The organism is Butyrivibrio sp. NC3005 (genome assembly GCF_000424545.1).
In the GTDB taxonomy this organism is placed as follows: Bacteria; Bacillota; Clostridia; order Lachnospirales; family Lachnospiraceae; genus Butyrivibrio.
The window spans coordinates 1-57,671 of the sequence record NZ_AUKC01000017.1; the positions used below are offsets into that span (position 1 = coordinate 1).

The 57,671-nt window shown below is 35.0% G+C and carries 48 protein-coding genes and 1 riboswitch; of the genes, 4 read left to right on the top strand and 44 right to left on the bottom strand.

All coding sequences use genetic code 11. From position 1 onward, the window contains the following. From tnpA to G634_RS18230, 20 genes are all read right to left on the bottom strand, one after another. Nucleotides 1–367: IS200/IS605 family transposase (gene tnpA, locus G634_RS0106100; RefSeq protein WP_051233722.1), on the bottom strand; the 367-nt coding region annotated here is incomplete at its 3' end. A gap of 144 nt (nucleotides 368–511) precedes the next feature. Beyond that, a complete protein-coding gene (locus tag G634_RS0106105) occupies nucleotides 512–1,069 on the bottom strand; it encodes an NAD(P)H-dependent oxidoreductase (RefSeq protein WP_026504543.1) in 558 nt (185 codons plus the stop codon). A 111-nt stretch (nucleotides 1,070–1,180) separates the two neighbouring features. Further along, on the bottom strand, nucleotides 1,181–1,927 hold the full coding sequence (locus G634_RS0106110; protein WP_026504544.1) for a class I SAM-dependent methyltransferase: 747 nt from the start codon (nucleotides 1,925–1,927) through the stop codon (nucleotides 1,181–1,183). 205 nt (nucleotides 1,928–2,132) lie between these two features. Further along, complete coding sequence (locus tag G634_RS0106120; protein WP_155830522.1) at nucleotides 2,133–2,783, bottom strand: hypothetical protein; 651 nt, start codon at nucleotides 2,781–2,783, stop codon at nucleotides 2,133–2,135. Between the two features lie 139 nt (nucleotides 2,784–2,922). After that, nucleotides 2,923–3,492: a hypothetical protein gene (locus G634_RS0106125; protein ID WP_026504546.1), complete on the bottom strand. Its 570-nt coding sequence runs from the start codon at nucleotides 3,490–3,492 to the stop codon at nucleotides 2,923–2,925. A gap of 99 nt (nucleotides 3,493–3,591) precedes the next feature. Further along, a riboswitch (cyclic di-GMP riboswitch) is annotated at nucleotides 3,592–3,667 on the bottom strand. Between the two features lie 197 nt (nucleotides 3,668–3,864). Continuing rightward, a complete protein-coding gene (locus G634_RS0106130) occupies nucleotides 3,865–4,293 on the bottom strand; it encodes a DUF2798 domain-containing protein (RefSeq protein WP_081676521.1) in 429 nt (142 codons plus the stop codon). A 254-nt stretch (nucleotides 4,294–4,547) separates the two neighbouring features. Then, on the bottom strand, nucleotides 4,548–5,024 hold the full coding sequence (locus G634_RS0106135; protein ID WP_026504548.1) for a DUF1648 domain-containing protein: 477 nt from the start codon (nucleotides 5,022–5,024) through the stop codon (nucleotides 4,548–4,550). A 159-nt stretch (nucleotides 5,025–5,183) separates the two neighbouring features. Further along, a complete protein-coding gene (gene rsmH, locus G634_RS0106140; protein WP_026504549.1) occupies nucleotides 5,184–6,245 on the bottom strand; it encodes a 16S rRNA (cytosine(1402)-N(4))-methyltransferase RsmH in 1,062 nt (353 codons plus the stop codon). 9 nt (nucleotides 6,246–6,254) lie between these two features. Further along, nucleotides 6,255–6,623, bottom strand: a complete 369-nt coding sequence (locus G634_RS0106145) for a DUF1667 domain-containing protein (protein ID WP_026504550.1) — start codon at nucleotides 6,621–6,623, stop codon at nucleotides 6,255–6,257. A gap of 30 nt (nucleotides 6,624–6,653) precedes the next feature. After that, nucleotides 6,654–8,000 (bottom strand): NAD(P)/FAD-dependent oxidoreductase, encoded by a 1,347-nt coding sequence (locus G634_RS0106150; RefSeq protein ID WP_026504551.1) that lies wholly within the window; start codon nucleotides 7,998–8,000, stop codon nucleotides 6,654–6,656. Between the two features lie 278 nt (nucleotides 8,001–8,278). Beyond that, nucleotides 8,279–9,712: an NAD(P)/FAD-dependent oxidoreductase gene (locus G634_RS0106155; RefSeq protein ID WP_026504552.1), complete on the bottom strand. Its 1,434-nt coding sequence runs from the start codon at nucleotides 9,710–9,712 to the stop codon at nucleotides 8,279–8,281. Nucleotides 9,713–9,729: 17 nt separating this feature from the next. After that, nucleotides 9,730–11,223: a glycerol kinase GlpK gene (gene glpK, locus G634_RS0106160; protein ID WP_026504553.1), complete on the bottom strand. Its 1,494-nt coding sequence runs from the start codon at nucleotides 11,221–11,223 to the stop codon at nucleotides 9,730–9,732. A 28-nt stretch (nucleotides 11,224–11,251) separates the two neighbouring features. Continuing rightward, the gene (locus G634_RS0106165) at nucleotides 11,252–12,547 is read right to left on the bottom strand and encodes a homoserine dehydrogenase (protein WP_026504554.1); all 1,296 of its coding nucleotides are present in this window, start codon (nucleotides 12,545–12,547) and stop codon (nucleotides 11,252–11,254) included. 40 nt (nucleotides 12,548–12,587) lie between these two features. Continuing rightward, a complete protein-coding gene (locus G634_RS0106170) occupies nucleotides 12,588–14,255 on the bottom strand; it encodes a putative bifunctional diguanylate cyclase/phosphodiesterase (protein ID WP_026504555.1) in 1,668 nt (555 codons plus the stop codon). Nucleotides 14,256–14,403: 148 nt separating this feature from the next. Next, nucleotides 14,404–15,687: a C-type lectin domain-containing protein gene (locus G634_RS21535; protein ID WP_026504556.1), complete on the bottom strand. Its 1,284-nt coding sequence runs from the start codon at nucleotides 15,685–15,687 to the stop codon at nucleotides 14,404–14,406. Nucleotides 15,688–16,103: 416 nt separating this feature from the next. Next, nucleotides 16,104–16,832, bottom strand: coding sequence for an ion transporter (locus tag G634_RS0106185; RefSeq protein ID WP_026504557.1), 729 nt, complete (start codon nucleotides 16,830–16,832; stop codon nucleotides 16,104–16,106). Nucleotides 16,833–16,844: 12 nt separating this feature from the next. Then, nucleotides 16,845–17,015: a hypothetical protein gene (locus tag G634_RS21135; protein WP_155830523.1), complete on the bottom strand. Its 171-nt coding sequence runs from the start codon at nucleotides 17,013–17,015 to the stop codon at nucleotides 16,845–16,847. 76 nt (nucleotides 17,016–17,091) lie between these two features. Continuing rightward, entirely contained in the window at nucleotides 17,092–17,343 is a 252-nt protein-coding gene (locus tag G634_RS0106195) for a hypothetical protein (RefSeq protein ID WP_026504558.1), read from the bottom strand. Between the two features lie 151 nt (nucleotides 17,344–17,494). Continuing rightward, complete coding sequence (locus G634_RS0106200; protein ID WP_026504559.1) at nucleotides 17,495–19,480, bottom strand: glycoside hydrolase family 31 protein; 1,986 nt, start codon at nucleotides 19,478–19,480, stop codon at nucleotides 17,495–17,497. Between the two features lie 121 nt (nucleotides 19,481–19,601). After that, nucleotides 19,602–21,608, bottom strand: a complete 2,007-nt coding sequence (locus tag G634_RS18230; protein WP_035799166.1) for a glycoside hydrolase family 31 protein — start codon at nucleotides 21,606–21,608, stop codon at nucleotides 19,602–19,604. 109 nt (nucleotides 21,609–21,717) lie between these two features. Between G634_RS18230 and G634_RS0106210 the strand changes: the two genes are divergently transcribed. The 3 genes from G634_RS0106210 to G634_RS0106220 all read left to right on the top strand — a co-directional run bounded on the left by G634_RS0106210 (nucleotide 21,718) and on the right by G634_RS0106220 (nucleotide 25,705). Further along, complete coding sequence (locus tag G634_RS0106210) at nucleotides 21,718–22,641, top strand: leucine-rich repeat protein (protein WP_026504560.1); 924 nt, start codon at nucleotides 21,718–21,720, stop codon at nucleotides 22,639–22,641. Nucleotides 22,642–22,713: 72 nt separating this feature from the next. Continuing rightward, nucleotides 22,714–24,135: a vWA domain-containing protein gene (locus G634_RS0106215; protein ID WP_026504561.1), complete on the top strand. Its 1,422-nt coding sequence runs from the start codon at nucleotides 22,714–22,716 to the stop codon at nucleotides 24,133–24,135. Between the two features lie 55 nt (nucleotides 24,136–24,190). After that, entirely contained in the window at nucleotides 24,191–25,705 is a 1,515-nt protein-coding gene (locus G634_RS0106220) for an ATP-binding protein (protein WP_026504562.1), read from the top strand. 345 nt (nucleotides 25,706–26,050) lie between these two features. Here G634_RS0106220 and G634_RS0106225 read toward each other — a convergent pair whose 3' ends face one another. Genes G634_RS0106225 through uxuA form a run of 3 tightly spaced genes read right to left on the bottom strand, consistent with a single transcriptional unit; the run spans nucleotide 26,051 to nucleotide 30,321 of the window. Further along, nucleotides 26,051–27,544, bottom strand: a complete 1,494-nt coding sequence (locus G634_RS0106225) for a GH39 family glycosyl hydrolase (protein ID WP_026504563.1) — start codon at nucleotides 27,542–27,544, stop codon at nucleotides 26,051–26,053. Between the two features lie 43 nt (nucleotides 27,545–27,587). After that, nucleotides 27,588–29,210 (bottom strand): mannitol dehydrogenase family protein, encoded by a 1,623-nt coding sequence (locus G634_RS0106230; RefSeq protein ID WP_026504564.1) that lies wholly within the window; start codon nucleotides 29,208–29,210, stop codon nucleotides 27,588–27,590. Between the two features lie 37 nt (nucleotides 29,211–29,247). After that, nucleotides 29,248–30,321: a mannonate dehydratase gene (uxuA, locus tag G634_RS0106235; protein ID WP_026504565.1), complete on the bottom strand. Its 1,074-nt coding sequence runs from the start codon at nucleotides 30,319–30,321 to the stop codon at nucleotides 29,248–29,250. Nucleotides 30,322–30,460: 139 nt separating this feature from the next. On the opposite strand from uxuA, the gene G634_RS0106240 reads away from it, so the two are divergent. After that, nucleotides 30,461–31,327: an AraC family transcriptional regulator gene (locus tag G634_RS0106240; RefSeq protein ID WP_026504566.1), complete on the top strand. Its 867-nt coding sequence runs from the start codon at nucleotides 30,461–30,463 to the stop codon at nucleotides 31,325–31,327. Here G634_RS0106240 and G634_RS0106245 read toward each other — a convergent pair. From G634_RS0106245 to G634_RS0106345, 21 genes are all read right to left on the bottom strand, one after another. Continuing rightward, nucleotides 31,303–31,848: a phosphatase PAP2 family protein gene (locus G634_RS0106245; protein ID WP_026504567.1), complete on the bottom strand. Its 546-nt coding sequence runs from the start codon at nucleotides 31,846–31,848 to the stop codon at nucleotides 31,303–31,305. The genes G634_RS0106240 and G634_RS0106245 overlap by 25 nt on opposite strands. Before the next feature lie 329 nt (nucleotides 31,849–32,177). Continuing rightward, the gene (locus G634_RS0106250) at nucleotides 32,178–33,905 is read right to left on the bottom strand and encodes a sugar ABC transporter substrate-binding protein (protein ID WP_026504568.1); all 1,728 of its coding nucleotides are present in this window, start codon (nucleotides 33,903–33,905) and stop codon (nucleotides 32,178–32,180) included. A 107-nt stretch (nucleotides 33,906–34,012) separates the two neighbouring features. Further along, nucleotides 34,013–34,936 carry a carbohydrate ABC transporter permease gene (locus tag G634_RS0106255; RefSeq protein WP_026504569.1) on the bottom strand — a complete coding sequence of 308 codons (924 nt, stop codon included), beginning with the start codon at nucleotides 34,934–34,936 and terminating at the stop codon, nucleotides 34,013–34,015. 57 nt (nucleotides 34,937–34,993) lie between these two features. Then, nucleotides 34,994–35,902 (bottom strand): ABC transporter permease subunit, encoded by a 909-nt coding sequence (locus G634_RS0106260; protein ID WP_026504570.1) that lies wholly within the window; start codon nucleotides 35,900–35,902, stop codon nucleotides 34,994–34,996. A gap of 91 nt (nucleotides 35,903–35,993) precedes the next feature. After that, nucleotides 35,994–37,058 (bottom strand): LacI family DNA-binding transcriptional regulator, encoded by a 1,065-nt coding sequence (locus G634_RS0106265; protein ID WP_026504571.1) that lies wholly within the window; start codon nucleotides 37,056–37,058, stop codon nucleotides 35,994–35,996. Nucleotides 37,059–37,414: 356 nt separating this feature from the next. After that, nucleotides 37,415–37,828, bottom strand: a complete 414-nt coding sequence (cdd, locus tag G634_RS0106270; protein ID WP_035799168.1) for a cytidine deaminase — start codon at nucleotides 37,826–37,828, stop codon at nucleotides 37,415–37,417. Nucleotides 37,829–37,940: 112 nt separating this feature from the next. Beyond that, complete coding sequence (locus tag G634_RS0106275; protein ID WP_026504573.1) at nucleotides 37,941–38,873, bottom strand: ABC transporter permease; 933 nt, start codon at nucleotides 38,871–38,873, stop codon at nucleotides 37,941–37,943. Continuing rightward, entirely contained in the window at nucleotides 38,870–39,937 is a 1,068-nt protein-coding gene (locus G634_RS0106280; protein ID WP_026504574.1) for an ABC transporter permease, read from the bottom strand. Before G634_RS0106280 ends, G634_RS0106275 begins: the two co-directional genes overlap by 4 nt. Continuing rightward, nucleotides 39,930–41,426, bottom strand: a complete 1,497-nt coding sequence (locus tag G634_RS0106285) for an ABC transporter ATP-binding protein (RefSeq protein ID WP_051233723.1) — start codon at nucleotides 41,424–41,426, stop codon at nucleotides 39,930–39,932. The genes G634_RS0106280 and G634_RS0106285 overlap by 8 nt, the downstream gene beginning before the upstream one ends. A gap of 97 nt (nucleotides 41,427–41,523) precedes the next feature. Beyond that, nucleotides 41,524–42,387 carry a YjjW family glycine radical enzyme activase gene (locus G634_RS0106290; protein ID WP_051233717.1) on the bottom strand — a complete coding sequence of 288 codons (864 nt, stop codon included), beginning with the start codon at nucleotides 42,385–42,387 and terminating at the stop codon, nucleotides 41,524–41,526. Then, nucleotides 42,384–43,928 (bottom strand): YjjI family glycine radical enzyme, encoded by a 1,545-nt coding sequence (locus G634_RS0106295; protein WP_035799171.1) that lies wholly within the window; start codon nucleotides 43,926–43,928, stop codon nucleotides 42,384–42,386. The genes G634_RS0106290 and G634_RS0106295 overlap by 4 nt, the downstream gene beginning before the upstream one ends. A 180-nt stretch (nucleotides 43,929–44,108) precedes the next feature. Continuing rightward, nucleotides 44,109–45,203, bottom strand: coding sequence for a BMP family lipoprotein (locus G634_RS0106300; protein WP_026504578.1), 1,095 nt, complete (start codon nucleotides 45,201–45,203; stop codon nucleotides 44,109–44,111). A 280-nt stretch (nucleotides 45,204–45,483) separates the two neighbouring features. Beyond that, complete coding sequence (locus G634_RS0106305) at nucleotides 45,484–45,942, bottom strand: hypothetical protein (protein ID WP_026504579.1); 459 nt, start codon at nucleotides 45,940–45,942, stop codon at nucleotides 45,484–45,486. A gap of 25 nt (nucleotides 45,943–45,967) precedes the next feature. Then, nucleotides 45,968–48,661 (bottom strand): ABC transporter permease, encoded by a 2,694-nt coding sequence (locus G634_RS0106310; RefSeq protein ID WP_242826777.1) that lies wholly within the window; start codon nucleotides 48,659–48,661, stop codon nucleotides 45,968–45,970. Between the two features lie 14 nt (nucleotides 48,662–48,675). Next, on the bottom strand, nucleotides 48,676–49,380 hold the full coding sequence (locus tag G634_RS0106315) for an ABC transporter ATP-binding protein (RefSeq protein WP_026504581.1): 705 nt from the start codon (nucleotides 49,378–49,380) through the stop codon (nucleotides 48,676–48,678). Between the two features lie 242 nt (nucleotides 49,381–49,622). After that, nucleotides 49,623–51,998 (bottom strand): glycoside hydrolase family 31 protein, encoded by a 2,376-nt coding sequence (locus G634_RS18235; protein ID WP_051233718.1) that lies wholly within the window; start codon nucleotides 51,996–51,998, stop codon nucleotides 49,623–49,625. 26 nt (nucleotides 51,999–52,024) lie between these two features. Beyond that, nucleotides 52,025–52,672 carry a nitroreductase family protein gene (locus G634_RS0106325; RefSeq protein WP_026504582.1) on the bottom strand — a complete coding sequence of 216 codons (648 nt, stop codon included), beginning with the start codon at nucleotides 52,670–52,672 and terminating at the stop codon, nucleotides 52,025–52,027. A 67-nt stretch (nucleotides 52,673–52,739) separates the two neighbouring features. Further along, nucleotides 52,740–53,303, bottom strand: a complete 564-nt coding sequence (locus tag G634_RS0106330) for a chromate transporter (protein ID WP_026504583.1) — start codon at nucleotides 53,301–53,303, stop codon at nucleotides 52,740–52,742. Beyond that, entirely contained in the window at nucleotides 53,300–53,869 is a 570-nt protein-coding gene (locus G634_RS0106335; protein WP_026504584.1) for a chromate transporter, read from the bottom strand. Before G634_RS0106335 ends, G634_RS0106330 begins: the two co-directional genes overlap by 4 nt. Before the next feature lie 37 nt (nucleotides 53,870–53,906). Further along, complete coding sequence (locus tag G634_RS0106340; protein WP_026504585.1) at nucleotides 53,907–54,485, bottom strand: hypothetical protein; 579 nt, start codon at nucleotides 54,483–54,485, stop codon at nucleotides 53,907–53,909. A gap of 143 nt (nucleotides 54,486–54,628) precedes the next feature. Next, nucleotides 54,629–57,622 (bottom strand): EAL domain-containing protein, encoded by a 2,994-nt coding sequence (locus G634_RS0106345; protein ID WP_026504586.1) that lies wholly within the window; start codon nucleotides 57,620–57,622, stop codon nucleotides 54,629–54,631. Nucleotides 57,623–57,671: the final 49 nt, after the last annotated feature.

A 57,671-nucleotide genomic window follows, 5' to 3' on the forward strand; every position in this document is an offset into this window, starting at 1 on the left:
TTGCTACAAAATATGATGGATTCCATAAATGTCCACCCCAAAGCTTAGTTTTGATTTCTGGATGTGTAAGAAACAGCCATCTTGCAGTATTGCCTTTGAATACTTTAATTGCATCTGAAATCCTGCATTGAGGCTTACATTCTATAAGCAGATGTATATGGTCAGGCATTGTTTCCAGAGCAAGGATTTTAATGCCTAAATCTTCGGCTGTACGGTAAAGATGTTCTTTAACATCTGACTCTATATTGCCAATAATGACCTTCTTACGATACTTGGTACACCATACTATATGGTACTGCAAGCAGTATACATACCCTCTACCATGCGTTACATCTGAATTCATTGTGAATATTCTATCTTTATCCATGTCTATATAATACCATACGTAATTAGCAGAGTCAAGAAAAGGCGGCTAACTCATGACTAAAGTCACGAGTTAGCCGCCAATGTTATCAATATAATCCTCTATAAAAAATTAGTCCAATTTTTTCCAATCTGTAAAATACATCCTCTAAAGAATAATGCTCTCTATACATTTATTAATAACCATTTCAACATCAGTTCCAATTATGTCCAGCCCTACCGCTTGAATTTTCTCGCACTCCTTAATTCCGTAAAAATTCTGTGCAAGTGCTTTTATATAACCATATCCATACTCATCCGGAACAAATGTTCCTCCAGCTGTCATGACATAATAGAGTTTTTTCGCACTGCAAAGAGATTTAGGTTGCCCTTCATTGGTGTACTCAAATGTTATACCCATAACATTAATATGCTCAATGTACTGCTTTAATAAAGCCGGAAATGATAAATCGTAGTAAGGAGCTGCCATTACGATAATATCTGCATTCGCAAAGTTTTTGGCAAAATTAAAATAGTCATCTGAAAAATCTCCTCTTTTTATGCAATCATCTCTGTATTTAAGAAATTCTTCATCAGTTTTAGGGAAAAAGACATTTTCCAGTTTAACTTCAAGTATTTCACCACTAAGCTTTTCGAGAAGCTTGTCAGCAATTTTCTTTGTTCTAGAATTCTCTTTAACGCATGCATTTACAAATAGAATCATCATTTAGCCTCCTTTGAATAATAATAGTTCAAATAAAACTACAAAAACAATTATCCTCTGCAAAACTTTCCTTTAAACTTGTATTTCATAACTGTTCTAGTAAATTGCGTGCTATTACATATTCTTTTTGGCTCTTACCAATAGAAAATCCGGTTTGTGGAAAAGGTCATCCTGATTTGGAAACTTTTGTAATATATCGTCAGTTGGAGTAGGCTCAATCAACTTCTCAACTATGAATCCATTTTCTGTAAGCGTATTAATTATAGTCGAAAACATGCGGTGATACTTCTTTATTCCTTCCACAAACCATTCAGACTCACGCTCACCTTCCACTGCATAATTAGCAAAGTTAACATATAGTTTTTTACCATTCTCATCTTTTGTCCAACGAGGAATGTCACCGCAATATGTAGTATTAATCGGATTTTCCTGTGAAAAAACAAAGCTTCCGCCTTCATTTAATTTTTCATAAATCTTTTTTACTACACCGTCAAAATCTTCAACATAGTGGAAAGCAAGAGAGCTAATTACAACATCAAACTTTCCTTCAACTTTTTCAACATCTTCAATTGGAAGATGAAGATAGGTAATTGCAGGATTGGAATTTTCTTTTCTTGCAACTTCAAGCATCTTCTCTGAAATATCAATCCCAACCACCTTTAAAGCACCCTTTTCAACAAATTTTGCGCAATGCTCACCAAAGCCGCATCCAAGATCAAGGATACTCTTATTCTCAAGATTAGGAAGTAACGAAAATAACGCTGGTATTTCAAATAAATCATTTGCATTACCTTCCTTATCTCTTATTGTCTTGTACCCCTCAAAAAAAGTCTCATTGTCAAAAATATTCTGCTTAGCCATTTCCCATCGTTCCTTCCTATATGTGTTTTTTTCTTTCAAATACCAGCAAAAAGGACATAGTCTCCCTCTACTATTATGGCTGCTGCCCTGTATCTGAACCATTTGTTATCATTGGTAAATCCGCAGTTGTATTCTTTTTCCATCTTCAAACTCCTGTTATTTTAATAATTTATATAACTTTTCTATTGTCATTTTAATAGTTGTTTTAAATGTAAAATGATCCACTACACCTGTCCCACGCAGTTTCATAGCTACTTATAAGGTCTGTTCCCTCTTCAAGAGCTGTAAGTTCTTTCTCACATATCTCTGTAGCCTCAGTTATATACTCATCCGCCATTTCTCTGGTAAAAAAGAAAACATCACCATTAGGAGTTTTGTTAAAATACTCTTCCAAAGATTCCATTAAGCTATTGACATCAAATATGCAAATTTCATTAATAAACTCTTTTTCAAATTGTGATGGTACTTTAAGAGTGTTATTGAGCTGATACTTTTCAATAACATAGTGGTTAATAATGGAATAATCATTGTGAAGCCTTTCAATATTACCAGGAATTAAAGGATTCCAATGATACTTGTCGTAGACAAAATGCCTGTAGCAAACATCTTGAACAAGATGAAGGTAATACCCAAGATACAGGTCATCTTCCTTCATTAGATTTCCATATTTTGATCTAAAAAACTCAAAATCGTAAGCCTTTTTATTGCTTCCACAAAAACTTATCTTCAAATGTCCTACTTGTTTTGCTCCAGCATCAGGCAGGACTGCCCCAAACTTAAGCCTGCTTTCATCTTTAAAAGTAAACTTCTTAGTAAGTTCATTAATTACTGCTAAATGCATGATACTAGATGCCATATTATACGATCCTTTTTTCCATACTCCATCACCCAAGCTCAATAGTTCCTTATATCATAACACAAAAAAGGCTCTAACCATCACTGATTTGAGCCTTTTTTAAGCAGTATTATCAAATAAAAATTTAATTTTCTTTTTCTTACTGAGCCTGATTATAGACAGAATAAAATAACTGAGACATTACTTCTTCTGAAAAATTACAAGATCCCATAAGTATATATATCTCTTTGATTGAATAACCTTGATAAGCTAAGTTTACATATATTTGCATAGCCTTCGACCTTTCAGTTTTAGTCTTCCCAAACAAATCAGCTATGATATCTGCTGGATGATCCTGCTTAATGCTCTCTTGTACATACTTAAGTGAAGGTTTATATCCGTATTCCTGACCAGCTTTAACATCTTCTCTTATCTCATATACATAATGTTGACAAGCTTTTTCAACTGTTGAGTATGGATCATCATCATCATTTATTTCTCTACCTAAATCAATAACATATGATGATGCTGGTTCATCAGAAAAAATGCCCTGTCCAAAATAATTAAATCCAATGAAATACCCTATCCCTTCAATATATGTATCTCTAGTAATAGTATCTGGTACATCATATCGAAAATGTGTCTTTGCCTCTGCCTCGCTAGAAAACATAAAGATACTTCCCAAAACAATTGCTATAGTCATTACTACAGTATTCATTCTCAATTTCATTTTCTATTAACTCCTATTTCACTTTTTTTATGTGAAAAAACTAAAAAAGCCTTCAGCAAAGCTGAGGGCTAACAAAACCATGTATTCGAGTAAATAACTATCAGCAACTGACTGCCATTTTAAAGGCTCTAGAGTTTTGCGTCTTCCGCTTTCACGAAATTTGCTATTTTTAGTTTTAGCGACTTACAAAGAGTATCACATTTCAATAACTATTTCAACCACCATTATTTCGATTTTATATTTCTTAAGTAATTTCTGTCGGATTCATCCACTTTGGTTCTATAGCTTAACAGGCATATTACAAAAGAAAGACATGTACTTACTAAATAATAAGCACATGCCTAAATAAGAAAAAAATCTATTTTAAAATCTTCAATTTTTGGAAAACTTCTTTACAAAGAAACCAAATACATTACGCACCAAAGGTCCTGCGAAGAATATCTGCCAGCAAAGAGCCATAGGAAAGTTCATGGCAGTAGTCTGAAGCCATACTGCCACTAATTCTTTTCCTGCATCTTTGAAAAGAAATGTTGCCGTAAGGCTCATTAACGGACACATAAGGCAAACTGACATTGCAGAAATAGATAGAATTATCATGATCATTGAATCTTTTCTGGGGGTTACAAATCTAAACGCAAGCTTTTGTGCAAGCTTTCCTACAAATAACAGTTCTAGCGCTATTGCAATAGGCCACATAATCAGCATTTCCTTAAATGCTGCTAGAAATACAAAATTCTGCATTCCACCTACATTAAGAGCGATATTGTAGCAAATCATTGCATAGACCATGACAAATGCCATAAAAATGGTGAAAATAACATCCTGAAACTTATTCTGTGGTAACACGTAAAATCTCCTTTCAAAAACAGGGAAGACTTAAGCGTGTTGTTCGTTATCACTTTATGTGAGTGTGCGTTTCCAATATTACCTACTTTAGCGTCTTCTTTATTACATTCAACAGTTTGTGATTATATCAGAAAACGCTTCTTTATGTAATACCCTTTTTCAAAAGAAATAAGCTGATCATATTGACTCTTCCTATCTACTCACTAGTTTCACCTATTCTCCACTATACATTTCACAAAAATGACAACTGCAGTAAGAAGCATTGTAACGCATAACGCAAAACTTAACGGGCCTAGAAGAAATGTCTTTTTAAATCCGTAAAAACAAGTGTATAGCAAGGAATATACTCCAGTCTGCAGTGTATATAAAGTCACCAAATATGCTGAATCACGATATATAAGAGCCTCTTTAGAAGGCTTTGGTTTTACCGGAAGACTCCACAATGATAACGGGAATAAATGCGTCGCTGCTACCATAATAAGAATAGTTGGTAAAAGGATTAGTGGCATGATAAGCACGGCACCTATAGAACCGTAGCGATCAACATTTCCCGCAAAATCAAAATGAACTGGAATCTGTTCTTTAATAGTAAAAGTCATAACAATCGCTATTACAACAGAAGCGACACTGCAAATTACTCCAATGATTTCCTGAATCAAATGAAATATAGTTAAAAATGGTCTCATACCTTGTTCCCCTCGAATTTACAAACAGTTTAATCAAGTAACAATATCCGTTTTCAAAGGATATTATTTTCATAAGAACAATAAAAAACTTACTAGCCCTAAATTTGTCGTTAGAGAAATTTAGGGTTGCTTACTTTAATACCATTCTCAAATTATATATCACTTTTTCTTGATAATCCATCGAAGTTTTGTTGAATGTGCTCTAGGATTTCTGAAGCACTCTTCTTTTGAAGGTCTTATAACATCCTTACTACATTCAAATTCTCCGGTTTTAGAATATGATTTGAAAGCCTTCTTGACCATTCTATCTTCTCCAGAGTGGAAGGTGAGAATTACTGCTCTTCCTCCATCTGCAAGAACCTCTGGAAGCTTTTCCAAAAAATCGTATAAAACTTCAAATTCACTGTTAACATCAATTCTCAATGCCTGAAAAACTCTTGCACAGGATTTCTTTGCAAATTCTTTCTGCTCTTTTTCAGGGAGATTTTTTATGTCTTTTTGATTGCACACTACATTATAAATCAGCTCTCTAAGCGCTGTAGTTGTATCAATTATCTGACCTTTTTTCTGAATACGGACAATTTCAGTTGCAATTTTGTCAGCATATGGCTCATCAGAGTTCTCAACGAACATTCCAATCAATTCTTCTTTAGTTAGATTTTTTAATCTTTCAGATGCTGGTTCTCCCTGTTCTGGATTCATTCTAAGATCTAATGGTCCATCAATTTTGTAAGAAAAACCTCTCTTTGGATCATCTATCTGCATCGATGAAACTCCAAGGTCTGCCAAGAGAAAATCAAATTTTCCATATTCCAGGGCAACTTTATCTATATTTCTAAAATTTGTATGTATTGCTGTGAAAAGATTTTCACCAAAACCTCTTTGAGCAATTCTCTCTTTTGTTTTCTCTATTTCAATAGGATCTATATCAAGGGCATACAAATGACCTTTTCCTTTTAATTTTTCCAGCATTTTAGTAGAATGCCCGCCATATCCAAGTGTACAGTCCAATCCTTTTTCTCCTGGTTTTATAGCTAGTTTTTCCAAAATTTCATCGACCATAATAGGAATGTGCATTCCAGCAGGGGTACTTCCTTTAGATATAACCTTATTAATTGTATCTGCGTATTTTAAAGGGTTCTGTTCCTTATATTTTTCACTGAATTTTTTGGGGTATTTACCACTATAATGCGGTCTTCTCTGATGCTTTTTTTCTTCCATATCTTTGAATCATCCTACTCTTTTAATATTTTTTGTTGCGATAACATCAACTCCTGTATCTGCAACGTTGTTTATTATAACATCTCCTATATTTTTAGGGGCATTTACTACTGTATCATTTATCTTTTCCATCACTTCCATAATCTTGTCTTTAGGAATATCAGATTTTGTTTTCACTGATAGACGTGGTTTATTACCGTTTTTTATTACCACTGTGCTTGTGACTATTCTTGTGGGATTAGTTACTTCTTTTCTGGCATATACATCCCCATTTGCGCAATTATTTCCTGAAACTTTCTGGACTATTCCATCTTGTATTTTAACTGTCAGTAAACATCCCATTGGGCATCCAATACATGTAAGCTCTTTTATATCCACAAAAAGCTCCTTTCTAAATATATTGCATAACTATTCAGACTCTATTTTTAAAGTAATATTTTTTAAATCAGTCTTTTGACAAAGCATTTCTTTAGTTACTACAACCTGTTCCATTTCGCCTGGTGAAAGAATTCTTTTTTTGTTATGAATAACTCTTTCATTATCTAAATAAACGCTTACAAATGAGTTTTTATAAACATTTCCAACTCGAAAACGTAGATTAATAAATTTATTAACGTGCAAGCTTCTTATCTTTGAAGGCACTGTATAACGAACCCCTTCTTCTGCTTTTACATTTATAATGGTATCTGTTCTTAAATCACCCAAACTTTCACTATCAGTTAAATTAGTCCTATTGACTATTACATTTGACAAATTTTCATTTACATCATCTCTTGTTTCCTTAGATTTTAATACATACAAAGCTGCGCTTTCTCCGGCTTTTCCGGCTTCTTCCGAAACAAAATCCACCAAATCATGAACATGAAGCACATTTCCACAGGCAAAGATTCCGCTTATACTGGTTTCAAGACTTTCATTAACAATCGGACCATTTGTAACAGAGCTTATTTCTATTCCGGCATTTTTGGATAACTCATTTTCTGGGATAAGTCCAACTGATAGCAGTAAAGTATCACAAGTATATCGTTTTTCTGTTCCCTGTATAACTTTCCTGTTGGAATCTACCTCAGCAATTGTAACCGCTTCTATATGGTCTTTTCCTTCAATATCTACAACAGTATGTGAAAGCTTAAGAGGAATTTGATAATCATCAAGACATTGAACAATATTTCGTTTTAATCCGCCTGAATATGGCATTACTTCTGCCACAACTTTGACTTTTGCACCTTCTAAAGTCATTCTCCTTGCCATAATAAGCCCTATGTCGCCAGAACCCAAAATAACAACTTCTTTCCCCGGAAGATACCCTTCAATATTTACAAGTCTTTGAGCAGTTCCAGCAGAAAAAATACCGGCAGGTCGATATCCTGGTATATTCAAAGCTCCTCTTGGTCTTTCTCTGCATCCCATAGCCAGAATAACAGCGCCTGCTCTAATCTGAAACATTCCCTCTGTTTTGTTCATGGCTGTAACAATTCTGTTTGGAGAAATATCCAAAACCATGGTATCTAACCTGTATTCAATATCTTTATCTATTATTTGCTCTATAAATCTAGAAGCATATTCAGGTCCTGTAAGTTCTTCTTTAAAAGTATGTAGCCCAAATCCGTTATGTATACACTGATTTAGAATCCCTCCAAGTTCTGAATCTCTTTCCAGAATTAAAATAGAGTCTATCCCTGCTTTTTTAGCAGAAAGTCCTGCTGAAAGTCCTGCTGGACCTCCTCCTATAATTACAATATCGTACTTTTGCATTTTTCACTCCTTTTATCTGCAGCTTAATGCAAACGCTTAGTCCCAGGCACTTTTTATATTTTTTGAGAAAAAAACTTATACTTTATTGTTACTTATATTTGATAAATGAGTTTTGCTGGCTTGTAATATTTCATGAGCAGAACTGTATATAAACGTTGGTACTTAGGTTCTGTATTTTAGAACCTTATGTACCATTACGTTTATAATCAAGCGAAAGCGTGTCTGCGACGAAATATACAAACAGCAAAACAGATTACATAAAACTATAAAGTATACTTTTATTTCTTGGTTTTTTCAAGTACAATATGTGACTTTCCGCCACATTTAGTAATTTCTTCCATTGGAATATCAAGTTCTCTGCTTATTATCTCCATAACTTTAGGACTACAGAACCCCGCCTGACATCGTCCCATTCCAGCTCTTGTTCTTCTCTTTACTCCATCAAGAGAACGGGCTCCAAGTGGTCTATTAATTGCATCTAGTATTTCTCCCTCCGAAACAGACTCACATCTGCATACGATATTTCCATATGAAGGATTATTTTTTATGAGTTTATTGCGTTCATTTATTGATAGATTATTGGGATTTAATATACCTTTTCTTTTGGATTTCCAGTTATCTTTTAAAACTGGATGTTCTTTACTTACAAGAATTTCACGAACCATTACCCCGATTGCAGGACTGGCGGTAAGACCTGGAGACTCAATTCCTACACAATCTATAAAACATGGGGCATCAGGAACTTCTCGTATGATAAAATCGTGATTGGCTTCGCAGGCTCTTAATCCTGCAAAACTGGTAATGACATTTTTGGATACTTGAAGGTTTTTAACACTTATTTCAGATTTATGAATAAGCTCATTAATTCCTTCCATAGTAGTTGCTGTAGATTCCTTGTCTTCAATATCAATTGCAGTAGGTCCTACAATCAGATTCCCATGTACTGTAGGCGATACCAAAACACCCTTACCATATTTTGTAGGAAGCTGAAATATAGTATGAGTAACATGATGCCCCATTTCTTTATCTAAAAGGCAGTAATCTCCTCGTCTAGGTGTAATATGAATTTTATTTTCAGAAACCATGTTGTGAAATACATCTGCGTATACACCTGCAGCATTTACAATATATTTTGCTCTATAATCACCATTATTCGTGATTATTTGATAAAAATCTTCACACTTTGATATTTTTAAGACTTTAGTATTAAAGTAAAAACTTACTTCATTCTCATATGCATTCTCTGCCATAGCGATATTCAAAATAAACGGGCAGACTATTCCGCCCGTTGGAGCAAGTAATGCTCCCTCAACATTATCTGAAAGATTAGGTTCTAACTTAAGTGCTTCGTCTCTTGACAAAAGCTTAAGCTTCTTAACTTTATTCGCAATGCCTCTTTCATATAATTCCTGAAGACCTTTTAATCCAACTTTATTAATGCACACTACCATAGAACCATTTCGTTTAAAAGGAATGTCTAAATCTTCAGACAAATCATCCATCATTTCGTTGCCCAAAACATTCAATTTAGCCATAAGTGATCCCGGCTTTGCATCAAAACCAGCATGAATTATTGCACTGTTCGCTTTGCTGGTTCCACAGCAAACGTCTTCTTCTTTTTCCAGAACGCATATATTAAGCTTGTATTTCGATAGTTCTCTTGCTATAGCACAACCGCTTACTCCTGCTCCAATTATAACTACGTCATACAACATACCAGTTCTCCTTATTATTCAGCCCATCCGAAAGTAGCTTTAACTGCCTGATTCCAACCTTTAAGTTCCCTGCATCTTTCTTCCTCTGACATATTAGGCAAAAACTCTTTATCTATTTTTCTGTTCTTTTTGATATCATCAATATCTTTCCAAAACTTGGCTGCAAGACCAGCTAGATATGCTGCTCCCATTGCTGTAGTTTCAACGCACTCTGGACGATGAACCGGTGCATTAATAATATCTGATTGAAACTGCATCAAAAAATTGTTCATGCACGCACCACCATCAACTTTCAAGGAAGAAAGATGAATTCCTGAGTCCAGTTCCATTGCATGCAGAACATCGTTTGTCTGAAAAGCCAAAGACTCAAGTGTGGCTCTTATTATATGATACTTATTAACTCCTCTTGTAAGTCCTGTTATTATTCCTCTTGCAAAAGGATCCCAATAAGGTGCTCCTAACCCAGTAAACGCAGGAACAACATAACACCCATTTGTATCTTCGACCTGAGTTGCAAAGTATTCAGAATCCGGAGATTTATCTATTATTCTAAGTTCATCTCTTAGCCACTGAATTGCTGCTCCCGCCGAATATACCGACCCCTCCAGGGCATACGTAACCTTTCCATCAATTCCCCATGCTATTGTAGAAAGTAAGCCATTTTGTGAAAAAATAGGCTTATCTCCTGTATTCATGAGCATAAAGCATCCTGTTCCATATGTGTTCTTAGCATCGCCTTTGTCAAAACACATTTGGCCAAACAAAGCAGCCTGTTGGTCGCCTGCTGCCCCTGCAATTGCAATAGGTCCGCCAAAAAACTCAGCATCACTTTCTCCATATACATAACTTGATGGCTTTACCTCTGGTAAAATTTGCATCGGAATATCAAGTATTTCGCAGAGTTCTTCATCCCATTTTAAGGTATTAATATTAAAAAGAAGCGTTCTAGACGCATTAGAATAATCTGTTACATGAACTTTCCCCTTAGTAAGCTTATAAATAAGCCATGAATCAACAGTTCCAAAACAGATTTCTCCCTTATTAGCCTTTTCTCTTACGCCTTCAACATTATCCAAAATCCACTTTATTTTAGTTCCTGAAAAGTAAGGATCAAGTATTAATCCTGTTTTTTCGCGAAACGTCTCAATTAATTCATTGTCTTCTTTAAGCCTTTCAGTAAACTTAGAGGTTCTACGACACTGCCAGACTATAGCTCTTGATACAGGCTGACCTGTAACCCTGTCCCATAAAATAGTTGTTTCACGTTGGTTGGTAATACCAATCGCAGTAATATCCTTATAGGTAGCACCAACTTCCTGCATAGCTTTACGAGCAACACTAAGCTGTGTCTGCCAAATTTCACTTGCATCATGTTCAACCCAGCCAGCTCGCGGAAAATACTGTGTAAATTCCTTTTGTACTTTACTGCAAACCTCTCCATTTTCATTGAACAAAATACATCTGCTACTGGTCGTTCCGGCATCAAATGACATAATATACTTTCCCATAATTCCCCTTTTTTCCTTCAAAAAACATTTAATTATTTTTCAATACTCTCAGCACATTATCAACAGACTGAACACTACCATTGGTAAGAAGGACGTTAAGTGCAGTGTTCAAAATTGACTGATCGATATCATATACTATAAAAATCATAGGTACAGTACCACCGCTATTATCCCCTGCTCTTTGCATCATAGTCTTAATGCCTATTCCGTATACACCAAGAGTAGATGTAATCTGACCTAAAACACCCGGATGATCTTCAGCATGTACTCTTATGTAATACTGATGCGATCCTTCACCTGCAAATTCTAAATCAGCATCGTATCTTAAATGAGGAAGCAAGTCATAGGCCGCATCTTTTTCGATTTTTCTGGCAACACTTACTACATCACCTATTACAGCACTTCCTGTTGGAAGTGGTCCTGCGCCTCTACCATAGAACATGAGATTATCCACTGCGTTTCCTGTTATATAAACTGCATTAAATTCATTATTTACATTAGCAAGTGGATGATTCTCTGGAACCAGTGATGGCTCAACATTACAAGTAACCTTCCCATTACTATTATGTGCTGACGCAAGAAGCTTTATTTTATATCCAAATTCTTTGGCAAAAGAAATATCTTCACTGGTTACAGAAGTAATTCCCTTTGTAGGAATATTCTCTGGCTTTATACCTATTCCAAATAAAAGCGAAATAAGAATTGATAGTTTATTAGCAGCATCAATTCCCTCAACATCTGCTGTTGGATCTGCTTCTGCAAAACCTTTCTTCTGAGCATCTATTAAAACATCTTCATAGGGAGTTCCATTTTCAGTCATTTTGGTCAAAATATAATTTGTTGTTCCATTTAAAATACCCTGAACCTGACTAAACTCGTTTGAAATAAGCGCACTTGAAATCGCATTCAGAATAGGAATTCCTCCTGCAACGCTCGCTTCAAATCTGAGCATAAGCTGAGAATTATATGCAAGTTCCTGAAGATATTTACCATTTGCTGCTATAGCTGCCTTATTAGCTGTAACTACGTGTTTCCCATGCTTTAAAGCCTCGGCCATATATGTAGTTGCAGGCTCAATTCCTCCTATAAGTTCAACGACTATATCAATATCAGGATCTTCAACTATATCTTTTATATCAGATACATACTTTTCCTTAGGAATATCTATTCCTCTATCCTTTTCAGGATGTCTATTAAGAATCTTTACAATATCAAGAGACATTCCTGTTGACTGTTCAATTTTTGCTCGGCTCATTTCCAAAGTTCTATATGTTCCGACACCAATATTTCCTATACCAAGCATTCCGATATTAATTTTTTTCATTTTACCCTTCAATCCAGCGAAATAGTCGCTTATATCTATATTATTTATTATTTACAAGATATTCCGAACATAGTCTTACGGTATCTTCCAGACTTTGAGGTTTTCCCCACATAAATCCCTGAATAAGATCTCCTGAAAAATCTCTTACAAGGTCGTACTGATTATAATCTTCGACTCCTTCTACTATTACATCACATTTCATAAGGTGTCCTAAATAAATCATAGTTTTAACGAAATCTTTATTAGTCTGATTGCTATCAATATTTTCAATCATACTTTTATCAATTTTTATTCGGCTTACAGGTATATGAAGAAGTTGTGCTAAAGAAGTATATCCAGAACCAAAATCATCAAGTGCCAGTTTCACACCATTTGCTCTTAATATCTCGACATTCTTCATTGTCTGCGAAGGAGAATCAGAAAGTGAATATTCTGTAATCTCTATTTCCAAACATTCTCTTGGAAAATCTGCTTTTTCTATAATTTCCAATAGTTTATTAGGAAAATCTGGCAGTGCAATTCCCTTAGCCGACACATTAACAGAAAGTGTTATTGAATCTCCATATTCATTACACAAGTTCTTAAACTGTTCAAGTGCTTTACGAATTACATATTCATCTAAATCTATAATAATATTTGAAGATTCAGCTATAGGAATGAATTCACTAGGAGAAATAAGTGTACCATCTGGAAGCTTCATTCTACACAAGGTTTCAAAACCTCTAAGAATCTTGCCGTCAATTAAAAACTGTGGCTGATATTCCAGATAAAAATAATCTTTTTCAAGACTTTCTTTAATCAGTCTTTCAATCTGATTTCGTCTGTCTACCTGATTTTTTACTTCTTCATCATAAATACATATTTTTTCATTAAAACTCTTAGCTGCAAAATTCATAGCGATGTCAGCATGTTGTAATATAGTCTCAATATTTTCTTCTTTGCCAAAATCTTTCACTATGCCAATAACTCCATTTAAATAGCAGTTTCTCGGAGTTTCGTTAATGGTTATAACTATTTTCTTTTCAATCTCTTCAAGAAGATCTCTAGAAACAGCCTGAGGATTTACTCCATTTAATAAAATAATTGCATATTCTGTTCCACTTATCCTAAATGCTGTTCCATTTTCCTCTAATACGCTACAAATTCTCTTGGCAACAATATTAAGCAGTTCATCTCCATAATTTCTACCCAAATCAATATTAGCCTGCATAATACCTTTTAAGTGAATATATAAAATACTGCCATTTTTCCTTAAATCAAGCTTTCTGGATAAAACTTCTTCAAACCCATATCTGTTCCCAAGACCTGTTACTCTATCAGTTATTCTCTTATTTTCTCTTATTCTAAATTGTCTGCTGAGTATTACAATAGAAAGAAGTTGTAAAAAACAATTGAAAAATCCAGGAATACTAACATAGTTCTTGCTGCCAAAAATAGCTCTGCTGATATTAGCCAAAGACAACACAATACTAAAGATTGAAAGTTTAGTACCAATTTGATAATTGGTAATAGTCATTAAAATACAATTCAGATAAACCAGCGTCTGCAAAGAACCATTAATACCGCTAACTGGAATTTTTAGATTCATAACCCATTCATCTTGTCTAACCTGGCATATTCCAATCCAAACAGTAAACATTATGATAGCTATATTAGTACATGCGAGGATTCCAAGAATAGTTTTTTTCGATTTTATATTTTGAATCATAACTCATTGCCCCATCTTTTCAACTATAGTCTAATTGTACTATATAAATCTTTATTTTAACAAGTTTTAGATGGTTGACACTTATTTGCGCTTATGCATTAAGCTAAAAAAATGCATAAATAAAAAAGTCAAAGCAGCAGTCAAACACTTAATCTGAATATTCACAAATATATCCGATTTTACCTTTTTTCGCAGGAAACTCTTTCAAATACTGTTTTGGTACATCAAAAATTTTATATTCACCGTTCTTATAAATAAGAGCAAAAACTTCTTCATCTATTTTCTTTCCCTCTGCATTTTTGGAAAAATATGAAGGTTCATTCTCACCGAAAATATCCATATCATGATATGCAGACCAAGGCATATAGGATAAATCTTCTATATTACCGTATTCTGCCCATCCATATGAAAAATCATTTTTTCTAAGCCCTCCTATAAAAAATGTATAGCCGGTAAGCTTCTTGTCAGAAATAGTATCTACAATAGTTTGTAATTCCTCTAATGACGTTATAGTGGCAAGATATCCACCTTTTTCGTCACATTTTTTTCTTGCATTGTTCCATGAAATATCTACACTTACTATCTCATACGTATGCCCTTTAGAAGAAAATGCTCCCTCTTTTATAATAGCCATGATTTCTTTTAACACATAAATAGTCTTTGGCAATGTCACAAGCTCTTTATGATAGTATTCGCTAACCTTTTCATCATAATCATTCATTGAAGCAAGATATTGCCCGTTAAATTTATAAAAATTATCTTTGCTGTCACTTAGTTTATTAACATATTCACCTTCTGCTACAAGATACCATTTACCATTCTCGATACTAAAAAAATTATCAAAGTACTTTCCTTCTCCACCATCTGAATTATCCAAAAGGTTTTTCATTGGTAAATAAGTAAAATAAAGCTTTTTAGTCTGTAATACATTAACTCTTCCGTTATAAAATGTAAGAATCTGATTCCCGCTATTCTCATTTCCTGAATTGCATACAAGTTCCGGAATGGAATCATCATTAACATATATTAGTCCATAGGAAAAAGATTCTTCCCCTTCAGAATCTTCGCCATATTCTTCAAGATATTTTTCATATGCCTGCTGCCATGAATCATAAATACCATCAAAATAATATCCCGAATAAATTCCGCTTTCAGCTGATTTAATACTCTTTAGTGTATCCTCTTTTTTCTGAACATCACTAATAAATTCATCTTTAGCTTTTATCTCTGCTTTAAACCTGGGTTTACTGTCCATAGCAACTTGATCTTTCTCTGGGAGAAAATAAACCATTTCTCCGATTTCCGTTTTTCCCTCTCTTTTTATATCGTTAATAGTATTTCTGAATATATCTGGATTTATTAATAAAAAAAGGAAAACACCACACATCAATATAAGAACTAGCATAATAAGATAAGATTTATATTTTTTCATGCCTCTTCCTTCCCCGAAAACTGCTCGTGTAAAGTTCAATGCAAAATACATATTTCATCATATATTTCGGAAGAACAAAGGTCATTTTTTATATAAGGAAAAAGATAAAAAAGTGCAAAAAAATGCGAGAGCAATTTAGTTTAGTCAGATAAAGCATCGCTATCTTTCCTCTAAATCCTCTCGCTCGATCGTACTTTCATGTCGGTTGGTGAAGCATCGCCGCCTTCCTAGTGAAAAGTAAACCGGTTTTTTTGCATTTCTTGATTATATATTATCAATATACCGTATATTTGTCAATATACTTTTGAAAAATTGATGAGTTTTCTTAATATTCAGAATACAGTATGTAGTTTGAACAAATTATCATTTTATTTTAATTTAAACTTCTTTCTTATACCTTATTCATTTCAAAACATTTACAACTCATATTTAGACTTCTTTTTAGATATTTCATTCATATATGCAGCTGTTATCATACCTGTCGGAAGAGCAATTACAGCAACACCTACAAGAGCAGATATCATCGTTATGAACTGACCTATATTCGTCGTCGGCGTAATATCACCATATCCTATTGTCGTTATAGATATTGTTGCCCAATAAAGTGCAGCAAAAAAATCATCAAACAAATCGGGCTCCAACTGAAAAATAAGCATAGCTGATACAAAAATGTATATTACTATAAGAATCAGTACTGCAATAAGTTGTGATTTTACCTTACGAATAACATTGGCAATAATTACCATAGTCTTTGAATACCGGATAAGTTTTAATATTCTAAAAATCCTAAATAATTTCAAAAGTCCTATGACAGAAGATACAGGAAAAAAAATATATATTATAGGCAGTAGTGACAAGAAATCAAAAACCGCCAAGGGACTAAGAACATATGCTATATAAGCTTTTATATTTTTATATCCCATCTTATAATCAGCAGTATAAACTCTCGCACAGTAATCTATCAGAAAGATGATAGCTGTGAGAAGTTCAATTATCATAGTATAGAAATTATCTTTTTTCATTGTTAGCGGAATCATTCCTACAATTACTGCAGTCGTCATAAGAATATCATAAGCCTTACTTGATCTGTCACCTTCATGCGAAGCTTCTATTACTTCATAAGTTCGTCTTTTTAAACTCTCCATAATCATGTGCTCCTATGACAATAAACAAAAGTTACCTTCCAGGAAAGCAATAACTCCCAGAATAATCAAAACAATTGTTAATATCCTGCATATTATTACAAAAGCCGTTACTCTCCTTTGGTTAAGGTCTTCTTTTACTCCCGAGTCAGATATTAGTAAGTCTTCTTTTTTATTCTTAGGCATAAGTTATTCCTCATTTTAAATTCTTCCCTAAAAAATCCCCCCGCTTCATCTACAAGCAGGGGGACACAAACAGCCTTTACATCTGTTCAACTGGTTCTGAAGAGAAGTCTGCGAAACCATTTTTATAAAGCTTATCGATAAATTCAACCGCCATCTGTCCTGACTGCTCTAAACTTAAATTCTCATTATAAACATATTCAAGTGTATTACCGTCAGGTGTAATGAAATTAACCTGTGTACCAAAAATCTCTCCATTTCCGACATCCATTGGTTTAACTTCGGCTGAAATAATCTCTTTAACAACTCCGCTTCTAAGTAAAACTCTCATATTAGCATTCCTTCCTGAATGAAAACTAATCAATCGTTACTTCATAAAAGCTTATAATATTCACGCTAATCTCTTTTAAAAGCAAACTTAAAAACTTTAACATGCTATTAGTTTTATCGGAAGAAAAAAAACAATAATTAACTCTTTTTATTTACCTTCTTTTATATACTGGAATAGAATCAATCGGAGCACTAGCAGTTATAACACCATTTCCCTCGTAGACTCTACCATCTCTTATATCTTCCCATTTTCCTTCCGGAAGATATACAGTGCGTTCTCTAACATTTTCCTCAACGACAGGACAAACTAGATATTCATCGCCAAAAAAGTATTGATCCTGAATATTCCAACATTTCTCATCCTCAGGAAATTCATAAAACATTGCTCGAATGAGTGGCAATCCTGTTTCATGTGCCTCAACATTAAGTTTTTGGATATAAGGCTTTAATTTTTCTCTAAGTTCGAGATTTTTTCTAAGCACTTCAAAAACCTCATCACCGCACGCCCACATTTCAGTTGGTGCACCTGTGTGAAGATATCCGCCTCCCCAGTCTTTGGTATCATCTAGTACAGGAATATTAAATGGTTCCCTGTCTCCATGGAGTCTTAGAATCGGACAGAATACAGCAAACTCAAACCATCTTTGAAGAAGCTCTTTGAACTCTTCTGTTTCCATATTTCCATTCATAAAACCTGCCACATCAGTATTCCACCATGGTATTCCTACAATACCCATGTTCTGACCTTGAGCAACAGAATCTTTTAATGTTTCAAAATTACTCTGAACATCCCCGTTCCATAAAAGTGTTCCATACTTCTGACAGCCTACCCATCCGCATCTAATAAGTGAAAATACATCATCATTTCCACATTCTTTTTGGCCATCGAAGAAAGCTTTAGCATAAAGCTTTGGATAAACGTTACTGCAAGAAAGCGCTGTACCCATATAATAGCGGAAATTTTCATAGTCATAAACTGCAAGATCTGGTTCAGCATTATCAAGCCAGAACATATCGATACCGTAATCGTAATAATTCTTCTTACAGATATTCCAAAGATACTGCCTTGCCTCTGGATTTGTACAATCAATAATCATACAATCACCTTGGAAATCATATGCCTGTGTTGAACCGTGCTCAACTCTCATCAAATATCCTTTATCGAGCATTTCTCCATAATGGATACTCTTCTTATCTACTGTTGGCCATACAGATACAATCACCTTAGTACCATATGAATGAATCTCATCAATCATAGCCTTTGGATCTGGCCAATATTCCGGATCAAACTGCCAGTCACCCTGCCTTGTCCAGTGAAAAAAGTCAATTACGATTACATCAAGCTTAATGCCAAGTTCTTTATATCTACGAACAACTGATAAAACCTCATCCTGTGTACGATAACGAAGTCTTGACTGCCAAAGTCCAAATACATCATCTCTGATAACAGGTGCTCTTCCTGTTACAGATGTGTACTTCATAGTTATATCCTTTGGATTTTCACCTGCTACAATCCAGTAGTCAAGCTCTTTTGTACACTCAGCAATCCATTCAGTAAAGTTTTTTCCAAACAAACAGCTTCCTACAGCCGGAGAATTCCACAAAAATCCGTACATCTTATTCGACATTACAAACGGAATAGATGTCTGTGAATTTCTCTGAGCAAGTTCTAATATACATCCCTTCAAATCCATATATTCCTGCTGGTAACATCCCATTCCGAACAGTTTTTCTCCATCATTGGATTCAAATCGCATTGTAAGCTTATAATCTCCACCAATAATAGGTTTGAAGTTACGTGCAATAAGCTTTAGGCAGCTTGACTCTTTACTAATAGTTCCGCCATAAGAACGGAAATATTCTCTAAGAATCTTCTCGCCCTTACGATAAAAAGTAATAACACCTGCAAAATTGATAGTTGCAGATAAAATTCCATTAGTAATAACTGCACCATCTTCTTTTATTTGAATGTCTGCAGTACCATGATCAACTTCCTCTTCAAGTCCATTTACCTTACCAGTAAACTCCGGATACATTGTTGATCTTACTCTAAATGCATCCTTCCCCCATGGCTCAATTCTAAGTTTCTCACCATTTCCCTTTACTACAAGACATCCGTCCTCTTTTGAAAAAAACATAGTAACCTCCTTAAGAATATAGGTAACCTTAGGAAATTAGTATTAAATAAAAGTTTCCTAGGGTAAACTGACATTTTAATACCCCACAACTAATTATAAATATATCTGTATGTATTTATAATTACTTCTCTTTGTATTTTAATATAGTTATATTATTAGCTAAATCATATTTTGTTGAGATACCATCATCATGATAATACTCATATTCTGCCTCATTATCTGCAAATCCAATCATTTCTGGATTCTCGAAATTCACATCATTTGTTGAAAGAGCTTTAGCCATGCTTACAGGTATTGCACACCCCTCTTTTATAAAGAAGGTTACATCTGTAAGCGCTATATCTATGTAGTGATGTCCTTTTTCATAAATATGAGTTTCAACCTCTCCATTTTCATGGAAATTGAAAAGCTTCATCCTCTCAGGTACATATACATATCTCCCCTTTGCATTCTGTTCCATTACAGGAGCAATCATAACCTCTTTACCAATCATTGCCTGATCCTGAATATCTACTGCATAACAATCTTCAGGATAATCAAATGCAAGTGGTGCAAACATAAGATCATCTTTTAAAACAGCTTTCATATACTCACTATAAATATATGGAAGAAGCTTATACCTCATTCCAAGGACATGTCTAAAACCAGTCTTTTCTTTAAACTGATATGCTTCCTGTCTTCTAGTTCCAAGTGCTGCATGATTTCTAAATAAAGGAGTAAAAATTCCAAATTCAAGCCATCTAAGAAGTAAGTCTTGCGTTGTATCACATCCAAATCCTCCAATATCAGCACCTGTAAATACAAATCCGCACATATTAAGAGAAATTGTCTCACACATATTAAGCTTTATATGTGACCACCATGCAAAATTATCCCCCTGCCATATTCCTCCATATCTATGTGCACCAATATATGAAGATCTAGAGAACATAAGAGTTCTTTCCTCTGGTTTAAACTTATTGAAAGCATCTGTAGCTGCTTTGGTCATATTGTAACCAAAAAGGTTATGCACTTTATCATGGCGAACCTTCTTATCTCCAATCTGGTGATAAAATAATTTATAATCTTCTTCGTTATTAGAAAGTCCTTGAATTTTATCACCAAAAGCCCACCAAGTGCTTAAATCCAACTTTTTACCCTTAAGTGAAATAGCATAATTGAGCGCTTCTTCAACCTTTTGGGGAGTATAGAATAGTGCTGGCTCATTCATATCGTTCCAAAATCCATCTATACCCATGTCTAAAAGAATCTTATATTTTTCACCAAACCACTTAGCTGCATCTTCATTCAACATATCTGGAAATACAGATTCACCGGGCCATACAGCTGCAACAAACAAAGAGCCATCTTCTTTCTTACAAAAATAGCCTTTTTCCTTTCCCTCTTCGTAAACAAAATAGCCGTCTTTTTTCTTGACACCTGCATCTATGATTGGAATAAGATGAATGTTCTTTTTCTTCATCTTACTGACAAAATCCTTGAAATCAGGAAAACTCTCCGAATTTATCGTAAAGTCCTCGTACTCGTTCATATAATCAATATCCATATATACGCTATCGAGCGGAAGACCATTTTCGTGATGCCTGTCAACCACTTCACAAATCTCGTCTTCATTCATATAGCTCCATCTACTCTGTCCATAACCTAGAGCCCAGCGAGGTGCTATATAACTTCTACCAATAAGTGTTCTAAACTGTTGAACAATATGTCTCTCCGATTTGCCTTCAATAAAGTATATATCGTATGCATCATCTTCGACGGTAATGACAAGCTCATCCATATCTGAATATCCAACATCCCAGGTCACACGACCAGGAGTATCTATGAAAATTCCAAACTTATCTCTTCCGCCTGTAACAAGAAGAAAATTGTGGGATCCGTACAAAGAATGAGCATCTTCTCTATGATGAGGATTATCAGAGTTATTACTTACGTAAATCCAACCTCGTTTATTGATTCCACGAACCTGTTCTCCAAGACCGTAAACTCTTGCATCTTTACCTAGAGTATACTTTAAAGAATGATTATCTTGAGAAACTGTAAAATATGGCATTTCGCCTTCTGCTTTTTCAACTTTTACTGTTACAGCCTTTGTATCCAAAACATTTCCAAAAGAGTATTTTTTCATAAATCAAGTCCCCTTTACTTGAACAATGATATTACTGCCCTAAATAACATGATAACTATTTTTTAGATTTTTTTAAAGTATTTAATAATAAATTTGTTATACTAGAGTTATGATACTAAAATATGAGTTAACCCAAAATAACGAAACAAAATATGCTGTTGTAACAGGTCTAGAAAATAACAATCAAAGTTCGAACAAACTTGTCATTCCTTGCACAACACAGATTGGTTCAATAAGCTATCCTGTACTCGAAATATCCAAATCTGCATTCATCGGATGTAAAGACTTGGAGGAAGTCTTTATATTAAATACAAATATTACGATAGGTCAGCTGGCTTTTCACAATTGTCAAAATCTAAAAAAAATTTCTTTCTCTTCAGGAATAAAAATATATGATAGCCAGGTTTTTGGAGCATGTGACAGTATTGAAGAGATAAGCGTAAAAGCAATAGACTATAACCACTGTGACTTTAGTGCCATTAGAACTATACTGCAAGCATGTGATAAAGGCATTCTTTTAAATCTTAATTTTACAGATACTGATGAAAAAGCATCTTTATTCTTTCCTCATTTTGTCGAAGGATATGAAGAAGATACTTTCGCAAGAGCTATGCACCATTTTATAGAGGGTTGCGGATATGCTTATAGAGAATGCGTGACTAATACTGAAATAAATATTACTGAATACGACCAGTTATACAAAAGAGTTTGTGCTGAACAAAATGGCCATAGGGAAGCATGTCTCCTAACAGTTTTCAGACTTGGTTTTCCATGGAAAGCTTCTGGAAAAATTCTTTTAGATATGAGTAAATTTATGTGGAATAATACAAATGACTGTGTAAATATTCTAATCGAAAAAGGAATGGATGAAGTATTAGACTATTTTTGCAGCCACAATTACCTTAACAAAAGCGATTTATCAAAATGCATTAAGAAAGCATCTCAGCAAAACAATACTAAAATATGCTCAGTTTTGATGAACTACACTAAAGAAAAAAAGCATAACACAATGCTTTCATTGGACGATTTTTAAATAATCACAATGACAACATGAAATTTTTAAGAATACGCCTTTCCTCTAAGTGTAAAGACAAGGAAAACAACCATGGAACAGCGAGAAAAGCTCGATAAGCTTGGCAAAAAAATACTTAATCAATCACGCACAGATTTATTACTATCTATGCCTTATTTAAAGTCAGCCCTTTGCAGCCTGTCAGACTGCATGGATTTAACTACTTCTAGCGTTGGAACCGATGCTTCTTATATACGTTTTAATCCACACTATTTGTTTAATCTTTTTCTTGAAGAACCGCAAAAAATGTTAAGAACCATGGTTCACATGGTACTTCACTGCCTATTTCAGCATATGTATTTTGCTAAAAAATATGAAAATCAAAGACTCTGGAACCTATGTTGTGATATCGTCACTGAATCAGTTACTGACTCTATAGAATGCAGAGCAATTTACAGAATCAGTTCTGATTATAGGCTAAACTGGTATCAGAGACTAAACAAAGATATAGGAACACTTACTGCTCAAAGACTTTACGATTATTTCAATTCTGATAAAGCCATTGATGTTGATGAAGATGAATTTCTACACCTTGAAAGAGAATTTCTTTTTGATGACCATAGTTTCTGGGAAAGACTTAGCGACGAAAAAAATAATAGTGACAATGATGAAAAGCCGCCCTTTTTCCCATTCTCTCCTACTTCAGGTGATAATAAAAAAGCCAACGAAAATGACACCAGTACCACAAAAAATACTCCTATGGAAAATACTCTGACACCTATCCGTATGTCCAAAGAAGACTGGGATAAAACATCAAGAATCGTAAAAGCAGAAATCGAAACACTTGGAAATAACAAAAGTCTTGAAACCGGAACTATTATCAGCACTCTAACTGCAACTTTAAAAAGCCGTACCAATTGGAGAAAATTTTTATCTAGATTCTCGACCGTTAGGGAAGATACTATTATTGACCTCGACTCTTTTGATTACGGTCTTTATAATTTCGGAATGAGCCTATATGGAAACATGCCGTTAATAGAAGAAAACGAATTCTGTGAAGCACCAAGATTAGAACAGCTTGCAATTGTAATTGACACTAGTGCATCCTGTCAGGGAAAGCTAGTACAGCATTTTTTGGATGAAACAGCGGCAATACTTGAAAGCAAAAATACTTTTACACATAAAAGCGAAATACATATCATTGAATGCGATGACCAAATTCAAAAAGATATAGTACTGCACTCAGCTTCCGAAATGAAAAATTACTCCAAAAACTTCATAAACGCAGGAGGTTATGGAACTGATTTTAGACCGGCTTTTAATTATATAGATGCACTGGTCAAAGAAAAGAAACTTCCACATCTGCGCGGAATTTTATATTTTACCGATGGATACGGAATTTTTCCAGAAAATCCCCCTCAAAATAAAGCTGATATTGCATTTGTTTTCTGGAAAGAAGAAGATTATGATGCATCAAATGTTCCAGACTGGGCCATGAAACTAATTATAGATTAAAAAATCATATTCAAAATATGCTTTTTTAGGATAAGACATTGAAAGGACTTTATTTATGAACATAGAAGAGGCAAAAAAGGAAATAAAAAACACTATTAAAACATATCTTGCAAAAGACGAACTTGGATTCTACAAATTTCCCATTGCAAAGCAAAGACCTTTATTCCTTGTAGGACCTCCTGGAATTGGTAAAACAGCCATCATGCAACAAATTGCAAAAGAATTACGCATCTGTCTTGTTTCTTATACCATCACCCATCACACAAGACAAAGTGCAATTGGACTTCCATTCATTGTTCAAAAGCAATTCGATGGAAAAGAATACTCTATAACCGAATATACTATGAGTGAAATAATTGCTTCTATCTATGAGAAAATAGAGCAAACTGGTATTAAGGAAGGAATTCTTTTTTTAGATGAAATAAACTGTGTTTCTGAAACACTCTCTCCAACAATGCTTCAGTTTTTGCAATACAAGACTTTCGGAACGCATAAGGTTCCTGACGGATTTGTCATTGTTACCGCTGGAAATCCGCCCAGATATAATAGAAGCGTCAGAGAATTTGATATTGTAACTCTAGACAGAGTACGACAGATTAATATTGATGCAGATTTTAAAACCTGGAAAAATTATGCTCTAAAGTCACGTGTCCATGGTGCAATAATCTCTTATCTCGATATTCATAATGATCAATTCTATAAACTTGGAATTGATACCGATGGACAGAATTTTGTAACGGCAAGAGGCTGGGAAGACTTATCTGTTTTATTAAATGCCTATGAAGAAAATGACATTCCTTTCGGAAAAGAGCAAGCCTTGGAATATCTTCATAATCCGGAAATATGTGAAGATTTCATCTCCTATTACAGCCTTTGGAAAAAATATAGAGATTTATACCAAATAGATGATATTTTGTCAGGAAAGGTAATAGAAATCAGTACTTTAAAAAATGCTCCATTTGACGAAAAATTAAGTATTCTAGGGCTTCTTGCAAATAGCCTTGATAATGAGTTTTCTTCCTGGCACTTGAATTTTGAAGCTAATACAATGCTTATGACTTTATTAAAAAGCTTTCATGGAGAATTAAAAGCCGAAGAAAACCAAGATAAATCTCCTATTTATCTTTTGGAATATGTTATAAACAAATTCAAAAAAGAAACCACCAAAAACGTTGACGCTGAAATAATAGAGCAAGACGAAATTATTCAAAGAAAGATTTGCGAAAACAACGCAAATAAACTGCTTAAATTACTCTATGAATTCGACAATCATCAAGATGCAAAAGAGTCGTATCAGTTTGTCAGAGACAGGTTCAAGGAAATTGAAATTGTCAGAGCAAAACAAACTGATGAAACAAGCCTGCACTTGTCAAATGTGTTCAGATTCATAGAGAATACTTTTGGAGAAAGTCAGGAAATGGTATTGTTCCTTTCAAGACTTACAAGCGGATGGTACTCTCTTTGCTTTGTTCAGGAAATCGGGAATGAAGAATTTTATAAATATAATAAGATGCTCCTTCTTAGTGACAAAAACGAAGAAATTCGAAACGAAATCTTAGAGTTGCAATAAGGTATGACTTCTTGCTGAGATTTAGGATAATCATCAGCAAGAATCCTGCTTCGCAGGACAAAATTTCTCTTGACGATAAATTTTGGACTGGTACGGTTATTGATTTTCCTGATGAAAACAATAACCTATAATTTATTGTTTTGAATACTTAGTAGAGTAGTTTTACTGGCTTGTAATATTTCATGAGCAGAACTGTTTATAAACGTTGGTACTTATGCGCTGTTTTTTAGCGCATTACGTACCACTACGTTTATAATCAAGCGAAAGCGTGTCTGCGACGAAATATACAAACAATAAAACGGACTATATAAAAACAATAAAGTATAGATTTTTATAAACCTTATCTTAGTGGAAGCTCAATACCTTTTCATAATCGTAGCCTCTATCTGGTGTGAATTTTCTTTCTATAAGTTCAAATAATTTCACACCATGCTTTTTGGTAACGATGTGCACTGACAGTTCATTAGTGTGTGTTTCAACAATCTTACTGGATACATTCGGAGTTGCCGCATCTTTGATAAGTCTTACTTCAAAGCTGCTAGGATTAGCTGGTTCTCCAAGATTGTGCCACATTTTCAAAGGATTACAACACTCTTCATCAACATCTTTTTGGACAAATACATACTGTTTTCCATCAAGTCTTACTACAAGATCTTTTTCTGCATCCTCTTCAGAAGTATTCCATAAAACTCCAATATACCCGCTGTTAGTTTTCAGAACTATCATGGAATCATCTTTCCATACACACTTTTCGCCTTTTTCTTTTAATTCTTTAAAGAAAGCAAAAGTCCAAAAGGTAGGTTTAGGAATACAATTAGCAGCTACCATTCCGAATCCGCCATGAAACAAGGTAAATGGAACTCCCTCTTCCTCGAAGACATCTCCAAAAGTCCAATAGGAATACAGATCATTCACATCACCAAGTCTTGCCAGCTGACCTGCAATATATGCAGCATTGAGATTCGTATCATGAATTACTCCGCGTGGTGTATACGATGTGCTAAATTCCGTTATATGAATTGGTGTATCTTTGAACTCCTCAAATGAATCTATGATATCCCGTGTTGACTGAAGATTGTCAAAACGATTATTAGCATCTTCTAGCTTTGAATAATCATAATGTCCTATTCTGTCAGGAAATTCGACAGTATAATGATGTCTTGTAATGTAATCCGGCTTTAGATTATTTTCATTACAAAACTCTAAAAATGCTTTAATCCAAACATCTTCCTTTACACCGCACACAGCAGGACCGCCAACTTTAAATCTATTATCAAAAGCCTTAATTGCAATATAAGTTTCTTTAAACAGTTTAAAATATTCCTGCATATCAGCCTTATACCAGAACCCTGGCAGATTAGGTTCATTCCACACTTCTATTGGCCAGTTATAAACTCTTTCGCCATATCTTTTTACTAAATGCTGCAATAAAGCAACCACCATATCTGTCCACATAGAATAATCTTTTGGAGGAGTAGTTTGTCCCTTCCAGTAAAAGATGGTCTGAGTACCGCTTGCCAGTTTCTCCGGCATAAATCCAAGTTCAAGATATGGTTCAATTTTCAGTTTGAGATACTCATCAAATATTCTATCAATATAGGTATAATTGTACTCGACCTTTTTGACACCATTTTCTTCATACTCATGATAAATTGCTACATCATCAGAAAAAAGTCCATGCCCTCTTATAAGTTTGAATCCAATTTCATCCTGAACAAATTTTAGCTCTTCAAGATACTCTTTTGTAAGACCAAGACCAAGTCTTCCAGTGCCAACGCAGAAATCCACATTGTTATTAAAAACAAATGTTAATTCATCATTTATATTAACAATCCCCATAAAAAATCTCCCTGATAAGTCTAATGCATCTTTTGTCTTTTTATTAGTCAAGTGCTTTTCTAAGTGTTTGTCTTACTGCACCTGTCGCCTTTAACTCACTAACAAAGTATGTAACAACTTTTTCTGCAAGACCACATTCAATAAGATCTACACCGAAAATATCTTTTCTTGTAAGAATGCTACTAAGCTTTTCTTTTGCCTCGCTGGTACTAAGATTATCACCAAGAGTAAACTGTTTCATAGTCTTATCCAACTCTTCAAGCAAAGGATCAGAACTTCTTTCAAATTCATTTCCATTATCATCTACCCCTAAAAGATAACGGAGCCATCCTGCCTGAGCAAGTGCAATAGCATCCAATGACATAACATCCTTATCTTCTGCTGCCATATAACTCTTAATAGTCTCTCCGTAACGAATAGAAAGCTTTTGTGAAGTATCTGTAGCAATTCTCTGCGGGCTATCTGGCATGAAAGGATTAGGAAGTCTAACCTTCACAACAGTATCAATAAATTCCTTAGGTTTTATAACCTTTGGATCAGTAACTACAGGAAGACCTTCAACATAACCTATTTTGGTAATAAGTTTTACCAAATCTTCGTCCTTCATTTCTTCTGAAATCTTAGTATATCCAAGAACACAGCCATAAACAGCAAGAGCTGTGTGAAGAGGATTAAGACATGTAGTAACCTTCATTCTCTCTGTACGATTTACAGTTTCTCTATCTGCAAAAATAACTCCTGCATCCTCTAATGATGGTCTTCCATTAGGGAAAGAATCTTCGATAACAAGATATTCACTCTCTTCTGCATTTACAAAAGGTGCAACATATGTATTTTTAGATGTAATAACTGGATTAAGCTCCTCAATTCCATCTTTTTCAAGCATTGCTTCAACACCGCTGTCTGGTCTAGGTGTAATTTTGTCAATCATGCTCCATGGGAAAGAAACCTTATTTTCGTCCTCAATATAAGAAACAAAACCTTCTTCAACCTTGCCGTTTTCAGCCCATCCTTTTGCAAAAGCATGAATTGCAGCAAAAAGTTTCTCACCATTATGTGAACAGTTATCTGTACTAACCATAGCAATAGGGTATTTACCAGCTTCATATCTTGAATAAAGCAAAGCTGCTACCTTACCAATATAGCTCTGTGGCTTTGATGGACCATTTTCAATATCGTTCTTAACAGCATCCATCATTTCTCCGGATGGAGTTTTAAGACTATAGCCTTTCTCAGTAATAGTAAATGTTGCCATTTGAAGAGACTTTGCAGCAAATACCTTCTTGAGATAAGAGAACTCATCCTCTTTATTGGAATCAAGAATGCAGGATTTTGCGATACTGCCTATTACCTGCTTCTCGATACTTCCATTAGATTTTAAAATTGCAAGAATAGAAAGATCTTCATATTTACTGTAAGCTTTCTCGACTATTTCATAGTCGAAACCTTCTGCAACGATAATTCCGCTTGTCTCTTTGCCTGCTTCAAGGAGTTTTTGAGCAAGTACAGCGTGGTAAGCTCTGAAAATATTACCAGCACCAAAATGCACCCACTTTGGATTCTCCTCTGTATCCTTTATCATTTTTTCTCTATCGAATTCTGGAAGATGATATCCTTTTGAAGACCAGGCTTTAACATCTTTTAAACCTTCTACTGTTAATTTCATGATAAATCCTCTCTTATATTAACCAATGAAATATTTATTATTTTCTTTCATCATTCTTCTTAATAGCTTCCCATAAGCCATTGATATATGCAGCTCCAAGTGCTCTATCATAAAGACCATATCCAGGCATAGCAACTTCACCCCAAATCATACGTCCGTGATCTGGACGAATAGGACCATCAAATCCTGTTTCATACAATGCCTTTACGATTTCATACATATCGAAAGTGCCATCGCTTGAAAGATGAGCTGATTCCTCAAAGTTTGTAGGAGAGATGAATCTAAGGTTTCGAACATGTGCAAAATGAATTCTGCCTTTAAGTGCACGAATCATATGAGGAAGATCGTTCTCAAGACTTGTTCCATAAGATCCAGAACAGAATGTTACACCGTTATGAACATCATCAACTGCATTCATCATCTTAAGAATATTCTTCTCATTGTTGATAATTCTTGGAAGACCAAATACGCTCCATGCAGGATCATCAGGATGAATAGCCATCTTGATATCATATTTATTACATACAGGCATAATAGCTTTAAGGAAATAAACAAGGTTATCAAAAAGCTTAGCTTCATCAACGTCTTTGTAACGCTCAAAAAGTTCTTTAACATGAGCAAGACGCTCTGGCTCCCAGCCTGGCATAACTGTACCATTTGTATCACCTTTTAATGTTGAAAACATTTCCTCTGGGTTAAGCGCATCAACTGCCTCCTGTGTGTATGCAAGGACCGTTGAACCATCTGCTCTTTTTCTTGCAAGCTCTGTACGAGTCCAGTCAAAAACAGGCATGAAATTGTAACATACCATGTGTATATCTTCTTTTCCAAGATTCTCAAGAGTCTTAATATAGTTCTCAATGTGCTCGTCGCGGTTACCATCTCCTATTTTGATATCATCCGATACATTTACAGATTCGATACCAGAAATGTGCATATCTTCTTTTGCAACGTCAGCCTTAAGAGCCTTGATTTCATCCTGAGTCCAAAGCTCACCAGCCTGCTTGTTATAAAGAGTTGTAATAACACCCTTTACTCCAGGCACCTGTCTAATCTGCCAAAGCTTTACTGTATCATATTTCTCGCCATACCAGCGAAGTGTCATTTCCATAACAAAATCCTCCACAAAAATTGTATATTCATCGTTATTGCTTTTCTTTAAGTAAACAACGTAATTTTCGCATTTTTTTATAAAAAGAAAAATAGCAAAAGAGATTGCATACATTGCAAAAGTGGCACATAATACTAATATGAGAAAAGATATAAGAAGTAATTTCACAACAAGACAAACAATGCTTAATGACTCGTTTGAGTTATTCTACTATAGCGATGCCGTATTAAAGGAAGTCGCTCAGCATTCACATGATTACTATGAATTCTACCTTTTTCTTGAAGGCGATGTAGAAATGCAAATAGAAAAAGCGTGCAGAATTCTTACTCCAGGCGATATTGTTGTCTTGCCTCCTAGTGTAAGACATCATGCTTTTTCCTGCGGAGAAGGTAAACCATATAGAAGATTTGTTTTCTGGCTAAGCAAAAAATATGTCAAAAGACTCATTTCAGAATCAAGTGACTATAACTATCTTATTGATAAAGCCCACGAAGGGCACTATTATCACCACTTAGAAGCTAGTCATTTTCAGGAAATCCAGGCAAAAGCTATTAGGGTAATAGAAGAAGTCCATGGCAATCGATACGGAAAAGAAACTTTCCTGCATTTATACGTCAGCGATTTAACATTATCTCTTACAAGTTATCTATATGACTCAGAACAGCTTCGCATTCCTGTAAGAAAAGATACTGAATTTCATGAGATTTTATCTTTCATTGAAGCTCATATCTCTGAAGAATTAAGTCTTGAAAGACTTTCTAATGAGTTTTTTGTAAGTAAATCTCATATAGTGCATACTTTCAAAAAGGAATTTGGACTATCAATTCACCAATATATATTAAAAAAACGTCTCGCTAAATGCTCTGATGCCATTTTAAGCGGTCAAAGCATTAGCGAAACGTTTATTACTTATGGTTTCCATGATTATTCAAATTTTTATAAAGCATTCAAAAAAGAATTTGGATACTCTCCTAGAGAATATCAGGAAATGCACTGCGTAAGTTGAAGTGATGGAATTTTTTTCTGAGTAATGTTCCATACAATAAGACTTCCAAAGGCAGCAAACAAAACACCACATATTACATCTGTCGGATAGTGAACACCAACATAAAGTCTTGAAACTGCGATTAAAGACGCTATTACAATTGGAAAATACTGTAATCTTTTCCATGGAGCATGAAGCAGAATAAATGCAACTGAAAAAGATGAAACAGTATGCCCTGATGGAAACGAAAAACTTGTAGGTATCACAACTGATGAAACTGGATTAAGTTCTTGTATTGCAAGAAAAGGTCTGACTCTCATTACTATATTTTTGACTATAAACTCTGTAGTTCCAGCGCAGACAAAAAGGGATATTAGTGAAATAATGCCAAGTTTTCTAGTCCTTTTATCGAGCAATAACAGTGCTATTATAATAAACCATACAATTCCCATCTCTCCTATTGCAGAGAAAAATACCATAAATGGTGTCAGAATGGGATTTCTAATATGATTCTGAATAAACAAAAGAATATTTCCATCCATGAAAGCCTCCTACTATGTGCTTTGTCAAATGTATTTATTTTATTCTACCATAATTATTTAGCTTACAAAAATAAAAAAAGGCTTAAAAAAAGAGCTTATCCTCACTCACGGATAAGCTCTATAAATTTACTCACAAACTATTATGTTACATGAACTTCGAAGTTGCAAACTAATGTCCAAGCCATGATAATTCAATAAAAAATGACAACAATTACCAATCATGCTACCTAAAGGTGTCGTTGCATGGATTATGTATGTGAAGAGAAACTTTTAAAATGCCAAATTTTATTGAATTATCAATGGAAAAAAGCTATTTTCTATATCTATAATTATTTTGCTGCCTTTCTGGCATCAATCATAGGCTGATACTTTTCTGTATCAAACTTAACAAGATCATCCCATCCAAGTCCCTTAAGCTGAGATGTCATATCATCCCACTGCTTATTGAACTCAGCTTCATCTTTAGCAAATACCATTCTCCATGAAGCATCTTTGATAATATCTCCGCACTGTTTACGAATAAGGCTAATATCAGAAGAATCAATTGCAAGAGCGATGTTAATACTAGGAACAACTGTCATCATCTTGTTCTTTGTAAGATAATCTACATCATCTTTTGCATCAAACTTCTTAGACCACTCATTTGTTGTCTTTGTCTTATTCATTTCAATAGATGTATCCCACATATCAGAAGCATAAGGCTCTTTTGTATCTGGGTTAATATCACATGAAGCAACAATCCACTGGTTAATCTGGTTGTTACCGTCATTCCAATTGCCTCCGCCAAGTTCTTCAGGAACAGTTACTTCAGCTGAGAATCTGTTGAGACCATCTTCTGTAAGTGTGTACTTTCCGTCTTTTACAGTATAGATAAGACCTTCTGTACCTGCATGCTGAAGCTGAACTCCCTCTGGAGAAGCATACCAGTCAAGGAACTCCATAAGTCTGTTGAAGTTCTCGTCGCTTACCTGTGAACCGATTGCTATTACACGGCCATCTCCATAGTATGTATCAGATGTCTGATACAAATTTGTATCAGCTACAGGAATTTCCACATAGTTAACACCTTCATCACCCTTTGCCGGGCTGTTCCAGAAACCATACTGCCAGCTGTACCAGTACAGATATACTCTCTTATCCTGCATCTTGGATACAACAGAGTTCCAATCCTGAGTAGCAGAATCCGGATCAATCAAGCCTCTCTGATTAGCATCAAAGAAGAACTTGAGCATTTTACGATATGCACCCTTTTCATCTGTTAAAGGAGCAATAGAGTTATCTGTTCCAATAAGAACAGATCCGTTAACTTCCTGACCATACCACTTTGTAAGCTGAGCGACATTTTCCATATACTGGCTGTCCCAATCCTTCCACATGCTTATTGCATATGCATTGTCGCCCTTATCATTCTTTGGATGAGCCTTCTGAATAGCACTAAGACAATCAAGAAGATCATCAGTATTCTTTAATTCAGGAGCACCAACTTCATTATACATATCCCATCCCATACGAGGATAAGAATATACATGAAGCTGCTTGTAAGCAGTCGGACCATTGTTATTCATTTCAAGAGGAATAGCATAAATCTTAGAGCCATCTCCCATCATTGAATTGAACTGTTTAATCTGCTTTTCATACTTCATAAGATTTGGATATTTGCTCAAAACATCTGTCAAATCATGAACAAGACCAGATTCAACACATTCCTGCATGTCTGCATTGTCAAGAATTATTAAATCACCAAGAGCCCCTGCAGCACACCTTGTCTGATACAAAGCGGCTCCATCTCCTGCAACCTGCGGAGCAATGATGTTAAGTTCCATATTAAACTTATCCTTAACTATCTTGCCATACCATCCAGGCTGAACACCCTGAAAGTTTGAAGCCACATCATAAAAATCTACTGAATACAGTTCATCATGATTAACTTCAACACTTCCATTTGCCGATTTATCGCCCGTAGCACCTGCCTTTCCACTTTCACTGCCACAACCAGCCAGAAGGCTTGCTGTCATAAGCGCAGTAAGTGCAAGCGATGTTAGTTTTTTACTCCTCATTTTCGTCCTCCTTTGAACAAAATTTAACGTTACCCCTCAAATTTTTACTGCAAATTTGTCCTCCTTCTTTATTTTCTACTGTAAGTTGTACAGTAACTTACCCTATATTATCCCTTAACTGCTCCTATCATAATGCCTTTTACAAAGTACTTTTGGAAAATAGGATATACCAGCATAATAGGCAATACTACAATAACTGTAATAGTCATCCTGACACTGGTAGTAGTCTGAGCAGTTGCTGCTGCCGCTGCAAGTGATGCCGTACTTGTACCACTCTGCGCTAGAGATGCCAAAGAACTAGCCTGATTAAGATATTGGTACAACACAAACTGCAAAGGATAAAGCTTAGTATTAGTCATAAGTAAAAGAGTATCCTGAAATGCATTCCACTGGCTTACAGCAGAGAAAATAGCCACTGTTGCCATAATAGGTTTAATAACAGGAATAATAACCTTAAAAAATACTGTAAGGACACTTGCTCCATCAATTTCCGCAGCTTCCTGCAATTCCTTTGGTACAGATTCTACAAAAGTCTTTGTCAAAATAAGATTAAACGGGGACACAATAGCCGGAAGAATATATCCCATAAAATTATTAGTAAGGTGCATACTCTTCATAACAAGATACCAGGGAATAATACCTGCATTGAAGTACATTGTAGCAACTACTAACCTGTACCAGAATTTTCTAAGCCACATTTTTTCCTGAGTAAACATAAAACCAAGGAAAGCAGATGCAAATACTGTAAGTGATGTTCCTATTACAGTTCTAAGAAGAGAAATATTAAATGCCTGCAAAAGTCCAGAAATCTGAAATGCTGATGTATAGTTATGAAAATGAATACTCTTTGGCAGGAAGATAATATCTCCTCTTGCACTTATATCATTGGCACTGATTGTATTAATAATAATGTAGTAAAAAGGATATACACATAAAAATGCTGCTACGCAAAAGAATATATAGCATATTATTTCAACGGTTCTGTCTTGAGCACTGACTTTAACCTTATTTTTATTCTTTTCGCCTTTCATTATATTTCCTCCCTTGAATCAAGTAGCAAACAAAAAATTTCTCTTTAACAAGTCAAATTAAAGAATGCTTTCTCCTCGAATAAGCTTTGAAGACTTGTTAACTATAATCAAAAGAATAACGCTTACAAGACTCTTAAGCATACTGACTGCAACAGAAACCGGATATCCTCCGCTTCCCATCGCCATGTTGTAAACATACAAATCCAAAACCTGAATATAATCTTTGTTAAAAGCATTCTGGAAAACGTAATACTGTTCCATTCCGTTATTCAAGAAGTTTGCAACATTTAAAACAAGAAGTACGAAATACGTTGGCAAAAGTGAAGGAATAGTAATGTGTTTTACTATCTGCATTCTAGAAGCTCCATCTACTCTTGCTGCCTGAATAAGTTCATCATCAATACTGGAAATAGCTGCAATATACATAATTGCTGCCCATCCAAGATTCTTCCAGGTAAGCCATAACCACTGTGTAAACCACACATGCTTTGTAGACTGCAAGAATAGTATTGGAGTATCAATGATTCCTGTTTTCAGTAAAAGGGAATTCATCATTCCGGTACTATTAAAAAGTGAAAATGCGATAGAATAAACCATTACCCAGCTTACAAAATTCGGAAGTGTTGTTACTGTCTGGACGAATTTTCTAAACTTCACACTTCGAATTTCATTAAGAAATACCGCAAAAATCATTGGAAGCCAGCTGGTTCCAAGTGTTAGTCCGCTCATTGCAAAAGTGTTCTTAAGAACCTGAATAATCTGATCAATTTTGACCTGACTACTCACAAGCGACTCAAACCACTTAAAACCAACAAATTGACACTGCGATAGTGTTTTTGGTGGTCTGTAATCAAAGAATGCATACATCCAGCCATATAATGGGTAGTAGCAAAAAGTAAGAACTAAAATAATAAATGGTAGAACTAGTAGAAATAGTTTAATAGAATAAATCTTTTTCTTGGACAAGCCGCACCTCCCTTGGTCAAACGATAAACCAAAATAATAAACAACCCCTATTTGTTTTATAGCGTAAAAAAACTTTTCAAGAAAAATAATATTAAATTTTTAAAACTGAATTTCTAATAACCATTGAACACGGGACGCTGATAACTTTTGGATTATTATCCTCTCTGCCCTTATCATCATCCTCTTCATTATTTATATTTTCAAGTTTATCCAATAATAGCCTTGCTGATATCTCACCTATCTTTGCAAGAGGAAGTGAAGTTGTAGTAAGCGCAGGTCTGAAAAAAGCTGAAATACTCTCGTTATCAAAACCACACACCGATATATCTTTTCCAACCTTAAGTCCCTTTTCCTCTAGAAAATCATAAATACCGCCAGCCATTAAATCAGAAATTCCAAAAAATGCTGTAACATTTTCTGGAAGTAAAGCCTTGGCTGATTCATATCCAGCTTCTCTACTCCAATCCCCATAGTGAACCAATTTAGGATCAAACAATATACCATTTTCGTATAATGCCCTCTGATATCCTAACAGTCTTTTTATAGTATGGATATTATCAGCTCGCCCCCCAACAAATCCTATTCTTCTGTGTCCATTTTCTACAAGATACGAAACCATATCAAAAGCACTCTTTTCATCATCAATTACTACTGATGGAATCTTACTCGAATCTGAAAATGCGTAGCACATCACTGCAGGTAATGGAAAATCATCATTAAAACATCGAATTATCCTTGAATGCCCCGCAAGATAAATTACCCCATCCACCTGTACTGAAAAAATATCCTGAATAACAGGATCAAGTACAGAGTGATATGCCTTCTCCTGATCGTACCACGTATCAGCCCATCTATCATAAAGACGTAAATTGTGAACTGTAACCCTATACCCTCTACGTTCTAGATGATCCATTATGCTTTCTATAATAGGCGGCGAAGAAAATTGAGCTATATCTTCTGCGATTATAGCTATCATCTGAGTTTTCTTAGCCCTTAAGCCCTTGGCCATGAAATTCGGTTTATAACCCGTTTCTTTTATCATGTCCATGATACGTTTTTTTGTTTCTTCACTTGCTTTAGCTTTGCCATTGATTACATTAGATACAGTTGTTGGAGAGACGTTGCACATTTTAGCAAGCTGCTTTAATGTTACCATCACGTCCCCTTTCATCATCATACTGTAGACGCTATACTGTTTTACGATTATTTTCTTTTCTATCTGAAATTTAGAAAAGTTCAATCAATATAATCGCTCCCCTCTCAAAAGCGATTATAATTTTTTATCGGTAAAACGTTTAACTTATAGACTAATATTAATGCACATCTCTTTATATGTCAACATTTTTTTGGCATTTTTTACATGTTTGTACGTTTGTGACAATGTTTTTTGTATATTATGCCGGCATAGTAATACTCAATTTTCTTCATGTTTTATGACTAATTAGTTTATCGTTCAACTAATAATCGTTTATATTACTTTATGTTATGCTTTGAACCAGCTTGCTGCTTTTCTTATGAGAGATTTGTCGGACCGAATCTCATTGGAAGTATTTCCGGCAATGTATAAACTTTTATTTCATTTTCATTCTTTGCTAGAATAATCTTAAAATCATCATCGCAAAACTCTGCCATTACCTGTCTGCATACTCCGCATGGCGGACAAAATGGCAATTCTTTCGCATCATCCATTCCTCCAACAATTGCTATTGCCTTAAAACGTGTGTATCCTTCACTGACAGCTTTGAAAAATGCTGTCCTTTCAGCACAGTTAGAAGGGGTATATGCTGCATTTTCTATATTGCACCCTCTAAAAACCACCCCCTCATCAGTCAAAAGAGCGGCACCAACTTTATGATGAGAATAAGGTGTATACGCCATTTTACGAGCTTCAAGAGCTTCTTTTACTAATTCTTTTTCCTTTATCATAACGTTTGTTCCTCCATTATTTGGTCAAAAAACGAGCCCATTTCCAAGAATGGACTCGTTAGTCATATTAGAATAATTAATCGTCTAATTATCAAAAACAAAGATATAAAACTTATTTTGATTTTACGTATGGTTTACCATTTGCTGCAGGTACTCTTGATTTTCCTACGAAGAAAATAAGAACAAGCATAGTAACTACATAAGGAATCATAGATATAAGGTTTGGTGATACAATGTGATTGTCACCAAGAAGAGATTTGATTCCGTTACACAATCCAAAAATAAGACATCCAAGGAATGCTCCACCTGGCGAAAACTTACCAAAAATTACTGCTGCAATTGCAATAAATCCCTGACCAACGATTACACTTGGTCTGAACTGGCTTACAGTTGACAAAGTAACAAAAGATCCACCAAGTCCTGCCAAAAAGCCTGAAAGAATAACACATATATATCTTGTCTTAATAACACTAATACCGAGTGTCTCACAAGCCTTAGGATGTTCACCGACTGCACGAATCTTCATTCCGAATCTTGTTTTGTAAAATACAAACCAGATAACTGCCACAAGAAGGAAACTAAGATAAGCTGCAGAATATGTGGAAATTACATTATATCCAAAACTACCTGCTGCAAACTTACCATCAAACATCTTAGGAAGCTTACTAGCTGGAGAAAGTGCAGGTGAATCTGATGAATTATCAAAAAGTGCTTTACAAAGAAATACCGCAAGACCAGGTCCAATGAAGTTTATCGCAGTACCTGTAATTGTCTGATCTGCTGCAAATGTGATACAAAAAAGTGCATGAATCAAACCAAATGCTGCACCAGCAAGACCTCCACACAAAAAGCCTATCCATCCGCTACCTGTATAGTATGCAACAACAGCACCAGTAAATGCACCAATTGTCATCATACCCTCTATTCCGATATTAACTACACCACTTCTTTCTGAAAAGCATGAACCAAGTGCTGCCAATACTAGAGGAGGTGTGCAAATCAATATTGCATTTATAACAAGACCTAAATTTGTAACTATATTCATTCGTTCTGACCTCCCTTATTCTTGGTAAGCAAAGACTTAAATACATGTGTGATTGCCACAAATATAATAATTGTTCCCATGATAATATTAACAACTTCCTGAGGAACATTTACCATTGTAAGCTTACTACCGCCATATTTCATAGCACCATAGAAAAGACCAGCAAAAATACATCCAATAGGATGAGAACTACCAATAAGTGCAACTGTTATTCCCTGGAATCCATATTGCTCCTGCGTTGCGAACTGACTGATTCTTTCACCCATTCCAAGTGTCTGTACTGCTCCGCCAAGACCTGCAAGAGCTCCTGAAATAGACATTGATATAAGGAAAATCTTATTCGAACTGATTCCTGCATATTCAGCTGCAGTCTTACTATAACCAACTGAACGAAGCTGAAATCCAAGCGTTGTTTTATTCATAATAAACCAAATAGCAAGTGCTGCAACTACTGCGAGAATAATTCCCCAGTTAGCATCAGAACATCCAGTTAATTTAATAATATCCTTTGGAGCAGTCATTCTGGCACTTTCCAAAATATTCTTAGTAGCTTCTCCACCGCCATCTCTATGAACTGACTTGAGGTTTACTACATAGTTAGAAAGATAAAAAGCAATCCAGTTAAACATGATATAACTAAGTACTTCGTTGATACCTCTTTTAATCTTTAAAAATCCTACAATAGCTCCCCAAACGATTCCGGCTGCTGCTGCTGCAAGAACGCAAACAAGAACATGAAGCGGTGCAGGAAGTTTAAGGAAAATTCCACAAAGACAAGCTGCAAGTGAACCAACTACAAACTGGCCTTCTGCTCCTATGTTAAATACGCCTGTTCTAAAAGAAAACGCAACACTAAGACCTGTAAGAATCAAAGGTGAAGCATATACAATACTGTAAACAATATACTTTGGTTTACTAAATACACTTGAAAAAAGTTTGGAATAAGCCACAACTGGATCATTTCCGATTGCAAGAAGCAAAATTGCTCCAACAAGAAAACCAATTAAAATGGCTATGAATGTGTATAATATATTACTATTAAATATCTTTGACTTCTTATTCATTCTTACCTCCAGCCATCATGTATCCAAGTGTATTCTCATCCGCATCCTTACCATCAACACTTCCCACAATCTTGCCATCGAAAATTACATCTATGCGGTCAGACAATCCCATAATTTCATCCAATTCAAAAGAAACTAAAAGAATTGCTCTATTCTTGTTTCTCTGCTGAACAAGATACTTGTGTACAAATTCGATTGCACCTACATCCAAACCTCTTGTAGGATTAAATGCAATCAAAAGTTCTGCATCATTTGTCACTTCCCTAGCAATAATAACCTTCTGCTGATTACCACCTGATAAATGTCCCGCGAGTCTGTTTTCACATCCAACAGGACGGATATCAAACTTCTCAATCATTTTAGTTGCATGCTGCATTATCTTATCTTTCTGCAAAATACCGTGTTTTGAAAATGGTGCTTTACCAAAATTTTGCAAAATAAGATTCTCTGCAACGCTAAAATCAAGAACAAGTCCATGCTTTTGTCTATCTTCAGGAATGCTGGTAATTCCTTTTTCAAACATATATTTCGGAGGCTTATTTACAACATTTTCACCAGACATTATTACTTCGCCTGATACAGCCTTGGAAAGACCGGTGATAATCTCAATAAGCTGAGACTGACCATTTCCATCTACTCCGGCAAGGCCAACAATTTCTCCCTTTCGAACCTTAAGATTAAGACCTTTTAAAATCTCAACTCCTCTATAATCCTTCGCATGAAGATTTTTTACTTCAAGTACGAGATCACCAGGCTCTTGCTCTTTTTTCTCTACTTTGAAATTGACTTTTCTACCTACCATCATGGCTGCAAGGTCATCTTCACTTGTCTCTTCTACATCAACAGTATCAATGTACTTACCCTTGCGGATAATAGTACAATTATCTGCAGCAAATTTAATTTCTTTTAGTTTGTGAGTAATAAGTATAACTGACTTTCCATCTGCTGTAAGATTTTTGATAATATCCATAAGCTCAGTTATTTCCTGAGGAGTAAGAGATGCAGTAGGCTCATCCAAAATAAGGATGTTAGCTCCTCTGTACAATACTTTAAGGATTTCTACTCTTTGCTGCATTCCAACTGAGATATCTTCAATCTTGGCATCAGGATCAACTTTAAGATTATATTTTTCAGAAAGTTCGAGAATCTGACGTCTTGCTTCTTTTTTGTCAACAACAATACCTTTAACAGGTTCTTTACCAAGAATAATATTCTCAGTAACTGTAAAAGGTTCTACTAGCATGAAGTGCTGATGCACCATTCCGATTCCAAGTGAAATCGCTTTATCTGGGCTGTCTATATCTACCTGCTGTCCATTAATTTCAATTGTGCCTGAAGTTGGAGTTAGTAATCCATAAAGGACATTCATAAGAGTACTCTTACCAGCACCATTTTCTCCTAATATTGCATGAACTTCACCTTTATGAACTGTAAGGTTAATGTGATCGTTAGCAGTAAAAGAACCAAATTTCTTTACAATGTCTTTCATCTGAATAACGACCTGGCTTTTATCAATATTACTATTCTTAGCCACAGTGATTCCTCCGATTTCTCACATTTTATGATTTCAGTGTCATTTTTTGCCACTATATAATTATTGTATTTTTAATGCCTATGTCATTTGCTTTTTTCTCAAGTTCTAGAAGCATTTCTTTAGTTGGTGTTGTCATAGTTTTATACTGGCTACGAACTCCCATTGGACGATAAGCTATTATTTTATATCTTATGTCTTTTTTATCTAAATAAGGCAGCAAGGCTTTTGATGTCTCAATAACTGTTTCTGTTGCATTAAAAATTTCTGGTGCTACCACAGTACGAACTTCTTCTAGTTTATTGTTTTCTGCAAGAAAAATAAGATTTTTTAAAACTATGTCATTGTCAGTTCCTGTTACAAATTTATGTTCATCACTGTTCCATGCTTTAATATCAAGCATTACACCATCACATAAATCCATCAGTTCCTCATCTTTAGAAAAGTCATAACTTCCATTACTATCTAACAGCACAGGAAGCATGTTCTCATTTGACAACCTGCAAAGCTGTTTCAAAAACTCAGGATATGTAGTGCATTCTCCCCCTGATACTGTTATTCCTCTTATATACGGTACCTGCCGAAGTACAACTTTCATTACATCTTCTGCATCCATCATGGATGTACGAGGACTAGAACCATTCGGGCATGATTTGATGCACATATCACATTTTACACATTTGTCAGGTTCAAATACCACTTTGCCGTCTGCAAGTGATAATGCATGAGTCTTACATTTCTGCACACAAATACCGCAGTTATTACACATGCCTCTAGTCTCAGGATTATGGCAATACCTGCAGTTAAATCCGCATCCTTGCAAGAATACGACACTACGATTTCCTGGACCGTCAACGCTGGAAAATGGAATAATTCGGTTGACGGTCACTTTTTGCAATTCAGATTTACTTCCTGTCATCTGACTTTACGCTCCAAAATATGTCCATTCTGCTTTGCACCCATTCCAAGTGCTGTTGTGTCATGCTTTACATTTTCGCCTTTTTCTAGCTTCTCGATTTCAGATCTCTTTACAAGATATCCTGTAATTCTAATAACATCATTATTAGAACCATAAAATGACATATATCTAATATCCTGTCTCATTGCTCCTTTTATAATATCTGCAACAAAATCAGGATTTCTATGAACTGTCATATCAACAGGGAATATATCACCTGTTCCAGATGGAAAATATTTGTGGAACTTAGACATATTCTTCAAGTGATCGATTAATTCTTCTGGCTCTTCTCCAATTGGAATTCGTGTTCCTGGTGTAACATTAGTGTCAGATGCAATTCCCACCTGCGCATGAAGAAGGAAGTGATTGTCTGTTGCCTCACAATACTTGTTTATATGCGCTTTATTGAATTCATCAATTTTATTCATAATACGAACGCCAAGTTCATCAGCTTTTTCGCTATGTCCAAAACGCTCATTTATTCCTTCTTTTTGTAAAAGAATATCAACAGCATCAGCAAGTCCTACAAGACCAAACATTGCTGAAAATCTGTCTCTTCTGATAAATCCTTCTTTTGCAAGAAAACTATTTTCGAAGAATCCGCTTTCTTCAACGATGAAACGAATTCTTTCATCCATATATCTTGCCATAATGTCCATAACATATGGCAGTTTATCATTAAGAAAATCTTCAATATTGTCAGCTTTTTTTGCAATATTGCCCAAAATAAGTCTGCAAAGTGTATATGAACCGCCACCTAGCTTAAGTCCATTATAACAGCTTGCAATAACATAATCTTCACCAAGTTCATTAACAAACATTTTATTATTAGCAAAACTTGGCTTTGCACTGTGAAGAGCTGTTTTTATATTTTCAATCAGAAAATCGTCTGATGTTTTGTCCATATCATATTTCAAAGTGATATTCGGAACGGCATCTGTCATTTCTCCAACTGCACGCAGTATAATGCGGCCTGCCTTAGTATCTTCTGGTCCTAAGTTGGCATGGCAAAAAGAATCAAGAATAGTTCTATCACAATGAATCAAAAACAGTTTGATTATCTTATAGGCCATCTCCTCGTCCATATCCTGAACATAAGGATCAAGCAGTTTATCAAGTCCTCCAATATACACTGGATAATTAGTAACACTTGGTACATGCTTATAGAAAATAAGAAGACTGTTAATAGCTTCAAATAAATCTTTCGGTGGTTCTAACTGAAGAAATTTGCTACCCTCTTTTAAAAATTTCTCATAATCAGGGATAATATATCTTGGACGAAGTGGCGCATGTCCTTCGAACAAATCACAGATACACTGCTTATCGATAGGCTGATTCAACAATTCATCAAGCCCTTTTGGTAAATCAAGGACTTCCAGAAGACCATCAGCAAGATTTGCCATATTTGCAACTTTCTGCTCATGAGTTAACGTTGCACTCTTAACTGTTTGCAACATTTCTTCTCTTGTTTTTTCAACACGTTCCATGCTTATTTGTTTCATAAAGACAACCACTCCATTCTAAATAAAAAAAGTATTCTGTACGTAAAATATAAACGATTTATATAACAATTACAACAGTTAACATTTTTTAACTTTTACCCAAATTTACGGAGCAAGGTAGCGTCCGTGCTACATTGCCCCGTATTATTTGAGTTTATAAAATTAACTAACTAATGACAATCAATCAAGTTCGTAAACATCACCATACTTAGCTTCGAAATCAGCCTTTGTCTTAGGAACTGTGACTTCACCAGAAATAATCTTCTCTTTAACTTCGTTAACCTTATTAAGAACATCCTCGTTAAGGTTGTCTGTTGTAGGAGCGATATCAACACCTGCATCTTTCAGAGAGAATGTTACAATTCCCTTCTGGAAAGTACCTTCACTGCCAAGCTTGGCTGCATCATAAACAGCTGTATCAACACGCTTCATAGCAGAAGTAAGGATTGTCTTTGGTGCAATAGAACTCTGATCTGAGTCAACACCGATTGCCCAAATCTTTGCTTCCTGACATGCATCGATAACACCAAGACCTGTACCACCAGCTGCATGGAAAATAACATCAGCCTTAGATGCGATCATGTTGTTAGCTGCTGTCTTACCAGCTGCTGTATCTGAGAAGCTGTTTGCATTTGTCTGAAGAACCTTTACCTTGGAGTTTGCATCGATTGCACCTGCAAGGTAACCATATCCGAACTCATTCATTGTATCTGTCTTCATACCAAGAACAAATCCTACTGTATCTGTCTGAGTTGTAAGACCAGCTACATAACCTACAAGATAAGACGCCTGTGACTGCTCGAACATAAGGCATGCAACATTATCAAGATCACTGCAAGAAGAATCATCTACGATAGCAAAATGCTTGTCAGGATTAGCTGTTGCCTCTTCACGAAGTGCATCAGCAAGCTGATAACCGATACAAATGATAAGATCATAATCTTCATCAACAAAGTTCTCAATGTTAGGAATGTAATCTGCATCTGTAGAAGACTCAAGGTAAGAAGCTTCAATTCCAAGTTCCTTTGCTGCCTTCTGTGCACCTTCCCAAGCTGACTGGTTGAATGAACCATCGTTAACTCCGCCTGTATCTGTTACAATACCAAGCTTGAAATCAGACTTTTTCTCAGTTGTATCCTCTTTTTTGTCATTTGCATCTTCAGCGTTTGTCTGTGTAGATGTACCATTTCCAGACTCTTTTGAAGAAGAACCACAAGCAGCTAATGAAGCTACCATTACAGCACTCATAAGTACTGCCAAAATTTTCTTTTTCATAATGTTGCCTCCTTGTTTTTGAAAATCCACTTGGTGGATTTTAATCACAAACTAAATGTTATTCATATAAACAAAACAGCTCAAAATAACATCTGAACGTTTGTTCAAACAAACTTTAAGTATCTTACCTTGTTCTAAGGAATTTTGCAATATTAATTTTGTAAGAATTTTTTATCAGTCGAGTGCTCCAAACAATATAATTTTACCATATATTTGACTTTTATGGAATTTTATTTTAGGTCTATGAATTTTCTTAATATCAGTATCCTTTTGTTCGTAACTAGTCTACGCTGCTAATTACATTAACTATATACTCTTTGTTAGCTACCAAATAATCATAGAGCCATTTTCTAATACTATCAGTATTTTCCTCAATCCACGAATCTATTTCATCAGCTTCTTCCATCCATTCTTGAGGAAAATCAAAACTGTCTGCATACTTAGGATTCTGATAGTCATTGATTCCTTTTGAAAGCATATCTGACATTTCCTTTTCACCTTTATTCTCAAGATATTGCACAGCATTCATTATTATTTCTTTATTTTCTGATTCATAAAACGTCCAGACACCGCTTCGTTCAGATGCTGCAGACCAATTCGACACTACAAGGAACACACTTATAATTGAATCTTTCATAAGCCTATTATTCGAGCAAAAAGCCAGGCAAAATTCGGACTCAATGTCGTAAAAATCCCTATAATCCATCGATTCAAGTTTTTCATATAGCCAGTTAATCATTCTATCGATTCTCCCTTGTCGCAATTTACTCGACATTTTTAAGAGCCACATCCATCGGAATTTTCTTTATTCTGATGTAATCAACAACTGATACAAATGCATAGCCAATGAGTAAATATACAACTGATAGTATCATAGATACAGGTCTTAAATAGAATGCAAAGTATCCATCCATCTGTAGCATAAATATACGGAATACCCATGTCATAAGGTAATAACCAGCAGCAAAACCTACCACAGAACACAGCGTAACTACAACCGCTGTTGGCACCATATATAAAGATGCAATCTCCATATTACTAAAACCAAGAATCTTTGTCATGGAAATAGCCCCTTCATTTCTCTCAATGATAATCTTGGCAAGAAGGTATATAAGCGATGCCGCAAGAACTATCAATGCAATTTTAAACACACCCATGATTCCACCAAGGGAATGTTTTAGCTGAACAACCACCTTCAACACATCATCCTTAGTGATAACAGTTGCTATATCCTTATCAGCAATATCATTTATCTTGTTTTTTGAAAAAAATCCTGAAAACTCTCCTTCCTTTTTTTCAAAAAAGCTGTTGAAACTATCACCACTCATAAATAGTGCTATGCCGCCATCGTATTGAATTACTCCAACAATTTTAAAATTGTAGGTTTTGTTCTCATACTCCTCATGAAGTGCGACTGTATCTCCTGTTGATATTCCAAACTTTGATGCAAACGCACTTGATATATACGCCTGTCCTTTAGTTGTCTTCTTCAAAAGTGTAACATACATACTATCGTCTGCAATTCCATATACTGATACGCTTTCATCGCCTCCGCTTCCCATTCCTGTTCGGAAAGAACTTTTTTCTTTTTCATACATAAGACTTGCCATGCTGAATTTCTCTGCAGTCTTTTCTTTGGTCTCTATGACTTTTCCTTCCTCATCTTTATAATCCATTAGAATATACTGATAATCAGAAAACATCATGTCAGTAGCATTATCTGCATAATTATTAAGTGAATCCGGAAGGCCAAATGCAAAACACATCATTAGTTCTATGAATATAATTCCAAAAACAAGCACCAGATAGTTAGGAATATTTTGGAAAAGAATCCTCAACCTGAACCTTTTCATAAATGACCATTTTGGAAGTCTTCTTGCTTTAGTACGCTTAGAATTTGTAAGATCATGGCGAAGAAATCTTAATGGACTAAGCTGCAGTTTTTTAGCAATCACGCAAAGGTTAATGCAAAACATCAAAATAAGTGGAATAACTGTAGTCTTAATAATTGCTGTATTGCTCCAAACAAGGTGGCAAGTAGGAAGGCTATAACTTTCATAATACAAATTGACAGCTATATTCTTGAAAGCTGTATATCCAAGCACATTACCTATAATCGCTCCAATAACAGTAACAATAAGCGGCATGGACATATAGTGGACGATAAGTTCTCTTTTACTATAACCTGATGCGCGCAAAGTTCCAATAACAAGTGACTCCTTGTCAATAGTGTTACTTATTGTTATCGCAAAAATAAACGCGATAACGCCTATAAGAATGTAGCAAAGTATGCTGGTAGTCGAAGAATCGCCCTCAATATCAGAAGGTGCAAAGTTACTTGCCTGTCTAAGATACTCAGGAAGATAATTTTCTATCTTGTTATCATTTACAACAGTCTTTGTAATAAGCGCTTTGAGAAAGTTATCTGCATAATCCGACTGAGTTATCTTATCTATTGGCTTCTTTTTGTATAAATAAGCATAATTGTAATGAACTCTTTTTTTGAAAGAATCAAATGCACTAGGGGTAACCATTGCAACGTCAAATCCAAAAGCATCAAACATTAAATCTGTATTTGATTCGTGAAGTGTCAAGTAATCGACATAAGATAAAAGACCTACAACTGTAAACTTTTTCCCGCCAACTTCAATCTTATTTCCTATGCTAATTCCCACATTGCTTGCATGCATTCTATCAATGGCTATTTCGTCATCAGTTTCTGGCGCTCTTCCTTCATTAAAAGAAGCCTTGTCAATTTCAGAATCACTTTTAAATATTCTAACATTGGCATCTACTTTGCCATTACAATCTTTATCCTCTGTTGCTTCTTTATAGAAATTCTCATAGATTGTCACAGGAACTGCCTCAAAATCTTTGTCATTAAGATTATATCTGTCAGCAATTTCATCCCATTTTTCGTTTACTTTTTCTATGACTTTTTCATGTGCTTTATCATAAGCTTCTTTAACTGATTTTTTGTAATCTTTTGACTCTTTTATTTCTTTTTTTGATTTGTCAAAAGAACTTTCAATAGCTTCATCTATCTTTTTTTCTATTATTTTCTCATCAGTTATACCGTATGCCAAGCACTGCTTACGAACCTGTTCTTTAATTGCAGCTGTGACTTTTTTATTTAGTTCTTCTTCAATAAACTTAGAAACTTCCTCATCAGCTTCATTCATTCCTTTATCAATGTAGTATTGTCTGACATCTGCCATATCACCTTTTTCTATAGCATCTAAAACCTTTTTAGATGCTTTCTTTTCAAGTTCAAAAGAACCATCTTCTAAAACCAATTCTTTTTTACCTGCCTCTACAGAATAAAGCATACTGTCATGACCAACATACATTCCTGAAATAACGCCTATCATTATCACCATAAACACAATTATTACAAGATATTTATGCCATTCATTTTTTAATTCTTTCGGAATACGTCTTATAAGAGGATTTCTCATTTTTTCTTCTCCTCTTACCATTCAAGTTCTGATGCTGGAATCTTAGTTTCATTGATATCATTATGACGAACAATTCCATCACGAAGCTTAATTACATGATCTGCCATATATTTTATAGCTTCATTGTGAGTTACCATAATGATGGTACTTCCAAACTTCTTATTGCAATCTTCTATAAGCGACAAAATTTCTTTTGATGTCTTATAATCTAAAGCTCCTGTTGGTTCATCACACATAAGTATGTCAGGATTCTTAACTACAGCCCTTCCTATGGATACTCTTTGCTGTTGTCCTCCTGATAATTGATTGGGGTACTTATATTTGTGTTTCTGAAGACCAAGAGTTGTTATTACTTCTTCCACGTCCAGAGGTTTATCAGATAGATATGCTCCCACCTCGATATTCTCTTTGACATTAAGATTTTGTATAAGGTTATACATCTGAAATACATACCCTAGATGCTTGCGTCTATAGATTGTAAGCTGCTTTTCATTCATTTCTTCAAGCTTATCACCACCTATGCTTACATATCCCTCATCTGGAGTATCTATACCGCCTATGATATTAAGTAGTGTGGACTTACCAGAACCGGACGGACCAAGAAGGACACAAAACTCACCTTTTTCCACAGTAAAATTCATCCCTCGAAGCACTTCCTGCCTAGCTTCCCCTGATCCAAAGCTCTTTTTTAAATCTTTTATTTCAAGAAATTTTTTCATAAAGCCTCCTTTTGTGTTAGGTATCGCTAATTATTATAGTTAGCAATCGCTAACATGTCAAGGATTACGCAAGTTTTCGAAGAGCATCAGCCGCATATTTTGATGGAAGCCTTATGGATGAGCGCACCCATATTCTCATAGCCATCCTTCGTAATTTCCTGCAATAACATCCCATTCATCAGCAGAGAGGTCGTGAATTAGTAATTTCATAATGTTACCAACTTTCTCTTTTCAGCATTATCTCATCGAAAAACTGTGTATACGTCATATCTATACCCATCTCTCTTGTTTTCGTAGTCGTAGCTATCACCTTCGTCATCATAAAAGTTGTAGGTTGCCTTCGCTCCATTTTCTGCAAAACACCTGAAATTTATTTCATCTGTCTGTTCCTGTGTAGAAAGAGCTGGCTTTCTAACTGGCACAAGGCTTCCACTTCGCACAAAAATTGGGATTACATCTAGAGGTGCATCTACTTCTGCACTACTTCCCCCCTCATACTTCTTTTCAGTATAGAAGTCATACCAATCACAGCCTTCTGGAAAGTAGACGATTCTTTTTTTAGAGTTATCTTTAATCGCATTTCCATCCTCATCATAGTACATAGGTTTAAGCACAGGACAAACCATTATACTTTCACCAAACATGAACTGATCAATGATGTTCCAAGTGTTCTTGTCTTTTGTAAAGTCAAAAGCAAGGAACTTTATCATGGAGTTATCATCGTGCCAAACCTTACCAGCCTCAGAATAAATGTAAGGCATAAGGCTATACCTAAGTCTATTTGCCTTTAGAAGTGCCTCCCTAAACTCACCTTCAAAAGTCCACGGTTCTCTTCTAAAATCAGTACCATGTGCGCGGAACATAGGGAGAAAAGCTCCAAACTGATACCATCGAACATATAGCTCACAGTAACCTTTATTATTTGCACATTCATCATACCTGCCATTCCAGTACCAGGTATTCCCTTTTTTAACAAAAAATGCTCCAATATCCATTGTCCAGAAAGGCATTCCAGAAGCACTAAAATGTAAGCCAACAGCTACCTGATCACGGAGATTCTCCCAGCTTGCCGATGTATCTCCAGACCACATGACAGTTCCATATCTCTGCTGTCCTGTATATGAACTACGCGTCAAATTACAAACTCTTTTCTCTGTTTTATTTCCCTCTGCCATGGCCTTTCTCTGATTCTCGTAAATGCCCATGGCATGGTAAAGCGGATAACTATTAGTATATTCATAAGGAACACGAAGTCCCATTTCTCTGCAGTAATCCTGAAAAACAGCTCCCTCCTCTTGTCTAAATGAATGATTCCATTCAGGAGTTATAGGTTCACTACTATCACACCACCAAGCGTCAGTTCCATAACCAAAGTGAGTTCTTTTAAGCTGGTCAAAGTACAAACATCTAGCCTCTTTGCTTAGCGCGTTATACACTGTGCAGGCTGGTAAAAAAAGATTTCTTTTGGCAAATTCATCATGATTATCAGTGCCTTTTGCCATGGTAGGCCAGATTGAAATCATGAAATGAACATGCTGTTCATGAAGTTCTTTAATCATCTTAGATGGGTCTGGAAATCTTGTTTCATCATAGGATTTTTGCCCCCACTCATTTCCTTTCCAACTCATCCAATCAAGGACAATGCAATCAATACCAAAACCTTCTTTTCTGCATCTACGAGCAACAGCTAGGATTTCATCCTGTGTCTCATACCTTTCCTGTGACTGAACATAACCAAAAGCCCACTTGGGTAAAAGTGTCGCCTTTCCGGTAAGAAGACGATATCCTCTAATAACATTATTCATGCCCGTATTACTAGAATTAGCTAATCCAACTGTTTTTTCTCCTGTAACATTACTTACCTCTCTAGTGTTTCTAGTGTTTGCTTCTCCATAAATAAAATAATAATCAAGTTCCTTATCAGCTTCTACATATATGTAAGTACCATTATGATTATCGTTGAAAATCATAGGGCTATAGGTATCAACAAGGATTCCATATCCTTTTGTGGATGTGAAGAAAGATGCTGCAATCTTCCTATTAGCCTGATGGATGTACAGATTTTTTCCACGAAGTGATCCAAAACCCTTTTCCTGCTGCCCTAGTCCGTACAAAGCTTCATCCTGAAGTTCAAATTGAAAACGCGCATGATAACTCTTACCTGCAAAGACCTTAAGAGGCTCTTCTACAACTTCTTTAACACCATCGGCAGTCTGTATAGTCTTTGTCTTCTGCTCTACATCTGCCAGACGATATGTATCAAATTCTTCAAAATCTCTGGGATTATCCTGATTTTCTGCAAAGATTAGCTTATTATCACTGTCGTAGAAACTTATTGCAGCATTTGCTCTTTTTATATGAACTGTAAGAAATGGAAGGAAAAGCCTTATAAAATCGTCTCCCTCCTCGTAAGTCCAGTCAGAAAAAGAGCCATCGTAAATAACGCCTGGCTTTTCCTTATCAGATATTTTATTTTGTGTTGAAAATGTCACGCGAATTATTGCTTCAGTCTTTGGCTCTAAAAATAAAGTGCCATAATCTGAAGTAAGCACTAGAATATTTCCCCTTCTCTCAACATGCGCAACATTTCTCCTAACCGGTTTTACTGATTCTATCATATCGCCCTCCCAAACATAATTTCAACCTATAAACTTGCACCAATTTCAAAGTGACATTTAACGATTCCCATATCCACCTTACTAAACGGACCTTTTTTATCTATAAAATCTACAGTTTCATCATCATTTAGCTTTATCAAAAATTTCTGCTGATTAAGCGCAGTCGGTGCAAGAAGTGCAAGTTCTACCCCTTTATTAAACCAGTCTGGACTATTCTTTGGAGCCTGACTAATAGTCGATACATCTTTAGACTTATGCATAGTTCCCTGATTTTGACCATAGCCAATTGCTATAGAAATTACCAGTTTCTCACCTTCTCTTATGTCAGCTCCAATGTTCTTCCTGTTAAAGGTTCCAGCCCAGCAAGTATTAAGTCCAAGTGTCTGTGCAAAAATAACAAGCTTTTCCCCATAATATCCAACTCTCTCTTCAAGAGTTTCTGAATCTTTTCCAACACAGGCAATAACGCTTGGTGCTGTAGACAACCCCATAAATCGATTAAGCAGCTTATTGTAAGTATTCCCAGCATTTTCAATGAGCTGAAGATGTAAATTTCCATCCTTATTGAGTTCATCTATCTTTGCCTTTAACTGTGCTATCTTGTCAGGCTCAATTTTGTCAGGTTTATAGTTTCTAACCGAATGCCTTTTTTTGATTGCTTCAACTTCATTCATAATAATCCTCCCAAAAGTAAAGACTTGCAAAAGTTTTAAAAACCAAACTTACGTTTCCATTGCTACATTAACTCTTAAAAAATATCATTCCAAGCACCGCAGAAATACAAATAAGTCCTATCGGTGAAAGTCCTCTTTTAAATACTTTTTTTGACAAAAAATATATAAAAGCCAAAAACACTGTAAGACAGGTAGATGTCATATCAACAAACCCCTTCTTTTCAGAATAATTCATATTGCTGATTATCATTGAAATACCTGTATATAATATTATCCCAATAATACAAGGCTTAAGTCCTCTAAGTCCTGCCTGAATATAAGGATTCTTTATTGCATTTTTCAACATAACTGTAAGCAAAATAATAATAACAAAAGCAGGAACTACAACTGCAAATGTTGCAAGCATTGCACCTAATACTCCCGCTTTAACACCACCTACATATGTAGCCATATTGACCATAATAGGTCCTGGGGTACTCTCACTTACAGCAACCATATAAGAAATCTGCTCATCCGACAACCATCCATAGTTGTGTACAACATCTCTTATAAGAGGAATCGCTGCATACGCACCTCCAAAAGAGAACAGACCAACCTTTAGAAATCCAAGAAATAAATTAAAATAAATCACTTTTTTCCCTTCCTTTCAATAACATTTTTCACGCAAAAAATAAGAAGGCTAAAAAGGGTAACAGCAAGCATTAAAAGCATAGATGATATTTTGACAGTACAAATATCGGCTATCATCATTACTGCGCAGGAAAAAATCATAACAGCAGTCTGAAAAAATCCTCTAGACATCTTACCAATCAGCTTAATTGCGGCATCAAGTATTAGTATTCCAACTGCAAGTTTTATCCCTTTAAAGGCATTTGCTATATATGTAATTGAAAGGAAATCATCAAGGCATAACGAAATAAGATATATCACTATAAACGATGGCAATATTATTCCTATTGTAGCAAATATTGCACCACTAATTCCCCTCTTTTTATACCCCACATAAGTTGCACAGTTAATCGCCACAGGTCCTGGTGTTGATTCAGCCATAACTGTGATGTTCATCATCTCTTCTGAAGATATCCACTTTTTCTTCTCAACACAGATATCTTCAATCAGAGAAATCATCGCATAACCTCCACCAAAAGTAAAAAGCCCTATCTTAGCGAAAGTTATAAATAACTCAATAAAAATCATAAAAATACTCCTACAAAATTCTATAGGACTAGAAAACTTATTTTTTCTTAACAAAATCAATCATAATGCACATTCCCCCAATAACCAGAAGAGAAATCGCCGGAATAACATTTCTAATATCAAGCATAACTGAACCAATAAGCTTTGATAATGAAAAGTTAATTATAAAAATGAACAAAACTGCCATAATGCATGATATTCCAGCTGCAAGTAACTTTCTTTTGGGCAAGCGGATAAATAATATATATACTCCCCAGATAAAAAACAAAAAAATAATGGCCATAACAAGACCAACACGAAGCACTTGTTTTTCGGAAGTTAAAATACTAAGTACAAAAAGATATGGAATAATCAGCAAAGTAAACGCAATAATAGACAGCTTAATTCCTCTTAATTTCAATAATAAAATTGGAAAAATAATGCTCCATGCTATAAAACACGACGAAAGCACAACTAATGACCAAGACAATGTTCTAGAAATTGCAAAATCACATATTGTGCACACTACTATAGCGATACATATAATAGCTGAAAAAACTATTGCAAGAATTCTGTTTTCTGACTTCTTGTTTGGTGTACTAAGATTTTTATCGCCACGTTCCTTACAATTATTCATTTTTCTCCTTGTATATTGCAGTATATAAGAATGATTTTTTAAGAACCCAGCCCAAAAACATTATAAATCTTCTCATTAATCAGGCGCAAGTACACAATTCTACCAATATGCCTGCCTTTTTCAAAATCTGCATCCTCTAATTGTCAATGCACTATGTTAAATGCTTTTTTCTCAAACTCATCAGCCGGAAGAGGTTTTGAAAAATAGTATCCTTGAACAAGATCACATCCTCTACCTTTAAGAAAATCTAATTGTTCTTTTGTTTCTACACCTTCCGCCACTACTATAAGCTTAAGACTCTTGGCTATATCCAAAATCAGCTCAACCATTCGAACATTTTTGCTGTCATCATCAAACTCAATATCTTTAATAAAACTTCTATCAAGTTTAAGTACATCAATAGACATATGCGTTAGTAAATTCAAAGAGGAATACCCTGTTCCAAAATCATCCATTTCGATATGGTAACCCTTGCTCCTGAATCTATCTATTACATCTAGAATCTGTTCTTCGCCCTCAGTATAGGCTGATTCAGTTATTTCAAGATGAAGATTTTCTCTTCCTATACCTGTCTCTGTTACAATTCCTTCAATTGTCTTATCAAGATTTGGATCAAATATATCGACACGTGAAAGATTTACCGAAATAGGTATAGTTCTTCCATATTTTTCTTTCCAAACCGCTATTTGTCTTGCTACTTCTGTCCAAATATATCGATCTAACATTCCGATTTGATATTTCTTTTCAAAAAGAGTTATAAATTCATCTGGCGGTACCATACCAAGTTCATGATGATTCCACCTAATAAGTGCTTCTGCACTGCATAGCATAGGCACGTCTTCCTGAACGTTATATTTCGGCTGATAATACACGATGAATTCTTTGTTCTCAATGCCTTTCTTAAGATCATTAAGAAGTCTTTGTTCCAGAATTTCCTTAACTCTCATCTCTTCATTAAACACCATAAGTCTTGAATGATGAATATTTCTAGTCATATTACAGGCAGCTCTTGCTCTATCAAAAAGCTGAACAGGCTCTATTCCGCTTTGCCATGGCATTACTCCCATTCTAAGCAAAATATTCACATTTGGCGTACATTCATCTAGACATTTTTGGAATCGATCAAAAATCTGCTGATAATCATCAAAATGCTTGAAATAAATATTAAATCTATCCGCCTGAGCTCTACAAGCTATTCCATCATTTTCAGTAATAAATTTTTTTATATCCAATGCCAGATTTGTCAATACTTTATCACCAAAATCCCAACCATATATCGCATTTACTACATGAAACTGCTCAATATTAATTACTATTGCATCCATCTTATTATATGGATTTTCTTTGTACATACGATTTGCATATTCAAAGAAAAAGTTTCTTGTATATAATCTTGTAAGCGAATCTCTCTCTGTTGCATCAATTAGCTTCTGACGTTCAAGCGCTCTTTTTTCAGCCTTCATCCTAGCTAAAAGAAGGAATAATAAAAGGCATATAAGTATCGCAGATACCGCCACAGCATCAGCTAGATTATCTTGAACATAATCCGAAAATGATACTTTATTAACTGCATTTGTATACTTTGATAACATAGCATCAACAGAAGTTTCTTCCATCAAAGCTTCTGTTTTATTTAGTATCGATAATAAAATATTATTATCCCTACTAACTGCAAAAGAAAAACGAATTTCTTCTCCAGTATCCAGGATAGATAAGTTATTTTCTCTTCTAAGTCTGTCATTTGTATTAATTCTATAACCATTAACCATAGCGCAGTCTGCTTCTCCAGAACCAACTGCCGAATAAACCTCTTCAAGTGTATTTCGCCACGAAATCTCCCAATCAGGAAAAAACTCTTTTACAAAATTATCAAAGTTTACGTTTCCTTCAAGAAGCACAACTTTAGTATTCTCAGAAGAAAAAATATCTTTCTGCTCACCAGTTTTTACTAGTGCATATATCTCAGTACTCATAATAGGATTCGATATATAAATATTATTTTGCTCACTGTCATAAATCCCCATGCTTATAGGAAACACTACATCTATCTCACCTTCATTAAGTGCCTTTATTGCCTCTTTAGTACTATCATAAGGATATGCTTCATAATTTATATCAATTCCTTCTACACATTTTGAAGCGCGCTCAAGAAGTTCTTTTAACGCTCCTGAAACTTTTCCTTCACTTTCAAAACAAAACGGCTCATAATCATTTCTATATCCAACTTTGATAGTATGCTTTTTTTCTAGCCACTCTTTTTCTTCTTTACGAAAAATAACCCCCGTATTAAATGTCCAAATATACTTCTGATAAAGTCGTTGATTATAAAATGGATCTTCGTTTTGAATAGCAATAAGAGCATGTTCCAAATCAGCCAAAAGATCTGAACGCTCCTTATTAACAGCAAAATAATAATCAGATGATCCAAACTTATAAACAGGCTGACAAAACTCGCTTCTACCATATGTATCTAAAGAAACATATGCATCAATTATTCCATTTTTTAAAAGATTAATAGTCTCCTCGGCATCCAAATTTGAGATTTCTATCAAATCTATATTAATTCCATGATTTTTAGACCATTCTTTAAGAAGTTTTTCCTGTATACTTCCTTTATTAACAGCGAATTTTTTGCCATTAAAAAACTGAATGTCATCATCCATAAGTGTAGCATTTTTCTTATTAACATAGATATAATAGGACTCAGTTCCCATAGGAAGTGATGGGTAAAGGAGTTTTTGAGATCTTTCTTTTGTATAGGAAACATCACTTAAAAGATCTATCTCACCATTTAACAGCATTTGTAATAATTCAGGCCATGTTCCCTCAACATATTCATATTTCCATTTAGTGTGAGTTAAAATTTTCTCCTGATATTCATATGCAATTCCAGTTCTTCTCCCAAATCTATCTGTGTAATTGTAAGAAGCTTCATACCAGCCAACTCTAACAATCTTGTTTCCTTTATCGTCTAGCTTAATATTAGAGACGATTTCATTAGTATCACTAGCATATGCCATTGTATATAAAGGAAATAGAGTAACTCCACACAAAAAAACAACAACAAAAATAGCGAAAAGTCTCTTAAAAAATTTCCAAATTATTCTGTTATGTATTTTTATAAAATCATATTTCATGCAGTCACCATAACAAACATAGTAAACAGTCGATAAATTAGTTTTTATG

Coding starts and splice junctions, on each gene's coding strand:
- G634_RS21135 (WP_155830523.1), bottom strand. CDS start 17,015: ATGCCTAAGAATAAAAAAGAAGACTTACTAATATCTGACTCGGGAGTA.
- G634_RS0106195 (WP_026504558.1), bottom strand. CDS start 17,343: ATGAGAGTTTTACTTAGAAGCGGAGTTGTTAAAGAGATTATTTCAGCC.
- G634_RS0106325 (WP_026504582.1), bottom strand. CDS start 52,672: ATGAATGAAGTTGAAGCAATCAAAAAAAGGCATTCGGTTAGAAACTAT.
- G634_RS0106300 (WP_026504578.1), bottom strand. CDS start 45,203: ATGAAAAAGAAAATTTTGGCAGTACTTATGAGTGCTGTAATGGTAGCT.
- G634_RS0106345 (WP_026504586.1), bottom strand. CDS start 57,622: ATGAAATATGATTTTATAAAAATACATAACAGAATAATTTGGAAATTT.
- G634_RS0106295 (WP_035799171.1), bottom strand. CDS start 43,928: ATGAAACAAATAAGCATGGAACGTGTTGAAAAAACAAGAGAAGAAATG.
- G634_RS0106240 (WP_026504566.1), top strand. CDS start 30,461: ATGAGAAAAGATATAAGAAGTAATTTCACAACAAGACAAACAATGCTT.
- G634_RS18235 (WP_051233718.1), bottom strand. CDS start 51,998: ATGATAGAATCAGTAAAACCGGTTAGGAGAAATGTTGCGCATGTTGAG.
- G634_RS0106340 (WP_026504585.1), bottom strand. CDS start 54,485: ATGAATAATTGTAAGGAACGTGGCGATAAAAATCTTAGTACACCAAAC.
- G634_RS18230 (WP_035799166.1), bottom strand. CDS start 21,608: ATGAAAAAATACTCTTTTGGAAATGTTTTGGATACAAAGGCTGTAACA.
- G634_RS0106210 (WP_026504560.1), top strand. CDS start 21,718: ATGATACTAAAATATGAGTTAACCCAAAATAACGAAACAAAATATGCT.
- G634_RS0106220 (WP_026504562.1), top strand. CDS start 24,191: ATGAACATAGAAGAGGCAAAAAAGGAAATAAAAAACACTATTAAAACA.
- G634_RS0106245 (WP_026504567.1), bottom strand. CDS start 31,848: ATGGATGGAAATATTCTTTTGTTTATTCAGAATCATATTAGAAATCCC.
- G634_RS0106185 (WP_026504557.1), bottom strand. CDS start 16,832: ATGGAGAGTTTAAAAAGACGAACTTATGAAGTAATAGAAGCTTCGCAT.
- G634_RS0106275 (WP_026504573.1), bottom strand. CDS start 38,873: ATGAATATAGTTACAAATTTAGGTCTTGTTATAAATGCAATATTGATT.
- G634_RS0106225 (WP_026504563.1), bottom strand. CDS start 27,544: ATGGGGATTGTTAATATAAATGATGAATTAACATTTGTTTTTAATAAC.
- G634_RS0106105 (WP_026504543.1), bottom strand. CDS start 1,069: ATGATGATTCTATTTGTAAATGCATGCGTTAAAGAGAATTCTAGAACA.
- G634_RS0106315 (WP_026504581.1), bottom strand. CDS start 49,380: ATGAAAAAATTTCTTGAAATAAAAGATTTAAAAAAGAGCTTTGGATCA.
- G634_RS0106215 (WP_026504561.1), top strand. CDS start 22,714: ATGGAACAGCGAGAAAAGCTCGATAAGCTTGGCAAAAAAATACTTAAT.
- G634_RS0106290 (WP_051233717.1), bottom strand. CDS start 42,387: ATGACAGGAAGTAAATCTGAATTGCAAAAAGTGACCGTCAACCGAATT.
- G634_RS0106110 (WP_026504544.1), bottom strand. CDS start 1,927: ATGGCTAAGCAGAATATTTTTGACAATGAGACTTTTTTTGAGGGGTAC.
- G634_RS0106120 (WP_155830522.1), bottom strand. CDS start 2,783: ATGGCATCTAGTATCATGCATTTAGCAGTAATTAATGAACTTACTAAG.
- G634_RS0106130 (WP_081676521.1), bottom strand. CDS start 4,293: ATGGCATTTGTCATGGTCTATGCAATGATTTGCTACAATATCGCTCTT.
- glpK (WP_026504553.1), bottom strand. CDS start 11,223: ATGGGAAAGTATATTATGTCATTTGATGCCGGAACGACCAGTAGCAGA.
- G634_RS0106250 (WP_026504568.1), bottom strand. CDS start 33,905: ATGAGGAGTAAAAAACTAACATCGCTTGCACTTACTGCGCTTATGACA.
- rsmH (WP_026504549.1), bottom strand. CDS start 6,245: ATGGAAGAAAAAAAGCATCAGAGAAGACCGCATTATAGTGGTAAATAC.
- G634_RS0106165 (WP_026504554.1), bottom strand. CDS start 12,547: ATGAAAAAAATTAATATCGGAATGCTTGGTATAGGAAATATTGGTGTC.
- G634_RS0106125 (WP_026504546.1), bottom strand. CDS start 3,492: ATGAAATTGAGAATGAATACTGTAGTAATGACTATAGCAATTGTTTTG.
- G634_RS0106255 (WP_026504569.1), bottom strand. CDS start 34,936: ATGAAAGGCGAAAAGAATAAAAATAAGGTTAAAGTCAGTGCTCAAGAC.
- G634_RS0106285 (WP_051233723.1), bottom strand. CDS start 41,426: ATGAAAGACATTGTAAAGAAATTTGGTTCTTTTACTGCTAACGATCAC.
- G634_RS0106335 (WP_026504584.1), bottom strand. CDS start 53,869: ATGATTTTTATTGAGTTATTTATAACTTTCGCTAAGATAGGGCTTTTT.
- G634_RS0106305 (WP_026504579.1), bottom strand. CDS start 45,942: ATGATTAACTGGCTATATGAAAAACTTGAATCGATGGATTATAGGGAT.
- G634_RS0106135 (WP_026504548.1), bottom strand. CDS start 5,024: ATGAGACCATTTTTAACTATATTTCATTTGATTCAGGAAATCATTGGA.
- uxuA (WP_026504565.1), bottom strand. CDS start 30,321: ATGGAAATGACACTTCGCTGGTATGGCGAGAAATATGATACAGTAAAG.
- G634_RS0106170 (WP_026504555.1), bottom strand. CDS start 14,255: ATGATTCAAAATATAAAATCGAAAAAAACTATTCTTGGAATCCTCGCA.
- G634_RS0106265 (WP_026504571.1), bottom strand. CDS start 37,058: ATGGTAACATTAAAGCAGCTTGCTAAAATGTGCAACGTCTCTCCAACA.
- G634_RS0106280 (WP_026504574.1), bottom strand. CDS start 39,937: ATGAATAAGAAGTCAAAGATATTTAATAGTAATATATTATACACATTC.
- G634_RS0106310 (WP_242826777.1), bottom strand. CDS start 48,661: ATGAGAAATCCTCTTATAAGACGTATTCCGAAAGAATTAAAAAATGAA.
- cdd (WP_035799168.1), bottom strand. CDS start 37,828: ATGATAAAGGAAAAAGAATTAGTAAAAGAAGCTCTTGAAGCTCGTAAA.
- G634_RS0106230 (WP_026504564.1), bottom strand. CDS start 29,210: ATGAAATTAACAGTAGAAGGTTTAAAAGATGTTAAAGCCTGGTCTTCA.
- G634_RS0106200 (WP_026504559.1), bottom strand. CDS start 19,480: ATGTTTTTTTCAAAAGAGGACGGATGTCTTGTAGTAAAGGGAAATGGT.
- G634_RS0106150 (WP_026504551.1), bottom strand. CDS start 8,000: ATGCAAAAGTACGATATTGTAATTATAGGAGGAGGTCCAGCAGGACTT.
- G634_RS21535 (WP_026504556.1), bottom strand. CDS start 15,687: ATGAAAAAATATAAATCTTATCTTATTATGCTAGTTCTTATATTGATG.